49 protein-coding genes are annotated in these 56,181 nt (G+C 72.0%); 17 read left to right on the top strand and 32 right to left on the bottom strand.

Annotation, left to right across the window (positions count from 1 at the left end):
• Positions 1 to 4: 4 nt before the first annotated feature.
• From ACF08N_RS34515 to ACF08N_RS34490, 6 genes are all read right to left on the bottom strand, one after another.
• Positions 5 to 970: a cation diffusion facilitator family transporter gene (locus tag ACF08N_RS34515; protein WP_392328684.1), complete on the bottom strand. Its 966-nt coding sequence runs from the start codon at positions 968 to 970 to the stop codon at positions 5 to 7.
• A gap of 98 nt (positions 971 to 1,068) precedes the next feature.
• Positions 1,069 to 2,259, bottom strand: a complete 1,191-nt coding sequence (gene manA / locus ACF08N_RS34510; protein ID WP_392328683.1) for a mannose-6-phosphate isomerase, class I — start codon at positions 2,257 to 2,259, stop codon at positions 1,069 to 1,071.
• Positions 2,260 to 2,403: 144 nt separating this feature from the next.
• Positions 2,404 to 3,555: an SIS domain-containing protein gene (locus ACF08N_RS34505; RefSeq protein WP_392328682.1), complete on the bottom strand. Its 1,152-nt coding sequence runs from the start codon at positions 3,553 to 3,555 to the stop codon at positions 2,404 to 2,406.
• Positions 3,556 to 3,640: 85 nt separating this feature from the next.
• Entirely contained in the window at positions 3,641 to 3,823 is a 183-nt protein-coding gene (locus tag ACF08N_RS34500) for a Trm112 family protein (protein WP_307715181.1), read from the bottom strand.
• A 256-nt stretch (positions 3,824 to 4,079) separates the two neighbouring features.
• The gene (locus ACF08N_RS34495; protein ID WP_392328681.1) at positions 4,080 to 5,441 is read right to left on the bottom strand and encodes a phosphomannomutase/phosphoglucomutase; all 1,362 of its coding nucleotides are present in this window, start codon (positions 5,439 to 5,441) and stop codon (positions 4,080 to 4,082) included.
• A 207-nt stretch (positions 5,442 to 5,648) separates the two neighbouring features.
• Positions 5,649 to 6,077, bottom strand: a complete 429-nt coding sequence (locus ACF08N_RS34490; protein WP_392328680.1) for a DUF3499 domain-containing protein — start codon at positions 6,075 to 6,077, stop codon at positions 5,649 to 5,651.
• Positions 6,078 to 6,350: 273 nt separating this feature from the next.
• On the opposite strand from ACF08N_RS34490, the gene ACF08N_RS34485 reads away from it, so the two are divergent.
• On the top strand, positions 6,351 to 6,779 hold the full coding sequence (locus ACF08N_RS34485) for a metallopeptidase family protein (protein WP_392328679.1): 429 nt from the start codon (positions 6,351 to 6,353) through the stop codon (positions 6,777 to 6,779).
• A 31-nt stretch (positions 6,780 to 6,810) separates the two neighbouring features.
• On the opposite strand, the gene ACF08N_RS34480 is transcribed toward ACF08N_RS34485, so the two are convergent.
• From ACF08N_RS34480 to ACF08N_RS34470, 3 genes are all read right to left on the bottom strand, one after another.
• Positions 6,811 to 8,373, bottom strand: coding sequence for a DUF5719 family protein (locus ACF08N_RS34480; RefSeq protein WP_392328678.1), 1,563 nt, complete (start codon positions 8,371 to 8,373; stop codon positions 6,811 to 6,813).
• Positions 8,370 to 12,113: a glycosyltransferase gene (locus tag ACF08N_RS34475; RefSeq protein WP_392328677.1), complete on the bottom strand. Its 3,744-nt coding sequence runs from the start codon at positions 12,111 to 12,113 to the stop codon at positions 8,370 to 8,372. The genes ACF08N_RS34480 and ACF08N_RS34475 overlap by 4 nt, the downstream gene beginning before the upstream one ends.
• Before the next feature lie 178 nt (positions 12,114 to 12,291).
• A complete protein-coding gene (locus tag ACF08N_RS34470; protein WP_018846780.1) occupies positions 12,292 to 12,555 on the bottom strand; it encodes a WhiB family transcriptional regulator in 264 nt (87 codons plus the stop codon).
• 640 nt (positions 12,556 to 13,195) lie between these two features.
• Between ACF08N_RS34470 and ACF08N_RS34465 the strand changes: the two genes are divergently transcribed.
• Genes ACF08N_RS34465 through ACF08N_RS34455 form a run of 3 tightly spaced genes read left to right on the top strand, consistent with a single transcriptional unit; the run spans position 13,196 to position 15,974 of the window.
• On the top strand, positions 13,196 to 13,690 hold the full coding sequence (locus tag ACF08N_RS34465) for a cysteine dioxygenase (RefSeq protein WP_392328676.1): 495 nt from the start codon (positions 13,196 to 13,198) through the stop codon (positions 13,688 to 13,690).
• 32 nt (positions 13,691 to 13,722) lie between these two features.
• A complete protein-coding gene (gene cofD / locus ACF08N_RS34460) occupies positions 13,723 to 14,679 on the top strand; it encodes a 2-phospho-L-lactate transferase (protein WP_392328675.1) in 957 nt (318 codons plus the stop codon).
• A complete protein-coding gene (locus tag ACF08N_RS34455) occupies positions 14,676 to 15,974 on the top strand; it encodes a coenzyme F420-0:L-glutamate ligase (protein WP_392328674.1) in 1,299 nt (432 codons plus the stop codon). Before cofD ends, ACF08N_RS34455 begins: the two co-directional genes overlap by 4 nt.
• Before the next feature lie 338 nt (positions 15,975 to 16,312).
• Here the strand turns inward: ACF08N_RS34455 and ACF08N_RS34450 are convergent, their stop codons facing one another.
• From ACF08N_RS34450 to ACF08N_RS34440, 3 genes are all read right to left on the bottom strand, one after another.
• Entirely contained in the window at positions 16,313 to 17,308 is a 996-nt protein-coding gene (locus tag ACF08N_RS34450; RefSeq protein WP_392328673.1) for a DNA-3-methyladenine glycosylase family protein, read from the bottom strand.
• Between the two features lie 9 nt (positions 17,309 to 17,317).
• Positions 17,318 to 18,409, bottom strand: coding sequence for a sugar phosphate nucleotidyltransferase (locus ACF08N_RS34445; RefSeq protein ID WP_392328672.1), 1,092 nt, complete (start codon positions 18,407 to 18,409; stop codon positions 17,318 to 17,320).
• A gap of 104 nt (positions 18,410 to 18,513) precedes the next feature.
• Positions 18,514 to 19,803, bottom strand: coding sequence for a peptidoglycan recognition protein (locus ACF08N_RS34440; protein ID WP_392328671.1), 1,290 nt, complete (start codon positions 19,801 to 19,803; stop codon positions 18,514 to 18,516).
• Positions 19,804 to 19,931: 128 nt separating this feature from the next.
• Between ACF08N_RS34440 and ACF08N_RS34435 the strand changes: the two genes are divergently transcribed.
• The 4 genes from ACF08N_RS34435 to ACF08N_RS34420 all read left to right on the top strand — a co-directional run bounded on the left by ACF08N_RS34435 (position 19,932) and on the right by ACF08N_RS34420 (position 25,924).
• Positions 19,932 to 20,684, top strand: coding sequence for a TIGR03089 family protein (locus ACF08N_RS34435; protein ID WP_392328670.1), 753 nt, complete (start codon positions 19,932 to 19,934; stop codon positions 20,682 to 20,684).
• Between the two features lie 221 nt (positions 20,685 to 20,905).
• Positions 20,906 to 22,192 (top strand): LCP family protein, encoded by a 1,287-nt coding sequence (locus ACF08N_RS34430; protein WP_392328669.1) that lies wholly within the window; start codon positions 20,906 to 20,908, stop codon positions 22,190 to 22,192.
• Between the two features lie 221 nt (positions 22,193 to 22,413).
• A complete protein-coding gene (locus ACF08N_RS34425; protein WP_392328668.1) occupies positions 22,414 to 24,177 on the top strand; it encodes an LCP family protein in 1,764 nt (587 codons plus the stop codon).
• A gap of 49 nt (positions 24,178 to 24,226) precedes the next feature.
• Complete coding sequence (locus tag ACF08N_RS34420; protein ID WP_392328667.1) at positions 24,227 to 25,924, top strand: LCP family protein; 1,698 nt, start codon at positions 24,227 to 24,229, stop codon at positions 25,922 to 25,924.
• 79 nt (positions 25,925 to 26,003) lie between these two features.
• Here ACF08N_RS34420 and ACF08N_RS34415 read toward each other — a convergent pair whose 3' ends face one another.
• On the bottom strand, positions 26,004 to 27,020 hold the full coding sequence (locus tag ACF08N_RS34415; protein ID WP_392328666.1) for a glycosyltransferase family 2 protein: 1,017 nt from the start codon (positions 27,018 to 27,020) through the stop codon (positions 26,004 to 26,006).
• A gap of 214 nt (positions 27,021 to 27,234) precedes the next feature.
• On the opposite strand from ACF08N_RS34415, the gene ACF08N_RS34410 reads away from it, so the two are divergent.
• Complete coding sequence (locus tag ACF08N_RS34410) at positions 27,235 to 28,599, top strand: LCP family protein (protein ID WP_392328665.1); 1,365 nt, start codon at positions 27,235 to 27,237, stop codon at positions 28,597 to 28,599.
• Between the two features lie 16 nt (positions 28,600 to 28,615).
• Here the strand turns inward: ACF08N_RS34410 and ACF08N_RS34405 are convergent, their stop codons facing one another.
• Entirely contained in the window at positions 28,616 to 29,164 is a 549-nt protein-coding gene (locus ACF08N_RS34405) for an acyl-CoA thioesterase (protein WP_392328664.1), read from the bottom strand.
• A gap of 108 nt (positions 29,165 to 29,272) precedes the next feature.
• Between ACF08N_RS34405 and ACF08N_RS34400 the strand changes: the two genes are divergently transcribed.
• Complete coding sequence (locus tag ACF08N_RS34400; protein ID WP_392328663.1) at positions 29,273 to 30,538, top strand: LCP family protein; 1,266 nt, start codon at positions 29,273 to 29,275, stop codon at positions 30,536 to 30,538.
• Between the two features lie 170 nt (positions 30,539 to 30,708).
• Positions 30,709 to 31,326 carry a dihydrofolate reductase family protein gene (locus tag ACF08N_RS34395; RefSeq protein WP_392328662.1) on the top strand — a complete coding sequence of 206 codons (618 nt, stop codon included), beginning with the start codon at positions 30,709 to 30,711 and terminating at the stop codon, positions 31,324 to 31,326.
• A gap of 63 nt (positions 31,327 to 31,389) precedes the next feature.
• On the opposite strand, the gene ACF08N_RS34390 is transcribed toward ACF08N_RS34395, so the two are convergent.
• On the bottom strand, positions 31,390 to 32,547 hold the full coding sequence (locus tag ACF08N_RS34390; protein WP_392328661.1) for an acyl-CoA dehydrogenase: 1,158 nt from the start codon (positions 32,545 to 32,547) through the stop codon (positions 31,390 to 31,392).
• A gap of 167 nt (positions 32,548 to 32,714) precedes the next feature.
• Between ACF08N_RS34390 and ACF08N_RS34385 the strand changes: the two genes are divergently transcribed.
• Complete coding sequence (locus ACF08N_RS34385) at positions 32,715 to 34,052, top strand: UDP-glucose dehydrogenase family protein (RefSeq protein ID WP_392328660.1); 1,338 nt, start codon at positions 32,715 to 32,717, stop codon at positions 34,050 to 34,052.
• A 120-nt stretch (positions 34,053 to 34,172) separates the two neighbouring features.
• Here ACF08N_RS34385 and ACF08N_RS34380 read toward each other — a convergent pair whose 3' ends face one another.
• The gene (locus tag ACF08N_RS34380; protein ID WP_392328659.1) at positions 34,173 to 34,676 is read right to left on the bottom strand and encodes a CGNR zinc finger domain-containing protein; all 504 of its coding nucleotides are present in this window, start codon (positions 34,674 to 34,676) and stop codon (positions 34,173 to 34,175) included.
• Between the two features lie 83 nt (positions 34,677 to 34,759).
• Between ACF08N_RS34380 and ACF08N_RS34375 the strand changes: the two genes are divergently transcribed.
• Complete coding sequence (locus tag ACF08N_RS34375; protein ID WP_392328658.1) at positions 34,760 to 35,122, top strand: VOC family protein; 363 nt, start codon at positions 34,760 to 34,762, stop codon at positions 35,120 to 35,122.
• Between the two features lie 19 nt (positions 35,123 to 35,141).
• Here ACF08N_RS34375 and ACF08N_RS34370 read toward each other — a convergent pair whose 3' ends face one another.
• From ACF08N_RS34370 to ACF08N_RS34355, 4 genes are all read right to left on the bottom strand, one after another.
• On the bottom strand, positions 35,142 to 36,245 hold the full coding sequence (locus ACF08N_RS34370; RefSeq protein ID WP_392328657.1) for a membrane dipeptidase: 1,104 nt from the start codon (positions 36,243 to 36,245) through the stop codon (positions 35,142 to 35,144).
• Positions 36,246 to 36,364: 119 nt separating this feature from the next.
• A complete protein-coding gene (locus ACF08N_RS34365; RefSeq protein ID WP_392328656.1) occupies positions 36,365 to 37,564 on the bottom strand; it encodes a dipeptidase in 1,200 nt (399 codons plus the stop codon).
• A 7-nt stretch (positions 37,565 to 37,571) separates the two neighbouring features.
• Complete coding sequence (gene purE, locus ACF08N_RS34360; protein WP_392328687.1) at positions 37,572 to 38,093, bottom strand: 5-(carboxyamino)imidazole ribonucleotide mutase; 522 nt, start codon at positions 38,091 to 38,093, stop codon at positions 37,572 to 37,574.
• Positions 38,094 to 38,098: 5 nt separating this feature from the next.
• Positions 38,099 to 39,292, bottom strand: a complete 1,194-nt coding sequence (locus tag ACF08N_RS34355; protein ID WP_392328655.1) for a 5-(carboxyamino)imidazole ribonucleotide synthase — start codon at positions 39,290 to 39,292, stop codon at positions 38,099 to 38,101.
• Positions 39,293 to 39,414: 122 nt separating this feature from the next.
• Between ACF08N_RS34355 and ACF08N_RS34350 the strand changes: the two genes are divergently transcribed.
• Positions 39,415 to 39,936, top strand: coding sequence for a GtrA family protein (locus ACF08N_RS34350; protein ID WP_392328654.1), 522 nt, complete (start codon positions 39,415 to 39,417; stop codon positions 39,934 to 39,936).
• Positions 39,937 to 39,981: 45 nt separating this feature from the next.
• Here ACF08N_RS34350 and ACF08N_RS34345 read toward each other — a convergent pair whose 3' ends face one another.
• Both ACF08N_RS34345 and ACF08N_RS34340 read right to left on the bottom strand, forming a co-directional pair.
• The gene (locus ACF08N_RS34345) at positions 39,982 to 41,250 is read right to left on the bottom strand and encodes an ATP-binding protein (protein ID WP_392328653.1); all 1,269 of its coding nucleotides are present in this window, start codon (positions 41,248 to 41,250) and stop codon (positions 39,982 to 39,984) included.
• Between the two features lie 36 nt (positions 41,251 to 41,286).
• Positions 41,287 to 41,964: a response regulator transcription factor gene (locus ACF08N_RS34340; protein WP_392328652.1), complete on the bottom strand. Its 678-nt coding sequence runs from the start codon at positions 41,962 to 41,964 to the stop codon at positions 41,287 to 41,289.
• Between the two features lie 336 nt (positions 41,965 to 42,300).
• On the opposite strand from ACF08N_RS34340, the gene ACF08N_RS34335 reads away from it, so the two are divergent.
• Positions 42,301 to 43,797: a peptide MFS transporter gene (locus tag ACF08N_RS34335; RefSeq protein WP_392328651.1), complete on the top strand. Its 1,497-nt coding sequence runs from the start codon at positions 42,301 to 42,303 to the stop codon at positions 43,795 to 43,797.
• A gap of 93 nt (positions 43,798 to 43,890) precedes the next feature.
• Here ACF08N_RS34335 and ACF08N_RS34330 read toward each other — a convergent pair whose 3' ends face one another.
• The 6 genes from ACF08N_RS34330 to ACF08N_RS34305 form a co-directional block, all read right to left on the bottom strand.
• Entirely contained in the window at positions 43,891 to 45,285 is a 1,395-nt protein-coding gene (locus ACF08N_RS34330; protein ID WP_392328650.1) for a hypothetical protein, read from the bottom strand.
• Positions 45,286 to 45,299: 14 nt separating this feature from the next.
• The gene (locus tag ACF08N_RS34325; protein WP_392328649.1) at positions 45,300 to 46,304 is read right to left on the bottom strand and encodes a hypothetical protein; all 1,005 of its coding nucleotides are present in this window, start codon (positions 46,302 to 46,304) and stop codon (positions 45,300 to 45,302) included.
• Positions 46,305 to 46,306: 2 nt separating this feature from the next.
• Positions 46,307 to 47,173: a hypothetical protein gene (locus tag ACF08N_RS34320; protein ID WP_392328648.1), complete on the bottom strand. Its 867-nt coding sequence runs from the start codon at positions 47,171 to 47,173 to the stop codon at positions 46,307 to 46,309.
• The gene (locus ACF08N_RS34315; protein ID WP_392328647.1) at positions 47,134 to 47,793 is read right to left on the bottom strand and encodes a peptidase; all 660 of its coding nucleotides are present in this window, start codon (positions 47,791 to 47,793) and stop codon (positions 47,134 to 47,136) included. The genes ACF08N_RS34320 and ACF08N_RS34315 overlap by 40 nt, the downstream gene beginning before the upstream one ends.
• Before the next feature lie 154 nt (positions 47,794 to 47,947).
• On the bottom strand, positions 47,948 to 48,454 hold the full coding sequence (locus ACF08N_RS34310) for an ATP-binding protein (RefSeq protein ID WP_392328646.1): 507 nt from the start codon (positions 48,452 to 48,454) through the stop codon (positions 47,948 to 47,950).
• Positions 48,455 to 48,632: 178 nt separating this feature from the next.
• Positions 48,633 to 49,001, bottom strand: a complete 369-nt coding sequence (locus tag ACF08N_RS34305; protein ID WP_392328645.1) for an STAS domain-containing protein — start codon at positions 48,999 to 49,001, stop codon at positions 48,633 to 48,635.
• 282 nt (positions 49,002 to 49,283) lie between these two features.
• On the opposite strand from ACF08N_RS34305, the gene ACF08N_RS34300 reads away from it, so the two are divergent.
• Positions 49,284 to 50,252, top strand: a complete 969-nt coding sequence (locus ACF08N_RS34300; protein ID WP_392328644.1) for an RNA polymerase sigma factor SigF — start codon at positions 49,284 to 49,286, stop codon at positions 50,250 to 50,252.
• Positions 50,253 to 50,273: 21 nt separating this feature from the next.
• Here the strand turns inward: ACF08N_RS34300 and ACF08N_RS34295 are convergent, their stop codons facing one another.
• Entirely contained in the window at positions 50,274 to 50,975 is a 702-nt protein-coding gene (locus ACF08N_RS34295) for an aspartate/glutamate racemase family protein (RefSeq protein WP_392328643.1), read from the bottom strand.
• An 88-nt stretch (positions 50,976 to 51,063) separates the two neighbouring features.
• Here ACF08N_RS34295 and ACF08N_RS34290 point away from each other — a divergent pair, with 88 nt between their 5' ends.
• Positions 51,064 to 51,936, top strand: a complete 873-nt coding sequence (locus ACF08N_RS34290) for an NAD(P)H-binding protein (RefSeq protein WP_392328642.1) — start codon at positions 51,064 to 51,066, stop codon at positions 51,934 to 51,936.
• Positions 51,937 to 52,210: 274 nt separating this feature from the next.
• Here the strand turns inward: ACF08N_RS34290 and hutI are convergent, their stop codons facing one another.
• The 3 genes from hutI to ACF08N_RS34275 all read right to left on the bottom strand — a co-directional run bounded on the left by hutI (position 52,211) and on the right by ACF08N_RS34275 (position 56,050).
• Positions 52,211 to 53,380, bottom strand: coding sequence for an imidazolonepropionase (gene hutI / locus ACF08N_RS34285; RefSeq protein WP_392328641.1), 1,170 nt, complete (start codon positions 53,378 to 53,380; stop codon positions 52,211 to 52,213).
• 151 nt (positions 53,381 to 53,531) lie between these two features.
• Positions 53,532 to 54,869 carry a formimidoylglutamate deiminase gene (locus ACF08N_RS34280; protein WP_392328640.1) on the bottom strand — a complete coding sequence of 446 codons (1,338 nt, stop codon included), beginning with the start codon at positions 54,867 to 54,869 and terminating at the stop codon, positions 53,532 to 53,534.
• Positions 54,860 to 56,050, bottom strand: coding sequence for an allantoate amidohydrolase (locus tag ACF08N_RS34275; protein WP_392328686.1), 1,191 nt, complete (start codon positions 56,048 to 56,050; stop codon positions 54,860 to 54,862). The genes ACF08N_RS34280 and ACF08N_RS34275 overlap by 10 nt, the downstream gene beginning before the upstream one ends.
• Positions 56,051 to 56,181 lie beyond the last annotated feature (131 nt).

Below are 56,181 nucleotides of genomic sequence, written 5' to 3'. Positions count from 1 at the left end.
AGGCTCAGTGGCCAGTGTCGCCCGGCGCCTTGTCGAGGCCCGCGCCCGCGGCCGTCGCGGACTCGATGTAGATGTCCGGCTCCAGGTAGATCACGCGCGCGATCGGGACGGCCTGGCGGATACGGTCCTCGGCGGCGTTGATCGCCTCGGCCACCTCGGCGGCCGTGTCCTCGTGCTGGACGGCGATCTTCGCGGCGACGAGCAGCTCCTCCGGGCCGAGGTGCAGCGTGCGCATGTGGATGATGCGGGTGACCACCTCGCCGTCGACGAGGGCGTCCTTGATCTTCTCGACCTCGTCCGTGCCGGCGGCCTCGCCGAGCAGCAGGGACTTCGTCTCGGCCGCGAGAACGACGGCGATGATGATCAGCAGGACACCGATGCACAGGGTGCCGATGCCGTCCCAGACGCCGTCGCCGGTGACGAGAGCCAGGCTCACGCCGACCAGCGCCAGGATCAGACCGACCAGCGCGCCCAGGTCCTCCAGCAGGACGACCGGCAGCTCGGGGGCCTTGGCGCGGCGCACGAACTGCGTCCAGCTGAGCTTGCCGCGCAGCAGGTTCGACTCCTTGATGGCCGTCCGGAAGGAGAACGTCTCCGCGATGATCGCGAAGACGAGGACGCCGACCGGCCAGTACCAGGCCTCGATCTCGTGCGGGTGCTTGATCTTCTCGTAGCCCTCGTAGATGGCGAACATGCCACCGACGGAGAAGAGCACGATGGAGACGAGGAAGGCGTAGATGTAGCGCTCGCGCCCGTAGCCGAAGGGGTGTTGCGGGGTTGCCTCACGCTGGGCCTTCTTGCCGCCGAGCAGCAGGAGTCCCTGGTTGCCGGAGTCGGCGAGCGAGTGGACGCTCTCCGCGAGCATCGAGGACGACCCGCTGAAGAGGAACGCCACGAACTTCGCTGCCGCGATCGCGAGGTTGGCGGCGAGTGCCGCCACGATCGCCTTGGTTCCGCCTGACGCGCTCATGTGTGCCGGGTGTCCCTTCGTACTGACGTCGATCGCTTCCGGGCTTTGCCCGGCCTTTGCGGTGCGCCATTGTTGCAGCACCCCGAAGGGGCGCTCTCTCAGGCCACCACAGTGGCGCGGAACAGCGTGCCCGGACCGCCGTCGGTGCCCGTGATCCGCACGGCCTCCCCTGCCGGTACGAAGGCGGACTCGCCGGGGCCGAGCGCCAGCTCACCCGCCGTCCCGCTCACGGTCACCCCGCCCGCGGTGCACAGCAGGATCTGCGGGGTCGTGGCCGTCAGGTCGCAGGGCCGGGAGTCGGCGGCCAGCACGAAGCGGGAGAGCCGGAATTCGTCGATCGGGGTGTCGTACACCTCCTCGCCCGCGGGCGAGGGCTCGGGGCGCAGCACACCGGGGTCGGTCGCCTCGAAGCGGACGATGCGCAGCAGTTCGGGTACGTCGACGTGCTTGGGCGTCAGGCCGCAGCGCAGCACGTTGTCGGAGTTGGCCATGATCTCGACGCCGAGGCCGGACAGGTAGGCGTGCGGGATTCCGGCGCCGAGGAACAGGGCCTCGCCGGGCTGGAGTCGGACGTGGTTGAGCAGCATCGCGGCGATGACGCCCGGGTCGCCGGGGTAGTGGCGCGCGAGGGAGGCGTACGGGGCGTAGGGGCCGCCGAGGCGGTCGGCGGCTGCCGCGGCCTCGTGGACCGTGGCCGCCATCTCCTGGCGGTCGGCGGTCAGTACGGCGGTGAGGACCTCGCGGAGCGCAGCCTCCTCGGGGTGGGCGTGCAGCAGGTCCACGTACGGCTTGAGGGAGTCGACGTCGAGACCGGCGAGCAGATCGGCGGCGTCGGCGGGTGCGCGGAAGCCGCACAGGCCGTCGAAGGGCGTGAGGGCGCAGATCAGTTCCGGCTTGTGGTTGGGGTCCTTGTAGTTGCGCCCCGGGGCGTCGAGCGGGACGCCCGCCTCCTGCTCGGCGGTGTAACCGGCCTTCGCCTGGGCGAGGTCGGGGTGGACCTGGAGCGAGAGCGGGGCGCCGGCCGCGAGCAGCTTCAGCAGGAACGGGAGCCGGGGGCCGAACTTGGCGACGGCCGCCGCGCCGAGTTCCCGCTCGGGTGCCTCGGCGACGACCTCGGAGAGCGGCCGGGTGCTCTCGCCGCCGCGGCTGACGTGGGACGGCGCGCCGGGGTGGGCGCCCATCCACATCTCGGCCTGCGGCTCACCGGTGGGGGCGACGCCGAGCAGCTCCGGGATGGCGGTCGTGGACCCCCAGGCGTAGGGGCGCACGGTGTTGGCGAGGCGATCCATGGTGTTCCTTGGTCCTTCTTCGGTACGGCTGTCTGCGGGACATCGGCTCCGGTACGTCGGCCCTTGATACGGCGGGCGCGCGTCCGCGGAGCGTCGGTTCGGCGGACGCCCGGTGTCCGAGGGATGTCCGCTGGACGTGATCGCCTACGACCGGTCGCCCGCGCCGCCGCCGCTCGAGTCGGCGAGCGACAGGTACACGGCGGCGAAGTCGGTCACGGTGAGCAGCTCGGCGATCGATTCGAGCTCCGAGCCGTCCTCCGGTTCGAGCTCGCTGATGGGGGTGTCGTAGCCGAGGGCGAGCTCGCGTGCCGCCGGCGCGGCCGTGAGCCCGCCCGCCGGCCGGTCGCGCAGCAGGACGACGCGGGCCCGCAGCGCCTGCCGCTCCTCGACGCGGTCGCGGAAGAAGTCCTCGGGGTCGGCCCCGGCCGCGAAGTCCCCGACCAGCAGCACGCCGTGGGCGGGCAGTGCCTCCGGCAGCTCGGCCGCGAGGGCCGGCAGGCCGGCGAGCTCGGCGAGGACGGCGGCGAAGCGGCGGCCGGCGGGGGCGGCGCCCGTGCCCTCCGTCCAGATGAGGGGAAGGCTGTCGGCGAGCTCGGCGGCGAGGGTCTTGGCCGGGTTGCTGTACGTGGCGATCGCGGGCCCGCACCTCTCGGCGGTGCGGTCGAGCCGGTCGGCGACCTTGGCGAGCGTCTCGGGGGGCGCTTCGAGGAGCCCCACGCGGTCGAGGAGACACAGCAGCGGTGTCAGCAGGGCCCACAGGGCGCCGGGGCCGGCCGCCTGCCCCTCCTCGTAGAGCTCGTAGGGGGCGGTGGCCATGGGGACGACGAGGCCGTGGGCGCCGTCGACCGCCTCGGACAGCGGCGAGCGGCGGGGCGCGACGGCGACGACCGTGCAGCCGCGCCGGTATGCCTGCTCGGTCAGCAGGGCGAGGCCCGGTTCGCTGCCGTCGGTGGTCGCGACGAGCAGGAGGTCCAGCGAGCCCGCCCAGCCGGGCAGGGCCCAGCGCAGGGCGCCGGCGGCGTGGGCGACGCCCGTGGGCCGCAGCGCGATGACGGGGGCGGACGCGCCGGCGAGCGCGCCGATGAGGTCGGCGACGCCGGCGGCGGCGGTGCCGGGTCCGGCGACGAGCACGACCCGTGGGCGTCCCTCGGGGGTGAGCTCGGCGATTCCGGCCTCGGCCGCGTGCCGGGCTGCGGTGCGTACCCGCGCCCCGGCTTCGGCGGCGCCGCGCAGGAGGCCTCGGTGGTCGATGCGGGCGAGAGCGTCCGGGGCGTCGAGGAGCGACTCGTCGAGCATGGGGTGGGGCCTCCGATCGCCGTACGCGTGCGGGGGATGTGTGCGGTTGTGGGGCCGGCGCCCCGCTCCGGGCGGGGCTGCCGCGCTAGGCGGGGCGGCGGGCCTCGTCGACCAGGAGGACCGGGATGCCGTCCCGTACGGGGTAGGCCAGACCGCAGTCCGCGCCGGTGCAGATCAGCTCGGGCGTCTCGGCCGCCGTGCGGTCGTCGAACGGTGCGTGGCACGCCGGGCAGGCGAGGATCTCCAGGAGGCCGGCTTCGAGCGGCATGTCAGCGGTGTCCCTTCGGGCGTCTCACAGGTCCGGGGTGCGGTGGGGCCGCGTTCGGATCTGCGGTCACGGTCTTGCGGATCAGGCGTCGATCTGCGGTCACGGTCTTGCGGATCAGGCGTCGTCAGCCTACCGCCGGGGAGCGGGCTGCGGCTCGTTCTGACGACGCGCTGGGCGCTCGAGCGTGCCGGGGCGTACGGCTGGACGCCCGGAGGCCGGGCAGGACCCTGGGGCGGCAAACCGGGACGGGCCCGGCTCAGGCGCGGACCAGTGCGAGGACCTCGTCGCGGATCTTCGCCATCAGCGCCTCGTCACGGGCCTCGACGTTGAGCCGCAGGAGCGGCTCCGTGTTGGAGGCCCGCAGGTTGAACCACCAGTCGTCGGCGGCCACGGTCAGCCCGTCCAGCTCGTCCGTCCCCACGCCGTCGCGGGTCGCGAAGGCCGCCCGTACCGCCGCCACCCGGCTGGCCTGGTCGGCGACCTGAGAGTTGATCTCGCCGGACGCGGCGTAGCGGTCGTACCGGGCGACCAGCCGCGACAGCGGGCCGGCCTGGGAGCCGAGGGCCGCGAGCACGTGGAGCGCGGCGAGCATGCCGGTGTCGGCGTTCCAGAAGTCGCGGAAGTAGTAGTGCGCGGAGTGCTCGCCGCCGAAGACGGCGCCGGTGCGGGCCATCTCCTCCTTGATGAAGGAGTGCCCCACGCGGGTGCGCACCGGCGTGCCGCCCTGTTCGCGTACGACCTCGGGGACCGACCAGGAGGTGATCAGGTTGTGGATCACGGTGCCGCCGGGGTGCTTGGCCAGCTCCCGGGAGGCCACCAGGGCGGTGATCGCGGACGGGGAGACGCCCTCGCCGCGCTCGTCGACGACGAAGCAGCGGTCGGCGTCGCCGTCGAAGGCGAGGCCCAGGTCGGCGCCCTCGGCGAGGACGCGGGCCTGGAGGTCGACGAGGTTCGCGGGGTCGAGGGGGTTGGCCTCGTGGTTGGGGAAGGTGCCGTCGAGCTCGAAGTACATCGGGACGAGCGTGACGGGGAGGGCGCCGAAGACGGTGGGGACGGTGTGACCGCCCATGCCGTTGCCCGCGTCCACGACGACCTTGAGCGGGCGCATCGCCGAGAGGTCGACGAGCGACAGCAGGTGGGCCGCGTAGTCGGCGAGCGTGTCGCGCTCGGTGACCGTGCCGGGCCGCGCGGCCGGCGCGGGGGCGCCGTCGGCGGACCAGGCGGCGACGAGGTCGCGGATGTCGGCGAGGCCGGTGTCCTGGCCGACGGGCGCGGCGCCCGCGCGGCACATCTTGATCCCGTTGTACTGCGCCGGGTTGTGCGAGGCGGTGAACATCGCGCCCGGCAGGCCCAGGCGCCCGGAGGCGAAGTACAGCTGGTCGGTCGAGCACAGGCCGATGAGGGTGACGTCCGCGCCGCGGGCCGTGGCGCCGCGCGCGAAGGCGCCGGACAGGCCGGGCGACGACGGCCGCATGTCGTGGCCGACGACGACCGCGTCGGCGCCGGTCACCTGGACGAACGCGGCGCCGAAGAGTTCGGCGAGCCGCTCGTCCCACTGATCCGGCACCACTCCGCGGACGTCGTACGCCTTCACGATCTGCGACAGATCAGCAGCCACGGCCCAATCCTCCTGAAGTCTTGGCGGTCGCATCAAACTACCCGCCAAAGGTGTGGGCATCGTGCCCGGACCGGCTTCCCGGGACGTGATGCTCTGCGGCGCGCCCGCCCGGGCAGGGTGCCGTACGCGCCGGGCACGGTGGCCGGGGGCGACGGTGAGAGGTCGAGCAGGGGGTGGTACGGGCCGGTTGGCCGGGAGCGGCAGGGCTCAGTTGTCCGGGGAGCGCAGCACCCGCAGGTGGCCGCGGCGTGCGACCTCCATCGGGTCCGCCGAGCGACGGCCGCCCTGTCCGCCCGCCTCCGCGGTACGTCCCTGGGGCCGGGCCGCCTCCCGCACCGCGTTCGCGAGCGCTTCGAGGTCGTCGCCGCTGGGGCGTGCCGGGGCGGAGCCGTCCGTGAGCCGCACGACCTCCCAGCCGCGCGGGGCGGTCAGCCGCTCGCTGTGCTCGGCGCACAGGTCGTAGCAGTGGGGCTCGGCGTAGGTGGCGAGCGGGCCGAGGACCGCAGTCGAATCGGCATAGACGTACGTCAGTGTCGCGACGGCAGGGCGGCCGCACGCGGTGCGCGAACAGCGACGTACAGGGCTCACGACGTTGGACGGTACCGCACTCTTGAGCGGGCTGCGACGACTCTCCACCAGGTCACTCCCCCGTGTCGTGGTGTGACATCCGACAAAACGCCTGTTCCTGCAACTGCCCTGACCTGCACGGAAAGAGAACCACACGGGCGACGTCCGCGCAGGAGCCGGTCACGACTTGGGGTGAATAATGTCAATCGGACCGAGATCACCGATCTCCCGGGAAGCGCAATCGAGCCGAACGTTGGCCGGAACGGTCAATTGGCGACAAGCGGTGTGCCCGGGTCGGCACGCCGATCGCCGCTCACGCGGGAGCGTTACGCTGCGTCAGTGATGGACAGTCCTGTACCGCCCCGCCCGAGCGAGCCCAGACCGCGCCGCCGCGACCGTCACGGCCGGGGCATGCGCGGGCCCGTCGCCCCGCCCCAGGTGCCCCTCGCCGCCAGCCGCGCGGAGACCTTCCGTGACCTGGTGCAGGACTCCGTGGAGCGCCTGGAGCGGCACTGGCCGCAGCTGGCCGATGTCGACTTCCTGGTCCTGGACGTGCCGGGCTCACCGGACGACTCGGTGCCGCTCGGCAGTGCGGTACCGGCGGCCAAGGACCGGCCGGCGCGGATCATGATCTATCGCAGGCCCGTCGAGATCCGGACGAAGAACCGCGACGAGCGGGCGCTGCTGGTGCACGAGGTGGTCGTCGAGCAGGTGGCGGAGCTGCTCGGCCTCTCCCCCGAGTCGGTCGACCCGCGCTACGGCCAGGACTGACCCGGCCGCCCGCACGGGCGACCACGTGGTGTCAGTCGTCGAGCACGGAGAGGTCCTGTTCCGCCTCCGGGACGACCACCGTGCCGCGGTCGTCCGGCAGGGTCTGGACCGTGAACATCGGGATCCCGTCGTCCGCGATCTCCAGCGTGCGCGACGCGTGCACCGGTCCGCCCGAGAGGGTCTCGACCGTCACTGCGTAGGAGCCCTTCAGCCCGGCCGGCACCGGCGGGGTGATCGCCAGGGTCGTCCCGGCCTTCACCGTGTACGTCTTGACGGCCTGCGCGCCCCCCTCCGTGCCCACCGAGGCCGTGACCCTGACCTCGGCTGCCTTGCCGGGAGCGTTGAGCGAGAGGATCGAGCCCTTCGCGCGGTTGTCGGCGGCCGTGGCGCGTTCGCCGACCGGCGCGGTGGCGGGGATGAAGCCGATCTCCTGCTTGTCGCCCTTGCCGCGTACCACCCTCAGCGCCGCCACGACGGGCGTGGCGTGCCCCTTCTCCGCGGGGCTGAGGATCAGCGAGCCGGCCTCGCCCTTGGTGATGTCGGCGAGGTCGACGCTCGCCGTCATCCCGGACTTCACGTGCAGCAACTCGTGTCCGGCGGGGGTGATCGTGCCGGTGGGGCCCGCGAGTTGGACCTTCAGGTCGGCGTCGTCGTCGCCCGGGGCGAAGGCGACCAGCTGCACCGACGTGGCGTCCGCCGGGATGCCGGGGAGTACGGCGGTGCCGGCCGGGTCGGCGGAGGCGGCGAGCCAGTCGCTGCCGTCGGTCTCGTCGGCGGCCCGTACGACCGCGCCCACGCGGCCGGTGCGGGTGGTGACGTGGACGGTCACCTCGTCCGCCTTCTCGGCGGTGAGGGTGGAGAGGAGCACGGGGACGCTGGAACCGGCCGGGACGGGGATGCCCTCCGTCAGCGTGGTCTTGAGCGTTCCGTCCTTCCCGTGGAGCTCGATGTCGGCGACGGCCCCGGTGTCGTCGGGGTTGGTCAGGTGCACGTAGTCCTGCCGCCCCTCGGCGAGGGAGGCGCCGGGGAACCAGAAGTCGGTGTCGGGCCCGGTGCAGCTGACGCCGAGCAGGCCCCGGCCGCTGCCCGCGGCGACCGATGTCGTCTGCTGGGTGGTCCAGCCGGGTGCGAGGGAGCCGGTGGCGGTGCCGACGAGGGCGGGGGCCTCGCCGCCGTCCGTCTCGGCGGAGACCGGCTTGCCGGGCTCCTTCACGGCCACGACGGGCTTGTCGGGGGCGGGCTTCTTCGCGCCGGCCTCGTCCGCGTCCTTCTTCTTGCCGTCCTCGGCCGGTGCGTCGTCGGTGTCGGCCAACACGGCGGTGGAGGCCCTGAGTTCGGCGGAGTCCGGCGGGGCGTCCGCGCCCTTCTGTCCCCCGCCCTGCTTCCGGGCGGGCGTGAAGGAGGTGTAGTGGGTCTCGGCGAGCTCGGAACTGCTCGGCGCCGGGCAGAGCAGGCTGGTGCGTTCCACCGGCAGGGGCAGCGCCAGGTCGCCCCGCGTCGGCTCGGTGCCGTCCGGGACGGTCAGCGAGGCGAACCCGGTGACCGCCGCGAGGGCGGTGGCGACCGCGATCAGGGAGATGGTCGTGCGCTTCACTCTGACTCGCCTCGCGTCGTGCCGGGGGCCTGGGCGGGCGGCTCGGGGTACGGGCCGCCGTCGGGGTACTGCTCGCCGTATCCGTACGGGTCGTGCTCGCGCGCGTTCTGCGGGTACTGCTCGTCGCCGTAGGGCGCGGTCCCGTACGGGCCGCCCTGGTAGGGCTGCTGGTACGCGCCGTCGCCGTAGGGCTGCTCGGAGCCGTAGCCCTGCTCCGCGCCGTAGGTCTGCTCGGAGCCGTAGGCCTGCTCCGGGCCGTGGCTCTGCTCGCCGGTGTACCGGCCGTCCGGGTACTGCTGCTCGTTGCCGTACGCGTAGCCCGTGTCGCCGTAGGGCTGCTGGGCCTGCCAGTCGCCGTACTGCTGCTGCTCGGGCACCGTCGCGTAGGGCGCGGGCGGGTCGTCCTGCCCGGCGGCGAAGGAGCCGTGGGCGTCCGGCTGCCCGGCGTACGGATCCGGGTCGGGCGCGCTGTCCTCGGCCGCTGCCGCCTCGGCCTCGGCCTGGGCGCGCAGCCGGCGTGCCCTGCGGCCCTCGCCGGCCTCCGGCTGGAGGGGAACGGCGAGCTCCTCCTCCGGCAGGTCGTCGTCGATCTCCCGGCGGCGGCCGGGCAGTGCGAGCACCACCAGGACGAGCGCCAGGAACGCCTGGACCCAGATCCACGCGGTGTGAGCCGCCGGGTCCTCGTACGTCAGGTCGAGCCGGCCGCCCTCGGCGGGCAGTTCGAAGCCCTGCGCCCAGCCGTCGACGGTCCTCTTCTCCAGCGCGCGGCCGTCCAGCGTGGCCTGCCAGCCCTCGGCGGCGCTGTCGGCGATGCGCAGGACGCGGCCGGGGCCGCCGGCGGGGATCTCGGTGTGCGCCTCGACGGCGTCGGAGGCGACGGGCAGTGGATCGCGCCTGCCGTCGACGATCGTGGCCCGGGCGACCTGGCGGTCCACCCGCCACAGCGCACTGCCGTCGAGCTGGCTGAGCCGGCTCAGTCCGGGCGTGGCGTCGAGGACGCGGCTGGTCTGGCGCGGCACTCCGTCGCGTACGAGCACGTAGCGGATCGCGTAGCCGCTGAGCTGGTCGGTCTGGTCGGCCCCGGAGCCGGCGACCAGGTGCGCCACGATCTTGTCGAGGCGGGTGTCGCCGTCGCCCGCCGCGGCGAGCTCGGCGTCACCGAGGCGGCCGCCGGAGCCGCGCACCAGGGTGTACGAGACCTTGGCGGACGAGGTGCCGCCGAGGACGAGGGTGCGGGGCTGGTCGCGGGTGTCGCTCTCCTCCGCGACGAACGCGGGCACCTGGACGGGGTCGCGGCGGGTGAGAGGGCCTGCGGCGCCGTCGATCATCCAGCCGACGGCCGCGGCGACCGGGGCGAATGCCGCGGCCAGCGCGACCAGGGCCGCGACGGGCTGTCGCCAGCCGAAGTTCTGGGCGGCGACGCGGGTGCGGCCGCCCTCGGCGCCGAGCACGGCCGCGGACAGCAGCGCGATGCCGTAGACGAGGGTGGCGGGTCCGGCCCAGCCGGAGCCGTTCGTCAGCGCCGCGAGGACCAGTGCGGCCAGGGCGACGGCCCAGGAGGCGCGGATGGCGAACTGCCGTTCTTCACGCAGCAGCGCGGCGAGCGCGGCCAGCACGATGCCGAGCATCAGGATGCCGCCGGCGCCACCGGGGCCGCCGGGGCTGATGCCGAGCAGGTCCAGCGCGTCGGCCGAGCCGGCGCCGAACTCCAGACCCGCCTCGCGGAAGAACCCGGAGGGGCTGGTCAGCAGGGAGAGCGACCAGGGCGCGAGGACGAGCACCGGGGTGCCGACGGCGGCGAGGAAGCGCAGTGCGTAGGCGGTGATGTCCGACCGGCGCAGGACGAGGACGGCGACGCCGGTGACCACGGCCAGCGGCCACACGACGGGCGTGAAGGCCATCGCAAAGGTGAGCAGCAGGGCGTACGCCCAGGTGGCCCGCCAGCTGCCGCGTCCGCTGCCGGTGATCCGCAGTCCGTGTGCGGCGACGGCGGCGCGGGCGATGAGCGGCAGCACGATCGCGAGGACGGCGGTGCCGAGCCGGCCGGTGGCCAGCGCTCCGGTCGCGGCGGGCAGGAAGGCGTACGCGATGCTCGCCCAGGCGCGCAGCAGGCGGGACTCGACGATGGGCCGGGAGGCGAAGTAGGCGGTGAGGCCGGCGAGCGGAACCGAGCAGACGAGCAGCACGGTCAGGGCGAGCCCGGTGGAGCCGAGGAACAGCGCGGACAGGACTGCGAGGACCGCGAGGTAGGGGGGTGCCGTCTGGGTGCCGCCGGTGCCGACCGGGTGCCAGCCGTCCGCGTAACGGCTCCACAGGTCGGAGACGTCGGCGGGCGCGGGCAGCAGGGCGCCGCCGGCGAGTGCGCCGCCGCCGAAGAGTCCGCGGCAGGCGACGAGGGAGACGACGAGGAGCACGGCGAAGAGCAGCGGTCCCGGCTTACGGGCGATCTTCTTCAGCCGCGCGAACTGCTCGATCTCCAGGAACTCGGCGTCGTCCTCGCCGGGCCCCGACTCGACGGCGCCGTGCCGGGAGCCGCCGGAGTCGGCGTCCGAGCCGCCGAAGTCCGAGACGACCTGTTCGACGGTGGCGCGGACGGTCGCGCCGGGCGGCGGGAACAGCGGCCGCAGCTCGCTCGCCTCGACCACCCGATGTGAGCGTCTGCGGCGGCCCGCGAGGAGCCGCTCGGGCCGCAGCAGGACCCCGAAGAGTCCCATGACCTCGTCGACGGCCTGCCCCGGCACCTTGCCGACGAGATAGGCGAGCGTGCGCAGCAGGGTGCCCACGACCAGGCGCAGGAACACCCAGGGCAGGGCGATGCCGCGTGTGTTGGTCAGCAGGGTGTAGACGGCGCCGGCCTTGTCGACGCGGTGCGGGCTGGCGACGGACCGGCCCGCGCAGTCGACGGTGCGCCGCTCGCGGGCGGCCGCCTCGGCGTGGCGCAGTACGGCGCCGGGGGCGACGAGGACGCGGTGGCCGGCGGCGTGGGCGCGCCAGCACAGGTCGACGTCGTCGCGCATCAGCGGCAGCCGGCGGTCGAAGCCGCCGAGCTCCTCGTAGACGTCCCGGCGGATGAGCATGCCCGCGGAGGACACGGAGAGGACCGAGCGGATCTGGTCGTGCTGGCCCTGGTCCTGCTCGCGCCGGTCGAGTCCGGTCCAGCGGCGGCCGCTGTGGGCGATGGAGACGCCCGCTTCCAGGAGCTGCTTGCGGTCGTACCAGCCGCGCAGCTTCGGGCCGACGATCGCGGCGTAGGCGTCGGAGTCGGCGACGCGCAGGAGCTCGGCGAGGGCCGTGGGCTCGGGCGCGCAGTCGTCGTGGAGGAACCACAGCCACTGCACGGGTTCGCCGTGCGGCAGCTCGGGCATGTCGTACGCCTCGTCGCGCCAGGTCCGGGTGACCGGGTCCCAGCCGCTGGGCCGCTTCAGGTAGGGCAGGTCGTCGGCGGTGAGCACCGCCGCGGTGCGGGCGGCCTCGTCGACGGCGGTGCCGAAGCCGGTGCGGCGGGCGAGGTGCAGGACGCGGTCGGGGCCGAGGGCATCGGTGAGCATCTGCGCCGAGTCGTCGGCGCTGCCGGTGTCGGCGGCCACGACGTTCTGTACGGGGCGTTCCTGGCCGAGCAGTCCGGCGAGGGCGTCGGGCAGCCAGCGTGCGCCGTCGTGGGAGACGAGCACGGCGGTGACGACGTGCCGCGGGAACTCGGGCGCGTGTGCCGGGACAAACGCGGCTGTGGTGGCGGACATTGAGGTACGGGCCCTCCGGCCAAGGTCGCCCCGAAGGGGCGTTGGTGCGTCACGGACGGGGCCCCACACTAACGGCTGACATGTCAGCGGTCCGCCGCCCGTGCACAGGGCACGGGCGGCGGACCGTTTGCTTTGTAGTCAGTTGTCCTTTTTGGCTGGGCGGTGACCGCCCGTCGATTCAGACGGCGGCCTTCTTGAGCCGGCGACGCTCGCGCTCCGAGAGGCCGCCCCAGATTCCGAATCGCTCGTCGTTGTTGAGGGCGTACTCAAGACATTCGGAGCGGACCTCGCAGGCGAGACAGACCTTCTTGGCCTCCCTGGTGGAACCGCCCTTCTCGGGGAAGAAGGACTCGGGATCGGTCTGGGCGCACAACGCGCGCTCCTGCCAGCCGAGTTCCTCGTCCGCGTCCTCGACCAGCAGTTGTTGGAACAGCTCGGTCATGTGCGCCCCTCGTCTGTCTTTGCGTCCCCGTGATGTTGCCGCGATCGTTTTCGGCCGAACGACACGAGTGAAATTACAAGTGTGTGGCTCCAGGCCAGTCAAGCCACGATCTGCTATTGGGCCCGGTATTCACTCTGCGGAACCAAGGCTATGCGGAAAGTGTTCAAATCACCAAAAACCTGACACATGCCAGCGGCCTGCTCCGCACCTCCTCCCTCGCAAGGGGAAGACGTCACAAACATTGATCTTGTTGCGATCAAGCCATCGAAGCGATCCGGATCACAGTACGGTCACGGCGCCCCAACGGCGTTTGTGAGCACGGTTGCTGGCGCATGTCTCCCGGTCCACGACTGCACAAACCTTTCTCCGTTCGCAGTAACCGGATGTGATGAAACATTGCGGCCAAATCGGTCATTGGGTTGACATCGGGTAAGGGGAGCAGTCACCTTTGATCTCATGCCAGCGACCTCAGCGCCCCATGCGACCCGCCTCCGCGGGTTCCGCAGCGCTGTCCAGGCGCGCTGTTGCTGTTGCTGTTCCAGCTGTTGATGCCCACGAGCTCCAGCTTCTTCTTCTCGCATCGCCCGCATTGCCTGCTCTGCGACACCCCAGCACTTCCTGCCGAGGAACCCCCGCACCCATGAACAGCGACAGCGACCTCCAGATCGCCGGCGACATCCTCGCCGTCCAGCACCTGCTCCAGCCTGCCCGCGAGCACCCGGCCACCGTGGCCGAGTTCGCCGGCCTCGCCCGCTCCATCGCCGCCGACCGCGCGCGCTGGGAGCACCTCGTCGAGTACGACGCCACCTCCCGCTGGTACCACCGGCTGCAGACCGGACCCGGCTACGAGATCTGGCTGCTCAGCTGGGTCCCCGGCCAGGGCAGCGGCCTGCACGGCCACGGCCCCTCCTCCGGCGTGCTCACCGTGCTCGACGGCGAGCTGACCGAGCGCACCGAGGGCGGCGAGCGCTCCCTGGCCGCGGGCGCGCAGCGCGTGTTCGCCCCCGGCTATGTGCACGAGGTCGTCAACGACTCCCTGGAGCCGGCCGTGAGCCTGCACGTGTACTACCCGGGCCTGACCGAGATGCCGATGCACACCACGGCCCGCTGCACCGCGGAGTCCGTTCCGGCCTGAGCGGCTGTCGGCGGGCCTGCCAAGATGGGCCCATGCGCATTGTGGTTCTGGCCGGCGGTATCGGCGGCGCCCGTTTCCTCCGTGGCCTCAAGCAGGCCGCTCCCGAGGCGGACGTCACGGTGATCGGCAACACCGGTGACGACATCCATCTGTTCGGGCTGAAGGTCTGCCCCGACCTCGACACCGTGATGTACACCCTCGGCGGTGGCATCAACGAGGAGCAGGGCTGGGGACGCAGCGACGAGACGTTCCAGGTCAAGAGCGAGCTGGCCGCCTACGGCGTCGGGCCCGAGTGGTTCGGGCTCGGCGACCGCGACTTCGCCACACACATCGTCCGCACCCAGATGATCGGCGCCGGCTACCCGCTCAGCGCCGTCACGGAAGCGCTGTGCGACCGGTGGCAGCCGGGCGTACGGCTGCTGCCCATGTCCGACGACCGGGTCGAGACGCACGTCGCCGTCACCCTCGACGGAGAGCGCCGGGTGATCCACTTCCAGGAGTACTGGGTCAGGCTCCGGGCGTCCGTCGCCGCCGAGGCCGTCGTGCCGGTCGGCGCCGAGCAGGCCAAGCCCGCGCCCGGCGTGCTTGAGGCGATCGCCGAGGCGGACGTCGTCCTCTTCCCGCCGTCCAACCCCGTCGTCAGCATCGGCACCATCCTGGCCGTCCCCGGCATCCGCGAGGCGATCGCCGACGCGGGCGTGCCCGTTGTGGGCCTGTCCCCCATCGTCGGCGACGCGCCCGTGCGCGGCATGGCCGACAAGGTGCTCGCCGCCGTGGGCGTGGAGGCGACGGCGGCGGCCGTCGCCCGGCACTACGGCTCCGGGCTGCTCGACGGCTGGCTCGTCGACACCGTCGACGCGGCCGCCGTGCCGGACGTCGAGGCGGCGGGCATCCGCTGCCTCGCCGTGCCGCTCATGATGACCGGCACGGAGGAGACCGCGGAGATGGCCCGCGCGGCCCTGGCGCTGGCCGAGGAGGTACGGGCGTGAGCTCGCCGTCCTACCGGGTCTGGGCGCTGCCCGGCATCGGCGAGGTCCGGCCGGGCGACAACCTCGCCAAGCTGATCGCCGCGACCGGGCCCGGGCTCGTCGACGGCGACGTCCTGCTCGTCACGTCGAAGATCGTCAGCAAGGCGGAGGGGCGGATCGTCGAGGCGGCGGACCGCGAGGCGGCGATCGACGCGGAGACGGTCCGGGTGGTCGCCCGCCGCGGCACCCTGCGCATCGTCGAGAACCGCCAGGGCCTGGTCATGGCCGCGGCGGGGGTCGACGCCTCCAACACCCCCGCGGGCACCATGCTGCTGCTTCCCGTGGACCCGGACGCCTCGGCCCGCGCGATCCGCGAGGGGCTGCGGGACGAACTGGGCGTCGACATCGGTGTGATCGTCACGGACACCTCCGGGCGGCCCTGGCGCAGCGGGCTGACCGACGTCGCGATCGGCGCGGCCGGCGTGCGTGTGCTGGACGACCTGCGCGGCGGCACGGACGCGTACGGCAATCCGCTGACCGCGACCGTGGTCGCCACCGCCGACGAACTGGCCGCCGCGGGTGACCTGGTGAAGGGCAAGGCCGGGGGGCTGCCGGTCGCCGTCGTCCGGGGGCTGGCGCACGTGGTAGACGACGCCGGGCCCGGCGCGCGGGCTCTCGTACGGGGCGCGGCCGACGACATGTTCCGGCTCGGGACGTCGGAGGCAGTGCGCGAGGCCGTCGCACAGCGGCGTACGGTGCGCGACTTCACGGACCAGCCGGTGGACGGCGGGGCGGTGCGCCGTGCGGTCGCGGCGGCGGTGACGGCGCCCGCGCCGCACCACACCACACCGTGGCGCTTCGTCCTCCTCGAGTCCCCGTCCTCCCGTGTCCGTCTGCTCGACGCGATGCGCGAGGCGTGGATCGCGGATCTGCGGCGCGACGGCATGTCGCAGGAGTCCGTCGACAGGCGCGTGCGGCGCGGGGACGTCCTGCGGCGCGCGCCCTACCTGGCGGTCCCCTGCCTGGTCGCCGACGGCGCGCACACGTACGGCGACGAGCGCCGGGACACCGCCGAGCGCGAGATGTTCGTGACCGCGGCCGGCGCGGGCATCCAGAACTTCCTCGTCGCGCTCGCGGGCGAGCGGCTGGGATCGGCGTGGGTGTCGTCGACGATGTTCTGCCGCGAGGTGGTGCGGGAGGTGCTGGAGCTGCCGGCCACGTGGGACCCGATGGGCGCGGTGGCGATCGGTCACCCGGCGACCGCGCCGAAGGCCCGGCCGGCGCGGGACGCGGAGTCGTTCATCGAGGTGCGCTAGGGGGCGTCCGCCGGATCAGGGCCGGACGGGACGCGGCGTCCGGTGCATGGGGTATCCCCAGGCCCGCAGGGGCAGAGCGGGTGGGGTATCCCCAGGCCCGCAAGGGCCGAGGGGGTGCGGTCTCCCCAGGCCCCCAGGGGCCGAGGGGACGCATCGCAAGGCGCCGGAGTGCCCTGATAGCGCAGCTATCCGGGCATTTCGGCAACGCTGGGGGCACCTCCCGTGCCCGAAGGGCTACGGGGGAGAGGTGCCGTCGCCTGGGGGAGCGTCGTGGCCCAGGCCAAGATCCGCCGGACACCCCCTGGCCCTCGCCGAGCCGCCCCCCGACAGGGCGCGGGTCACCACGCCGCGATGTCCACCCGGCGCATCTTGGGCTCGCGGCGCGGTGGGACGCGGCCCGAGAGGAGGATCAGGCGGGCGGCGCGGTGGCGCTGGCCCTCGTAGGGGGCCAGCAGCTCCAGCATCGCCGCGTCGTCCGTATTGCGCTCGCCCGCCAGCGCGTAGCCCACGATCCGCGGCAGGTGCAGGTCGCCCACGGTCACCGAGTCGGCCGCTCCGTTGCTGCGCTGCACCGTCTCCGCCGACGTCCACGGGCCGATGCCGGGAATCAACTCCAGCCGGGCCCTGGCCTGTTCGGGAGCCATCGCCGCCGCCTCCTCCAGGCGGCGCGCCACCTTCACGGCCCGCAGGATCGTCGAGGCGCGTTTGTTGTCGACGCCCGCGCGGTGCCACTCCCAGGAGGGGATCATCGCCCAGCCGCGCGGGTCCGGCATGACGTGCAGCCGCTCGTCCGGGCCGGGTGCCGGCTCGCCGTACCGGCGTACCAGCAGCCGCCAGGCCCGGTACGCCTCGTCCGTCGTGATCTTCTGTTCGAGGATCGAGGGGATCAGGGACTCCATCACCAGACCCGTGCGCAGCAGCCGCAGTCCGGGCCGGCGGTGCTGCGAGGCGGCGACCAGGCGGTGGCGCGGCGTGAAGTCCTCGGGCGTGTCGGCCGCGCCCAGCAGCTCGGGCAGCCGGTCGAGCAGCCACTCGCCGCCCGGGCCCCACGCCTCGGCCTCCACCGTGCCGCCCCGGAGGGCGACCCTCAGGGTGCCGGGGCCCTCGGGGGTGCGGCAGGCCCGCCAGACGGAGCCGTCGGGCGTCGTACGGAACGTGGGGTCGGCGGGACCGCGGCGCAACGGCCCGAGCACGAGGCCCAGGTCGAGGGGCCACGGCGGCGTCCACCGTCGTGTGCGGGCGGCCGAGACCTGACGCGGTACGGCGGCGGGTACGCCTGTCGAGCCGCCGCGCACACGCGCGCGCCCGGCGCCCGGTTCGAAGCGTCCTGCCATGCGCTCAGGCTACTGGTCGGAGGAGAAGCGGACGGCGCCCGCCGGGACGACCGCGTCGCACCACACCCGCGCGCCGTCCCTGAGCTCGTTGTCCTCCCCGATGACCGCGCCGTCGCCGACGACCACACCGGACAGCACCGTCCGCGCGCCCACCCGCGCGCCTTCTCCGACGAGTGAGTCGCAGACCACCGCGCCCGCCTCCACGACGGCGCCCGCGAGGAGCGCGCTGCCGTCGATGCGCGCGCCCTCGCCCACCACGGCGCCCTCGCCGACGACCGTGCCGCCGGTCAGCTTCGCCCCGGCGGCCACCCGCGCGGACGGCAGGACCAGCCGGTCGCCGCGCCGGCCGGGGACCGCCGGTGAGGGCGCCCGGCCGAGCACCAGGTCGGCGGAGCCGCGCACGAAGGCGTGCGGGGTGCCGAGGTCCAGCCAGTACGTGGAGTCGACCATGCCCTGCAGATGGGCGCCGGAGCGCAGCAGCTCCGGGAACGTCTCGCGCTCCACGGAGACGGGCCGGCCGTCGGGGATCGTGTCGATGACGGAGCGGCGGAAGACGTAGGCGCCGGCGTTGATCTGGTCGGTGACGATCTCCTCCGGGGTCTGCGGCTTCTCCAGGAAGGCCGTGACGCGCCCGGTGGCGTCCGTCGGCACGAGCCCGAAGGCGCGGGGGTCGTCGACACGCGTGAGGTGGAGGGAGACGTCCGCACCGGTCGCGCGGTGGGTGTCGACCAGGGTGCCGATGTCGAGCCCGGTGAGGATGTCGCCGTTGAAGACGAGGACCGGGTCGTCGGGCTTCGAGCGCAGCCGGGAGGCGACGTTGCGTATCGCGCCGCCGGTGCCGAGCGGCTCCTCCTCGGTGACGTACTCCAGGTGCAGTCCGAGCGCCGAGCCGTCACCGAAGTACGGCTCGAACACCTCGGCCAGGTACGAGGTGGCGAGCACGATGTGCTCGACGCCCGCGGACCGCGCCCGCGCCAACTGGTGGGTGAGGAAGGGGACACCGGCCGCGGGGACCATCGGCTTCGGTGTGCGGACGGTGAGCGGACGCAGCCGGGTTCCCTTGCCTCCGACCAGGAGAATCGCTTCTGGGGCCTGGTTCAATGCGGTCTCTGCTTCCTGCTGGGGCCGGGCGCGGTCGCTGGTTGGACGGGCCAGTTTATGCAGTGGGTGCGGCCGTCACGACGCGCACGGCCCCGGGCGGCGGGTCAGCGGCCCTGGTACGTGGCCGATGCCGTACGGGCGGCGCCGAGCTTGCCGTAGAGCCGGCCGCCGGGGCAGTCCGTGAGGAATCCGTCGCGGTGTCCGGCGATGGCGTTGAGTGTGACCTTCTTGCCCTTCGCGTACTTCCCGCTGCCTCCCGAGGTGAGGGTGACCTTGCCCTTCGGGTTGATGCCGTGCAGTCCGAGCTTCCACGCCGTCAGCTTCGCGACCGCTGTCACGGCGGCCGCCGGCGGATTGCTGGAACTGTACGTGCCGAGGACCGCGATTCCGGTGCTGTTCGTGTTGAAACCGAGGGTGTGGGCGCCCTGTACCGGCTTGGCCACGCCTCCTGCCCTGCCTTCGTAGATGTTTCCGCACTTGTCGACGGCGAAGTTGTAGCCGATGTCGCGCCAACCGCTGCTCTTGACGTGGTAGCGGTAGATACTGCGGATAACGGAGGGGGCCTGCTTGCAGGTGTAGTTGTTGCCGGTGGCGCTGTGGTGCACGAAGGCGGCCTTCACGGTGTTCGTGTAGACGAAGCTCCTCTCGCGCAGGCTCTCGTCGGCGCCCCACCCCTTGCGGGTGACGATGCGCGGGCGGGGCCCGATGTACGGCTTGGCCGTCACGGCGTCGAACACGAGGTCGCCCGCCGCCGCGGCTTCCACCTCGGTGTCCAGCTGGTTGAGCGCCGGGATCTCCAGGCCGCCGGCCGGGGCGCGCCCTTCCGAGCCCTCGTTGGCGGGGCCGGAGGTGACGGTCCCGGTGTCCTCCGGGTCGTCGCCGGGGTCGACGAGTTCGAGGCGCATGCCCTCCGGCAGGCGGCCCGCCCGGGCGCCGGACTGCTGCACGCGCACCTCCACGCCGTCGGACGCACCGACCCACAGGGGCACGGTGGCCCCGCGCACCCGGCCCGACGCGCTCTCGGCGGTGCCGGGGTCGGCGGCATGGTCCTCGTTGTGGGTCTCGACCTGCTGCCAGGCGGACCAGGTGCGCGAGACGATGTCGCGGGTGCGGACCTCGACGGTGCCGTCCAGTTGGGCGGACGCGTCGTCCCAGACGATGCCGACGAGGGAGAACGGCTCCACCTCCTGGCGGGGCAGGCCCTGAACGGGGGCGCCCAGCGCGCGGTCGGCGGGAGCCCGGCCGAGCGGCTCCAGCGGCAGTGACCGCGTGCTGCCGGGGACGTCCACTGCCTCACCCGGGGGCGCGGCGACGGCGCCCGAGGTGAGCGAGAGCGGGAGGACGAGCGCGGCCGCGCACGCCACGGTGAGGGAAGATGCCAGGTATCCACGCATGGCAGAAATCCTGGGCCGGGCCCGGGGAGTGCGCCTGCCGGGAAATCGATGGTCTGTCAGGCCGACCGGAGGACCCCGTTCACCGGTACGGCGGCCTGCCCGGGCGCCCGCGGCGTACGCTTGCGCGGGTGAACGCCAGCGACCGTACCCCTGCCGACCTGCTGCGATCCGCGCTCGCCGCGGACCCGGCCCGCCCCTTGGTCACCTTCTACGACGACGCCACCGGTGAGCGCGTGGAATTGTCCGTCGCGACCTTCGCCAATTGGGTGGCCAAGACCGCCAATCTCCTTCAGGGAGAGCTGTCCGCCGAGCCGGGCGAACGCCTGGCGCTTTTGCTGCCGGCGCACTGGCAGACGGCCGTGTGGCTGCTGGCCTGTTCGTCGGTGGGAGTCGTCGCGGACGTCGGCGGCGATCCGGCCCGCGCGGACCACGTGGTCGCGGGGCCGGGGCAGTTCGACGCCGGGCTCGCGTGCACGGGCGAGCGGATCGCGCTGTCGCTTGCACCGCTGGGCCGCCGTTTCCCCACGCCGCCGGCCGGTTACGCCGACTACGCGGTGGAGGTGCCGAGTCAGGGCGACCGGTTCGCCCCGTACGCGCCGGTGGACCCGGACGACGCGGCCCTCACGGTGGGCACGCTCGAGCTGACGGGTGCCGAACTCGTCGCACGGGCACGCGCGGACGCGGAGCGGCTCGGGCTCGGCCCGGGGTCCCGGTTGCTCTCAGGGCTGGCGTACGACACCTGGGAGGGCCTGTCCGCCGGGCTGTTCGCTCCCCTGGCGGCCGGCGGCTCGGTCGTACTCTGCCGCAATCTGGGCGAGTTGTCCGAGGACGGGCTGACGAAGCGGATCGAGAGCGAGCGGGTCACGGGCACCGCGGTATGACAAGCCGCTGACGTCCACTCATGTGGCGCACACCCGGGCCGAGCCCTCCCGGCCCGGGCGCCGGGCGCGTTGGATGATCGGCGCCAAGCGCGTTTCCCGCGCACAACCAAGCGCCGGGTTCAGCCGTCTAGGAGGTGTCCGGCCCTGATCCGCCGGACACCTCCTGGACCTTCGACCGGCGGCCCAGCGCGCCGCCGATGCCGTGAAGGATGGACGCACACGTGACGGACAAGGCTGGTACGCCCGCCGAACCGGACGGCCCGACGGGGGACGGGGCCGAGCCGTCGCGTGCGGACGCGGATGCCACGGGTGCGGGCTCCGGCCCCGACCCGGCTCCCGGGGGTGCCGAGGAGTCCGGCGCGGAGGAAGGGTCCGACGCCGGCACGGACGGCCCGGCCAACGCGTCCCCCCACCGGCGGCACTGGCTGCGCTGGGCGGCGCTCGGCACGTCGGTCGTCGTGCTCGCCGCCGCGGGTACCGGCTGGTGGCTCTACCGCAAGCTCGACGGCAACATCACCACCGACACCTCGGCGGCGGAGGAGCTGAGGGCGTACGAGAAGGAGCGCCCCACCGCGCTGGTCACCGACGCGCAGAACATCCTGCTGCTCGGCTCGGACACCCGGGAGGGCGAGGGCAACGACCGGTACGGCAAGGACGAGGACGGCAGCCAGCGCTCCGACACCACGATCCTGCTGCACATCGCAGGCGACCGGCGGAGCGCGACGGCCATGTCGATCCCGCGGGACCTGATGGTCACGATCCCGAGCTGCGGCAGGCCCGACGGGAAGCGGACCAGGGCGCAGACCGCCCAGTTCAACTGGGCGTACCAGTTCGGCGGCGCGGCCTGCACCATCCGTACGGTCGAGAAGTTCACCGGGATCCGCGTCGACCACCACATGGTGATCGACTTCCGCGGCTTCAAGGACATGGTCGACGCGGTGGACGGCGTCGAGGTGTGTCTGGCCGAGCCGATCGACGACAAGGCGGCCCGTCTCAAGCTCCGCGCGGGCCGTCAGACGCTGCACGGCGAGGAGGCCCTCGGGTTCGTGCGGGCTCGCAAGACGCTGGGGAACGGCAGCGACACCGAACGCATGGAGCGACAGCAGCAGTTCCTCGGCGCGCTGGTCAAGAAGGTGCAGAGCAACGGTGTCCTGCTCAATCCGACCCGGCTCTATCCGGTGCTGGACGCGGCGACCAAGTCCATCACCACGGACGCCGGTCTCGACTCGCTGAAGGACCTGTACGACCTGACTCGGGCACTTCGGAACGTACCGACGGAAAAGGTGCAATTCCTTACTGTTCCCCGTCAGCCGTACCATCTCGATCCGAACAGGGACGAGTTGGTCCAGCCTGAGGCGAGCGAGCTCTTCGAGCGGCTCCGGGCCGACACGGAGGTCGCGGTCGTGCCGGAGAAGGAGGAGACGGACCGGGGCGCAGCCGACGGCGCGAGCCCCGGCCCGACGCCGACCTTCTCGGGCACCAATGCGGCCGAAGGCATGTGTGAGTAAAGCAATGGCCAAACGGAGACCGACAGGTCAGGCAGATTGGGTGGAATGCCCGCTTGTAAGGGGCGTGGAATTTGTCACGGGCGTCGCTCGACGCTGAACTGGGCGGATAGTGTGACGCGATCCGGTGCTTCCGACCCTGTGTCGCGCACTGCTGGATCGAAGAACCGAGCGCCTGCCGGGGGAGGCGCCTCGCGTGGCACCGACGGAGGACTCAAGCAACCGTGGATGCGCAAAGCCGTGGACGGGCGGACGAGATCGACCCCGCCGACCAGTGGGTCATGAACCCGCAAACCGGCAACTACGAACTGCGACTGGACCAATCCGCACCGCAGTCGACAGCCTCCCCCACCGGAGCCGTGGGTGCAAGAAGGTCCCGCCGGTCCGCCGAAACCCCTGAGGCGGCGAACGGGGCGTCCGGCACCGCCACGCGCCGCCGGACGGCGGACCCGGCACCCGAGGTCCCCCCGCAGCGCAGCCGCCGCGCGGGCAACGCATCGGGCCGTGTGCCGCAGCAGCAGGCGGGCCGGCGCAAACGCCAGCAGGCCGCCTCGCGCAAGAAGAAGGCGCTGCTGTGGACCGGCGGCTCCCTCGCACTGCTGATGGTCGCGACCGCAGGCGCCGGGTACCTCTATTACGAGCACCTGAACGGGAACATCACGGCCATCCCCGACGACAACGCCGGCACGGGCGGATTCAGCCCCGACCGGGCGATCAACATCCTGCTGATCGGCACGGACAAGCGCACGGGCGAGGGCAACGGGAGCTACGGCGACAGGAACAGCCCCGGCCACGCGGACACCACGCTGCTGCTGCACGTCTCCAAGGACCGCACCAACGCGACGGCGCTGAGCATTCCCCGTGACCTGATCACCGACATCCCGGACTGTCCGACGACGCAGGAGGACGGCTCCACCAAGGTCATCCCGGGCACGCAGGGCACCCGGTTCAACGAGAGCCTCGGCCAGTCGGGCCGTACGCCGAGCTGCACGATGCGTACGGTCACCGAGCTCACGGGCATCACGATGGACCACTTCATGGTGGCCGACTTCAACGCCGTCAAGACGCTCTCGACGGCGGTCGGCGGTGTGCCGATCTGCATCGACAAGGACCTCTACGACGACGACTCCAAGCTCGACCTGAAGGCGGGTGACCACAACCTCCAGGGCGAGGAGGCGCTCGCGTTCGTCCGCACGCGGCACGCGGTGGGCTTCGGCAGCGACCTCGACCGCATCAAGATCCAGCAGCAGTTCCTCAGTTCGCTGATGCGCAAGCTGAAGTCGAACGACACGCTCACGAGCCCGACGAAGCTGTTCAAGCTGGCGGAGGCGGGCACCAAGGCGCTGACGGTCGACTCGAAGATCAGCGACATAGGGAAACTCCGCGATCTCGGCCTGGAACTGGGCAAGTTCGACATGAAGAACCTCACCTTCGCCACCGTGCCCGTCGCGGACAACCCGACGGAGAAGGTCAAGGCCACGGTCGTCCTGAAGGAGGCCCAGGCGGAGTCGCTGTTCTCCATGGTCAGGAACGACGTGTCGCTGACCGAGGTCGAGCGGAAGGAGAAGGCGGCCAAGGACAAGCAGGCCGAACTGCTCCAGGGCACCAGGGCCGAGGCGTCGGACGTCCGCGTCGACGTGTTCAACGGCGGCGGCCCGCAGGGCTCCGCACAGAAGACGCTGGACTGGCTCCAGAACACCGAGGGCGTGCTGAAGTCCACCAACAAGGGCAACGCGCCGGCGGACGTCCCGCGGACGACGCTGGAGTACGCGCCGAACCAGGCCGACCAGGCCCGCAAGCTCGCGGACCTGATGGGCCTGCCCGCCGCGGCCCTCAAGCCCGGGACCGAGGACGCCGTGGGGCTGGAAGCGATGACGCTGACGCTCGGCCCCGATTTCAAGGGCGCGGGAGTGCCCATCACGGGTCCGGCGAAGGTGCCGGAGGACGTGCAGAAGGTCGAGGCGGACAAACAGGTGTGCGCCAAATGACGCCGGACAGCGGCTCATGGGGAGAGCCTGAAAACAGGGGGTTCTAGGGGTGGGACACAGCAGCGTGCGTGGGGAGGGGACGCGGCGACGCGGACCGCACGCCCGCGATCTGGGCTGGGACGACAGCCTGTACGGAGAAGAGACCGGGCGTGTCCCGGGCGCCCGTACGGCCCCCGACGACGAGGAGAACGCCGGGGGCATACGGGACGCGGCGGCGGAGGGCTCCGGCTCGCACCGCCGCGGGACACCCCGCCGGCGCGGGAAGCGCGGCAAGCGCCGCATACTGCGCGGGATCGCGCTCACCGTGTCCGTGGTGATCCTGGGTACCGCGGGGGCGGGGTACCTGTACTACGAGCACCTCAACAACAACATCCGCAAGGGCGAACGCACCTCCGCCGACTCCGACGTGAAGAAGTCGGCTCCGAACGCGGCGGGCCAGACGCCGCTGAACGTCCTGCTGATCGGCTCCGACAGCAGGAACTCCAGCGAGAATCTCGAACTCGGCGGTTCGAAGAAGAGTGTCGGAGCGCCGCCGCTCGCGGACGTGCAGATGCTGCTCCACGTCTCGGCCGACCGGAAGAACGCCTCGGTCGTCTCCGTCCCCCGTGACACGAAGGTCGACATACCCGAGTGCACGGACCCCAAGACCGGGGACAAGCACGCCGCCACCAGGGATCTCATCAACGCGACCCTGGGGCGCGGCGGCCCCGGCTGCACGCTCGCCACCTGGCAGGAGCTCACCGGCGTCTACATCGACCACTGGATGATGGTCGACTTCGCGGGCGTGGTGGACATGGCGGACGCGATCGGCGGCGCCGAGGTCTGCGTCAACCACAACGTGTACGACGGCCCCAAGCCGAACGTGCCCGGCGGCTCGGGCCTCAGGCTGACGAAGGGCACGCACGAGATCCAGGGCGTCAAGGCCCTCCAGTGGCTGCGCACCCGGCACGCCTTCGAGAGCGACTTCGGACGCTCCAAGGCCCAGCACATGTACATGAACTCGGTGATCCGCAAGCTCAAGGAACAGAACGCCTTCACCGACGGCGGCCGGCTCATGGACCTGGCCGAGACGGCCACCAGCTCCCTCCAGGTCTCCGAGGAGATCGGCACGGTCAAGAAGCTTTTCGACCTCGGCATGACGCTCAAGGACGTGCCGACCGACCGGATCGCGATGCTCACCATGCCGCGCATCCCGGACCCGGCCAACCCGAAGAACCATGTGCTGCCCGCGCCGGGCGAGGCCGACCGGCTCTGGGAGATGCTGCGCGACGACGTCCCGGTGGACGGCAAGGCCCCGACGTCGAAGCCGAAGACGCCGGCCGCGCCGAAGGACCCGGCCGCCGCCCCCGCCGACATCGGCATCATGGTCCGCAACGGCACGGGGGCCGACGGGCCGCCCACGCCCCAGCGGGCCACCACCGTCGCGGGCCTGCTGGTGCAGCAGGGCTTCACGGGGGCGCAGGCGGACTCGACTCCCGACCCGCAGAAGCGCACGCAGGTGCTGTTCCCGAGCGCCGACCTCCAGGGCGACGCGCAAGCGGTCGCCAAGGCGCTCGGGGTCCCCACGAGCGCGGTGAAGAGGTCGACGGACGTCTCCGGCGTGACGCTGGTGGTCGGCGCCGACTGGCGGACCGGGGACACCTTCCCCAAGTCCGAGCCGGCCGCGGGCCCGCCGAAGAACACCGAGACGGTCATGGGCGACGACGAGGACGCCTGCATGGACATCTACGCGCCGTACCGCTTCTGACGGTCCCTCCCCGAAACGCCGGACGGACGCCGGCCCGCCCCGGGAGGAGCGGGCCGGCGTCCGGCGTTTCGGGGGCTGGTCAGGCCGCGGCGGTCTTCACCGAGGGGCGGCGGCTCGCGATGACCTTCCGCGCCAGCGAGCGCGGGCTCGTCAGGAAGCCGTACCCCCACGACATGTGCATGGTCGCCAGCGCGAGGGGGATCTGCACGCGGGCCTTCAGCGGCAGGCCCTTGCCCGCCGGGACGGAGCCGGCCGTGATCGCGGCGAGGTAGCCGCAGGGGACGACGAGGGCCCACGGGGTCACGGTCGCGCCCAGGACCAGGCCCGCGGCGATCGCGCACACGGCGGTCGGGGCGGCGAGGTAGCGCAGATTGATGGAGCCCTGGTGGTAGCGGGCGACGACATGGCGCCAGCGGCCGTACTCCCTGTACTGCTTGGCGAGCGCCCGCACCGAGGGCCGGGGGCGGTACTGCACCCTCAGCTCCGGCGAGAACCAGATCAGCCCCCCCGCCTCGCGGATGCGGAAGTTCAGCTCCCAGTCCTGGGCGCGGATGAACTCCTCGTTGTACCCGCCCTGCTGCTCCAGGGCCTCCCGGCGGAAGACACCCAGGTAGACCGTCTCGGCCTCGCCCGCCGTGCCGCCGGTGTGGAAGGCGGCGTTGCCCACGCCGATCCTCGACGTCATGGCGGCGGCGACCGCGTCCTCCCAGGCGTTCTCGCCCTCGGCGTGCATGATGCCGCCGACGTTCTGCGCGCCGGTCTCCTCCAAGAGGCGGACGGCGGTCGCGATGTAGTTCGGCGAGAGCATGCCGTGGCCGTCGACGCGCACCACGATCGGGTGGCACGAGGCCCTGATGGCGGCGTTCAGCGCGGCGGGGGTGCGACCCGTCGGGTTCGGCACGGTGTGGACCCTCGGGTCCTCGCGCACGAGCTCGGCGGCGATCTCGTCGGTGCGGTCCGTGGACGGTCCGAGCGCGATCACCACCTCCATCTCGCCGTCGTAGTCCTGCTCGAGGATGTGACGGACCGAGTTGCGCAGGTGCCGCTCCTCGTTGAGGACCGGCATGATCACGGAGACAGCGGGCGTGGCGTTCATCGCCCGCCACGTTACCGCGAACGGGGGACACGAAGGCGCGGCGGCCGGTGCCGCAGATCGTATGGGCCTACGGTGCTCAGGATTCCCCTGTCGTCGCGGAGGTGTCCCCTTGCCCCCACCGCCTCGCCCCCGCCGCCCTGCCCAGGTCCCCCCACGGCCGGCGGGACGGCGCCCGGCCCCGCGGCCGGTCCCGCGCGAGCGGCCGCGCTGGGGCGTGCGGGTCGTGACATCGCTCTCGGTCCTGGTCCTCGGCGTCGGCGGGATCGGGCACGCGGTGGTGACGAGCCTCGACACGGGGATCGAACGGGTCGACCCGTTCCGCGACATGAAGAACCGCCCAGGAGACACCAACGGCATGAACATCCTGGTCGTCGGCACCGACGGCAGGGACAAGATCACGCCCGCGGAGAAGAAGAAGTACCGGCTCGGCGGCACGGCCTGCAACTGCACCGACACGATCATGCTGGTGCACCTCTCGGAGGACCGGGAACGCGCCAGCGTGGTGAGCCTGCCGCGGGACAGCTACGCCGAGATCCCCGAGCACATCGATGCCACCACCGGCAAGCACCACAAGGCGCACCCGGTGAAGCTGAACGCCGCGTACGCGGAGGGCGGCCCGGCCCTGACCGTCCGCACGGTGGAGCACATGACCAAGGTGAAGATCGACCACTATCTGGAGATCGACTTCACCAGCTTCATGAAGACCGTGGACGCGGTCGGGGGTGTGGAGATCTGCACGGCCCGCCCGATGAAGGACTCGTACACCGGTCTCGACCTGCCCGTCGGCACGCACAAGCTGGACGGCGGCCAGGCCCTGCAGTACGTGCGCTCCCGCCACATCGACGGAGCCGCGGACCTCGGGCGCATGCAGCGCCAGCAGCGGTTCCTGGCGGCCCTCGTCCACCGGGCGACCAGCAGCGGGGTCCTGCTGAACCCGGTGAAGTTCCGCAGGGTCACCTCGACGATGCTCGCCTCGGTGCGGGCCGACAAGGGCTTCGGCACGGAGCAGATGCTGGCGCTCCGCAGGGCGATGCGGACCTTCACACCGGCCTCGTCGGAGTTCACCTCGGTGCCCGTCGGTGACGTGAGCCACCCGGTGAAGGGCATCGGCTCCACGGTGAAGTGGCACCCGGCGAAGTCGAAGAAGCTGTTCCAGCTGTTGCGGGACGACAGGCCGCTGGCCCCGCACCGCCCCCGGCGTCACAGCTCGACGCTGGTCGACGTCTCGCCGCAGCAGATCCTGGTGCAGGTCTACAACGGGACGCTGATCAACGGCCTCGGCGACCGGGTCGACACGGCCCTGCGCGGCACCGGTTTCCGCACCACGCAGGCTCCGCGCAACACCGGGGGCGGCGAGGTGCGGCGCACCTATGTGACGTACGACCCTCGCTGGGACCGCTCGGCGAAGTCGCTGCGGGCCGCTCTGCCGGGCTGCGAGCTGCGGGCCGTGAAGAACCAGGGGCCGACGCTGCGGGTGGTGGCGGGCACCGACTTCAAGGGCGTCACGCCGGTGCGGGCGGAGGACCCGTACCGGGGCGAGTTCGGCGCCGTCACGGGCGACCAGGTGGTCTGCCCGTGACGGTGTCCCCGCCGTCTCAGTCCCCCATGCCCTCCGCGGCCCGCTTCTCGCGCAGCTCCTTGATCGCGCGGCGCCTGGCCAGCCGGTGGGTGCGCCGGATCTGCGCCTCCTGGTAGCGCCGCTGGTCCCGCTCGGTCTCGGGCAGCACCGGCGGTACCGGCCGCGGCTTGCCGTCCGCGTCGACGGCGGCGAACACGAGGTAGGCGCTGCCGACCTGGGTCGCGGGCGTCGACTCGTTCCAGCGCTCCGCGAGGACCCGTACGCCGACCTCCATCGAGGACCGGCCCGTCCAGTTGACCTGGGCCTTCACATGCACCAGGTCGCCCACCCTGACCGGCTCCAGGAACACCATCTCGTCCATGGAGGCGGTGACCGCCGGGCCGCCGGAGTGCCGGCCCGCGACGGCGCCCGCGGCGTCGTCCACCAGTTTCATGATCACGCCGCCGTGCACGGTGCCGAGGAGATTCGTGTCACTGCCGGTCATGATGTGGCTGAGGGTGGTACGTGACGCCGAAGTGGGCTTACCCGGAATTTCGTCCTCCGGGCGCTGGGCCTGATCTGTCATGCCCTCCACCATATGCCGGGGCCGCATTGCATCAGGTTCGCTACAGCCCTGGTGTGATTCCCCACCCGCCCTGTCGGCGCGCCGGGCCGCACCGGCACACTGTTCCGCATGAACGACTGGCCCGAAGGATGGACCGACGACGGCGGCACACGACGCGGATACGGGCGCGGCAGCGCCGGTGCGCAGCCCGAGGGTGCCCGCGTGATGCGCCATGTCCAGCGCCCGGCCGCACCTCCGCGCGGCTCGGTGCCCCCGCAGCAGCGCGGCTACGACCAGGGCTACGCCGAGCCCGGATACGACAGCGGCTACAACACGGGTCAGGTCTACGGCGCCCCCGGCGGGGGCGGCCGGGGCATCCCGCCGCAGGGCGGCCCGTACCGGCAGCCGGGCCCGGCCCCGGACTGGCGGCGCCGGTTCAAGGTCGGCTCGGTCGTGGTGCTGGTGGCGGTGCTCGGCACGGCGATCGGCACGTACTTCTGGGCCGACTCCAAGGTGCGGCGCGAGGTCGACCTCGCGAAGGTGATCGAGCGGCCGCAGGAGGGCGACTGCACGACGTATCTGATCGTCGGCTCGGACAGCCGTGAGGGCATGACGGCCGAGGAGAAGAAGAAGCTGCACACCGGCTCCGCCGAGGGCAAGCGCACCGACTCGATGATGATCCTCGCGGCCTGCGGCAGCGGGAACACCATGGTGTCGCTGCCGCGTGACTCGGACGTCGAGATACCGAGCTTCGTGGGCTCCGAGTCGGGCAAGACGTTCCCCGGGCAGGGCCGCCGGGTCAAGCTCAACGCCGCGTACGCGGAGGACGGGCCCGAGCTGCTGGTCCGCACGGTCGAGCACAACACCGGCCTGCGCATCGACCACTACGCCGAGATCGGCTTCGCCGGTTTCGCGGGCATCGTCGACGCGCTCGGCGGTGTCGAGATGAACATCGAGAAGGGCTTCAAGGACAAGAAGTCCGGCGCCGACTTCCAGGCGGGCAAGCAGACCCTCGACGGCGAGCAGGCCCTGGCCTTCGTCCGTACGCGGTACGCCTTCGCCGAGTCCGACCTGGCGCGCACCAAGAACCAGCAGAAGTTCCTCTCGGCGATGGCGAGCCAGGCGGCGACGCCGGGCACGGTCCTCAACCCGTTCAAGCTGTACCCGGTGATGGGCGCGGGCCTGGACACCCTGATCGTCGACAAGGACATGTCCCTGTTCGACCTGGGCGAGATGTTCTTCGCCATGAAGGGCGTCACGGACGGCGAGGGCACGTCGATGAACATGCCGACGTCGGGCAGCCGCGGCGGCAACCTCGTCTGGGACAAGGCGAAGGTGCAGCAGCTGGTGAAGCAGATCCAGAACGACGAGAAGGTCACCGTCTCGGACAAGTGACGTCCCACGGTGAAGGGCCCGCCGCACGCGTGTGCGGCGGGCCCTTCCGTGTTGTGCGTCCGCCTGCCCCGCCGGGTGGGGGCACGCCGGTGACGCGGCGTCGATGAGTTCTTGCCGCGGACGGCGTCTACTGGGACGAGAAGGCACCGACGACTGGCGTGGAGGCCGGCATGAGGAAGATCGTGGCGCAGCTGTTCATCTCGCTCGACGGTGTCGTGGAGGCGCCTGACCAGTGGCACTTCCCCTATTTCAACGACGAGATGGGCCTCGCCGTCGACTCCGTCCTCGGCAGGGCCGACACCTTGATCCTGGGGCGCAGGACCTACGACAGCTTCGCCGGCGCCTGGCCCGAGCGGGAGGCGGCCGGCGGGGAGGACGCTCCGTTCGCCAAGATCCTCGGGGATGCGCGGAAGATCGTCGTCTCGCGACAGCAGCTGGAGTTCACCTGGCGGAACTCCGAGTTGATCAAGGGCGGTCTCGTCGAGGCGGTCACCGCGCTGAAGAAGGAGCCGGGCGACAGCGCCATCGCGATGAGCGGTTCCGTCTCCGTCGTCCGCCAGCTGCTGGCCGCGGGGCTGCTGGACCAGCTGCAGCTGCTGGTGCACCCGATCGCCGTCCGCAAGGGCATGCGCCTGTTCGACGAGGGCGACACTCCGATCCCGCTGAAGCTGCTCTCCTCGGAGACCTTCGAGACGGGTGTGCTGCACCTCTTCTACGCCCCCGCCGAGCAGGCGGGCGAGGGGACGTACGAGGACGCCAAGTCCCACCTGCCGCAGAACGAGCGCTGACGGGACCGGACGCGCCGACGGCCCCCGGCATGATGCCGGGGGCCGTCGAGGTGTTCGGGAGTGCTACGGCAGGTTGCGCGCCATGACGATCCGCTGGACCTGATTCGTGCCTTCATAAATCTGCGTGATCTTCGCGTCGCGCATCATCCGCTCGACCGGGTAGTCACGGGTGTAGCCGTAGCCGCCGAGCAGCTGGACCGCGTCCGTGGTGACCTCCATCGCCACGTCCGAGGCGAAGCACTTGGCCGCCGCGCCCTGGAAGGTCAGGTCGGCATCGCCGCGCTCCGACTTCGCGGCGGCCGCGTAGGTCAGCTGGCGGGCGGCCTCGATCTTCATCGCCATGTCCGCGAGCATGAACTGGATGCCCTGGAAGTCGGCGATCGGCTTGCCGAACTGCTTGCGCTCCTTGACGTAGCCCTTGGCGTAGTCCAGCGCGCCCTGCGCGATGCCGAGCGCCTGGGCGGCGATCGTGATGCGGGTGTGGTCCAGGGTCTGCATCGCCGTCGCGAAGCCCGTGCCCTCCGCGCCGATCATGCGGTCCGCGGGGATGCGGACGTTGTCGAGGTAGACCTCGCGCGTCGGCGAGCCCTTGATGCCGAGCTTCTTCTCCGGCGCGCCGAAGGAGACGCCCGGGTCGGACTTCTCGACGACGAAGGCGCTGATGCCCTTCGAGCGCTTCTCGGGGTCCGTGACGGCCATGACCGTGTAGTACTCGGAGACGCCGGCGTTGGTGATCCAGCGCTTCACGCCGTTCAGGACGTAGAAGTCGCCGTCCCGCACGGCCTTGGTCTTCATGCCGGCCGCGTCCGAGCCCGCGTCGGGCTCGGAGAGGCAGTACGAGAACATCGCGTCGCCCTTGGCGAGCGGGCCCAGGTACTTCTTCTTCAGCTCCTCGGAGCCGGAGAGGATCACGGGGAGCGAGCCCAGCTTGTTCACCGCCGGGATCAGGGACGAGGAGGCGCAGGCGCGGGCCACCTCCTCGATCACGATGACGGTGGCCAGCGCGTCGGCACCCGCGCCGCCGTACGTCTCCGGGACGTGCACGGCGTGCAGGTCGGAGGCGACGAGCGCGTCGAGCGCCTCCTGCGGGAAGCGGGCCTCCTCGTCCACGGCGGCGGCGAACGGCGTGATCTTCGCCTCGGCGAGGGAGCGGACCGTTTCGCGGAGCATGTCGTGCTCTTCGGACGGGCGGTACAGATCGAAATCGGCCGAACCTGCCAAGGTCTCTCACTCCCCAGATGCTAACTACCGTTAAGTAACCCAATTTTAGACGGCGAGGCCGACCGAGGCATACGTGAGTTTGCCGACAGCGCAGGAATTCAGCGCCCGCGGCACCGCGGATATGCTCGGGCGCGCACCCCGAGCCCGCACAGCACTGGAGCATCCGCATGGCCCTCAAGATCACGGTGATCGGCACCGGTTACCTCGGCGCGACGCATGCCGCGGCGATGGCGGAGCTGGGTTTCGAGGTGCTGGGGCTGGATGTGGTCCCGGAGAAGATCGAGTTGCTCGCGTCGGGGCGGGTGCCGATGTACGAGCCGGGTCTGGAGGAGTTGCTGCGCCGGCATGTGGCGGGGATCGAGGGCTCGTCGGGGCGGCTCGCGTTCACCACGTCGTGGGAGGAGGCCGGCGCGTTCGGCGATGTCCACTTCGTGTGTGTGAACACGCCGCAGAAGCACGGCGAGTACGCCTGTGACATGTCGTTCGTGGATGCCGCGTTCGCGTCCCTGGCCCCGCATCTGCACGGCCCGGCGCTGGTGGTGGGCAAGTCCACCGTCCCGGTCGGCAGCGCGGAGCGGCTGGCGGCGCTGCTGGAGGAGCGGGCCCCGGGCGAGGTGGAGCTGGCGTGGAACCCGGAGTTCCTGCGCGAGGGCTTCGCCGTCGCCGACACCCTGCACCCCGACCGCATCGTCGTCGGCGTGCGCAGCGAGGCCGCCGAGAAACTGCTCCGCGAGGTCTACGCGACCCCGATCGCCGAGGGCTCCCCGTTCGTGGTGACCGACTTCCCCACCGCCGAACTGGTCAAGACGGCCGCGAACTCCTTCCTCGCCACCAAGATCTCCTTCATCAACGCGATGGCCGAGGTCTGCGAGGCCGCCGGCGGCGACGTGGCCAAACTCGCCGAGGCGATCGGCCACGACGAACGCATCGGCGCCAAGTTCCTGCGCGCCGGAGTCGGCTTCGGCGGCGGCTGCCTGCCCAAGGACATCCGCGCCTTCATGGCCCGCGCCGGCGAACTCGGCGCCGACCAGGCCCTGACCTTCCTGCGCGAGGTCGACTCGATCAACATGCGCCGCCGCGGCCACATGGTCGAACTGGCCCGCGACGCCGTCGGCGGCACCTCCTTCCTCGGCAAGCGAGTCGCCGTGCTCGGCGCCACCTTCAAACCCGACAGCGACGACGTCCGCGACTCCCCCGCCCTCAACGTCGCCGGACAGATCCACCTCCAGGGCGGCCAGGTCACCGTCTACGACCCCAAGGGCATGGACAACGCCCGCCGCCTCTTCCCCACCCTCGGCTACGCCGACTCCGCACTCGAGGCGGTACGCGGCGCGGACGTCGTCCTCCACCTCACCGAATGGCACGAATTCCGCACCCTCGACCCCAACGAACTCGCCCGGGCCGTCACCCACCCGATCATCCTCGACGGCCGCAACGCCCTCGACCCCGACCAATGGCGCGACGCCGGCTGGACCTACCGCGCCATGGGCCGCCCACGGGCCTGACCGCTCCGGACGGACGCAGGGGACCGTGAGCCCCTCATGAGCTGACGCCCCGCCAGAGTTCAGACGGCCCCTCCCCCTACGCACCGGGGGGAGGGGCCGTCTTCCGTCGGTGCGGGACCGTCAGGGGGACGCCGTGCGGCGTCTTCGGTAGGTGCGCATCTTGGTGCGGGCGCCGCACACCGCCATGGAGCACCAGCGGCCGCGGGCCGCCGGGCTGCGGTCGTAGTACGCCCAGCGGCAGTCCTCGGCCGCGCACGCCTTGAGGCGCAGCCATGTGCCGTCCGCCGCCGCCGTCGCGACGGCCTCGGCGACGCGTGCGAGCAGGGTCGGCGGGCCCGAAGGGCGCAGCGCGGCCTCGCCGGACGGGGAGACCGTGACGCGCAGGGGCGCTTCGGCGAGGAGGGCGTCGAGGGCCGTCGACGTTCCGTGGCCCGCGTGGGCCAGGCATGCCTCGCGCAGGGCTTCGCGCAGGACACGGGCCCCGGGGACGTCCTGCGCAGTGAGGGTGAATCGCTCGCGGCTCTCGGGCGTGTCCAGGCTGTCCGCACCGCTTCCGATGTCCAGCGTGTTGACCAGGGCCTCGATCAGCGCGAGACCACCGGGTGCGGGCGCCCTGTCGTTCATGGTTGCGACGTTACCTCCTATGCGGGAGCATGCAGTAACCGTTACTGGTTAAACGCGAATACCGGTAACACCGAGGAGGAAGTATGAGCATCGCAAAACTCGGAGCCGTCGTGCTGGACTGTCCCGACCCCGTCGCGCTCGGGCGCTTCTACGCCGAGCTGCTCGGCGGGGAGATCGAGGACGACGGCGAGGGCTGGGTCGACCTCAAGGGTGTGCCCGGCGCGCCCCTCGCCTTCCAGCTCTCCCCCGGCCACGTACCGCCGAAGTGGCCGTCCCCCAAGGAGTCGCAGCAGTTCCACCTCGACGTGACCGTCGAGGACATGGACGCCGCGGAGGAGCAGGTCCTGGCGATCGGCGCGACCGTGCTGGACGCCGCGGACCGCAAGCGGAGCTGGCGGGTGTACGCCGACCCGGCCGGGCACCCGTTCTGTCTCTGCGCCTGCTGAGGCCCCGCGCCGTGTGAGGTCAGAGGTCCAGCGCGCCGATCGCCACCTGCGAGGGGCCGCGGCGCGACTGGGCCGCGCGCGAAGCGAACTCCGTGTCGCGCAGGACGCGCATCACGTTCGACCAGGTCAGAGCCGTGACGTCCGGCTCCGGCCAGCCGCGGTCCAGTAGCTCCGCGATCAGGTGCGGCAGGAAGGAGACGTCCCCGAGACCGGCCGCGTGCGGCGCCCCGGTGTCGTACGCGCCGCTGAGGGCGACGGACTCCGGGCCCGCGACCTCGCGCACGTGGTCCACGAGGTCGGCGGTCGCCGCGAGCGTGCCGGCCGTGCACAGGACCATGTACACGCCCTTGCCGCCGCGCAGCGCGCGCAGGACGTCGTCGGGCAGCGGGGACGGGTGGTGCGAGAAGATCACCGGGGCCTTGGTGATGGTGAGGGTGCGGCGCATGGTGTCGGGCGAGCAGCCGGAGAGGTCGACGAGGATGCCGAGCCGGTTCATCTCGCGGACCATCTCGTGGCCGAAGGGGGTGAGACCGCCCTCGGTCCAGCGGGTGCCCGCGAGGGTGATGCTGCGGACACCGAGGGCGTACAGGCCGCGCAGTACGGCCAGGGAGTTCCCGAGCGCGGTTCCCGGCGCCGGGCCGAGCAGTGCGGCGATGCGGCCGCGGTTGTGGGCGTCGACGAGTTCGTCGGCGCCCAGGGCGAGGCGCATGCCCTCGGGGTAGTCGGCCACCGTGGCGCGGACCAGGTCGACGAGTTCCAGCGTGGTGGCCAGCGCGCCGGCCGCGGTGGGAGCGGAGGGCGGGAACAGGGTCCAGAACTGGGCGCCGACGCCGCCGCGCCGCAGCCGCGGCAGGTCGGTCTCCAGCAGACTCTCGCCGGCTTCGAGGTCGTACCAGTGCATGGTGCGCAGGACCGGGCCGAGACCGCTGTAGCAGTCGGTCACGGGATGGTTGCGCAGCAGCTCGCGGGCGCGCACGAGGGGGTCGGTGCGGTCGGCGCACTCGGTCTCCGAGGGGGTGGGCGGCGGGGCCGCGGTCCCCTCGAAGCCGTCGAGGCCGTCCACCTCGTCGAGGTCGTCGAGGTCGACGGTGGTGAGGGATGAGGCGTCTTGCAGATCAGCCATGAGGTGCTCCGGTTCGCCGGCCTGTGCCGTACGCCAACCGTGGCACGGGAGGGCGGGCCGGTCGCGGCGGATGGAGCGTTCGGGGGTACGCCGCCGACGCGCGGCGCACCCCCGGTCCGTCAGACGCCGTCGAGCTGGTCGATCGTCGCGATGGACGGGCCGTGCCGCTCCTGGAGGCCGCGGGCCACGGCCTCGGCGTCGCGCAGCACCCGGACCGCGTTCCGCCAGGTCAGTTTGGCCAGGTCGGCGTCCGACCAGCCGCGGCCGAGCAGCTCCGCGATCAGGTTGGGGTAGCCCGCCACGTCGTCGAGGCCCGCCGGGGTGAACGCGGTCCCGTCGAAGTCGCCGCCGATGCCGATGTGGTCGATGCCGGCGACCTCGCGCATGTGGTCGAGGTGGTCGGCGACGGTCGCCGCGGTCGCGACCGGCCGCGGGTTCGCGGCCTCGAACGCCTCGTGGATCTTCATCGCCTGGGGCGTGGTGTCCAGGTGGTGCAGTCCGTGCGCGCGCATGTTCTCGTCCGCGGCGCGGGTCCACTCGACCGCCGCGGGCAGGATGAACTTCGGTACGAAGGTGGCCATCGCGACGCCCCCGTTGGCGGGCAGCAGGGCCAGCACGTCGTCGGGGATGTTGCGCGGGTGGTCGCAGATCGCGCGGGACGAGGAGTGGGAGAAGATCACCGGGGCGACCGAGGTGGTGAGCGCGTCGCGCATCGTCGTCGCGGCGACGTGCGAGAGGTCGACGAGCATGCCGATGCGGTTCATCTCGCGGACGACCTCGTGGCCGAACGGGGACAGGCCGCCCACGCCCGGCTCGTCCGTCGCCGAGTCCGCCCACGCGATGTTGTCGTTGTGGGTGAGCGTCATGTAGCGCACGCCCAGCGCGTACAGGGCGCGCAGGGTGGCGAGCGAATTGTTGATGGAGTGGCCGCCCTCGGCGCCCATCAGGGAGGCGATACGGCCCTCGGTGCGGGCGATGTCCATGTCCTCGGCGCTCAGCGCCCGCACCAGGTCCGCCGGGTAGCGGGTGATCAGCTGGTCGACGATGTCGATCTGCTCCAGCGTGGCGCTGACCGCCTCGTCGCCCGCCATGTCGCTGCGGACGTACACGGACCAGAACTGCGCGCCGACGCCGCCGGCGCGCAGCCGCGGGATGTCGGTGTGCAGGCGGCCCGTCTGGTCGCCGGCGATGTCCATCCGGTCCAGGTCGTACCGGACGTTCTCGCGCAGCGCCCAGGGCAGGTCGTTGTGGCCGTCGACGACGGGGTGGGCGGCGAGCAGCTCCCGCGCCCGGCGGAGGGGATCCGTGGGGGTGTCCATGGGACTGTTACTTCCCGAAGCCGAAGGACTCCGCACCTGCGACCCGGGTACGCAGCCGCTTGCCCTTCTCGGTGGCCTGGTCGTTCAGCTCCTGCTGGAAATCGCGCATCCGGCCGAGGAGCTCCTCGTCCTGCGTGGCCAGGATGCGGGCGGCCAGCAGTCCGGCGTTGCGCGCGCCGCCGACCGAGACGGTGGCGACCGGGACGCCCGCAGGCATCTGCACGATGGACAGCAGGGAGTCCATGCCGTCCAGGTACTTCAGCGGAACGGGGACGCCGATGACGGGCAGCGGGGTCACGGAGGCGAGCATGCCCGGCAGGTGGGCCGCTCCCCCGGCGCCCGCGATGATCGCCTTGAGCCCCCGTCCGGCGGCCTCCTCGCCGTACGCGATCATCTCGCGCGGCATGCGGTGCGCGGAGACGACATCGACCTCGTAGTCGATCTCGAACTCGTCCAGGGCCTGCGCGGCCAGCTCCATGACGGGCCAGTCGGAGTCGGATCCCATGACAATGCCGACGACAGGGCTCATGCTGCTCACTCGGTGATCGTTCCTCGCAGATAGCCGGCGGCGTGGCGGGCGCGCTCGAGCACGTCGTCCAGGTCGTCGCCGTAGGTGTTGACGTGCCCCACCTTGCGGCCGGGCTTCACGTCCTTGCCATACATATGGATCTTCAGCTGCGGGTCCCGCGCCATGCAATGCAGGTAAGCCGCATACATGTCGGGGTAGTCGCCGCCCAGAACATTGCACATCACGGTCCACTCGGCACGCGGACGCGGATCGCCGAGCGGCAGGTCGAGCACGGCACGGACGTGGTTGGCGAACTGGGAGGTGACCGCGCCGTCCTGGGTCCAGTGGCCGGAGTTGTGGGGACGCATCGCGAGCTCGTTGACGAGGATCCGCCCGTCCGCCGTCTCGAACAGCTCGACCGCGAGATGGCCGACGACGCCGAGCTCCTTGGCGATGCGCAGCGCGAGCTGCTGGGCCTCGCCGGCCAGCTCGTCCGACAGGCCGGGCGCGGGCGCGATCACCGTGTCGCACACACCGTCGACCTGCTGCGACTCGACGACCGGGTAGGCGACGGCCTGGCCGTGCGGGGAACGGACGATGTTCGCCGCGAGCTCGCGGACGAAGTCGACCTTCTCCTCGGCGAGGACGGGCACACCGGCCTTGAAGGGGGCCTCGGCGTCGGCCTGCGTACGGACGAACCACACGCCCTTGCCGTCGTAGCCGCCCTGCACGGTCTTGAGGATGATCGGGAAGCCCCCTGCCTCCTCGGCGAACGCCGCCGCGTCGGCGGGGTCCGACACGATGCGGTGGCGCGGGCACGGTGCGCCGATCTCCATGAGCTTCGCGCGCATCACGCCCTTGTTCTGGGCGTGCACCAGTGCGTCGGCCCCGGGCCGGACGGCGATGCCGTCCGCTTCCAGGGCCCGCAGGTGCTCGAACGGCACGTGCTCGTGGTCGAAGGTGATCACGTCACAGCCGCGCGCGAACTCACGCAGGGTGTCCAGGTCGCGGTAGTCGCCGATGACGACATCGCTGACGACCTGCGCCGCAGAGTCCTGGGGGGTGTCACTGAGGAGCTTGAATTTCAGGCCGAGGGGGATACCCGCCTCGTGGGTCATGCGGGCGAGCTGACCGCCGCCGACCATGCCGACTACCGGGAACGTCACCCCTTCAGGGTATCCGCCGAGCCGACCGGCCCTGTCCCCCGTATGTTCCGACAAGCCCTGTAGCGGCCGTCACAGCATCCTCAGGACCCACAGGCGGCCCGCAGGACCGCTGGTTAGCATGGCGGTGTCGATGCTGCCGCTCGACGCTGCCGATCCGACGAGGCTGGACTCTCACCATGAGTGATCAAGGCGGAGGACTGCGCGGGCGGGTGCGACAGCTCGCGCGCGAGGTCGCCAAGTTCGGCGCGGTGGGCGGCGCGGGCGTCCTGGTCAACCTCGGCGTCTTCAATCTGGTGCGGAACACGACCGAGATCCCGGTCGTCCGGGCGTCGATCGTCGCCACGGTCGTCGCGATCGCCTTCAACTACGTCGGCTTCCGCTACTTCACCTACCGTGACCGCGACAAGAGCGGCCGGACCCGCGAGATGACGCTCTTCCTGCTGTTCAGCGCGGCGGGCCTGGTGATCGAGAACGGCATTCTGTACGCGGCGACGTACGGCTTCGACTGGAACACCCCGCTGCAGAACAACGTGTTCAAGTTCCTCGGAATCGGGATAGCGACGCTGTTCCGGTTCTGGTCGTACCGCACGTGGGTCTTCCGGGCACTGCCCGTCCAGCAGGCCGAGTCCCTGCTGGGGCGGCGCCGGCAGCGGACCGGGTCCGTCTCGGAGCCGATGCGGGACCGCGTCGGCCGCTGACCCCGCGGGCCGCGTGCGGGTTCGCGCGCTGAACGCCCGGTCGCCTCACCTCACCGTCGGCTTGTCGTCCTGCTTGCGCCCCTTCGCGACGCGGCTCAGGAACAGGGCGAAGACCGGCGGGTGCTGCTGGAGCAGTTCGAGCCTGCCGCCGTCCGCCTCCGCGAGGTCCCGGGCCACCGCGAGCCCGATGCCGGTGGAGTTGCGGCCGCTGATGGTCCGCTCGAAAATGCGGGCCCCGAGGTCCGCCGGGACGCCGGGCCCCTCGTCCGTCACCTCGACGACCGCCTGGTTGCCGGTCACCCGGGTCCGTACCGCGACCGTGCCGCCGCCGTGCATGAGCGAGTTCTCGATGAGCGCGGCGAGCACCTGGGCGACCGCGCCGGGGGTTCCGACCGCTCGCATGCCCTGCTTGCCGGAGTGGACGATCGCGCGGCCCGCACTGCGGTAGGCCGGGCGCCACTCCTCCAGCTGCTGCTTGACGACCTCGTCGAGATCGAAGGCGACGGCCGAACCGATCCGGGGGTCGCGCGAGTTCGTCAGGAGCCGCTGCACCACGTCGGTGAGCCGCTCGACCTGGTTCAGCGCGATGCTCGCCTCCTCCTTCACGGTCTCCGGATCGTCGGTGACCGTGATCTCCTCCAGCCGCATCGACAGCGCGGTAAGCGGCGTGCGCAGCTGGTGGGAGGCGTCCGCGGCGAGCCTGCGCTCCGCGGTGAGCATGCGCGCGATCCGCTCGGCGCTGGCGTCCAGCACATCGGCGACCCGATCCAGTTCGGGGACCCCGTAGCGCCGGTGGCGGGGGCGGGGGTCGCCGGAGCCGAGCCGTTCGGCGGTCTCGGCGAGGTCGGTGAGGGGAGCGGCGAGCCGGTTTCCCTGCCGTACCGCGAGCAGGACGGCCGCGACGACGGCGACCAGGGCGACGAGGGCGATGATCAGCAGCGACCGGCCGACCTCGCGCGTCACCACCGAGCGGGACTCCTCGACGGTGACCGTGATGTTCCGCTCGCCCTCGGCGCTGCCGCGGATGACGCTGCCGCTGGGCCGCTTGCCGATCTCGATGGGGTCGCGGCCGGCGATACGGATCAGGGCGTAGCGCGTGACGTCGCCCTGCTGGGCGATGATGTCGGGATTGACCGGCTCCCCGCCGACCAGCCTGCTGTCGACGATGCTGGCCAGGCGCAGCGCCTCGGAGTCGACGCTCTCCTGCGCGCTGCTGCTGATGGTGCGGGTCTCGACGAGCACGAGCGAGACGCCGAAGACGGCGATGACGACGAGCACCACGGCGAGCGTGGAGTTGATCAGACGGCGGCGCATGGGGTCTGTGTGTCGGGACTCATGGAGTCTTGCGTATCAGGACTTCTCGAAGCGGAAGCCGACGCCGCGCACGGTCGCGATGTACCGGGGGTTGGCGGCGTCGTCGCCGAGCTTCTTGCGCAGCCAGGAGATGTGCATGTCCAGGGTCTTGGTCGACGACCACCAGGTGGTGTCCCAGACCTCGCGCATCAGCTGGTCGCGGGTGACGACCCGGCCGGCGTCGCGCACGAGGACGCGCAGCAGGTCGAATTCCTTGGCGGTGAGCTGGAGCTCCTCCTCGCCCATCCAGGCCCGGTGGGACTCGACGTCGATCCGCACGCCGTGCGTGGAGGGGGCGGGCGCGGGCTCGCTGGCGCCGCGCCGGAGCAGGGCCCGGACCCGGGCGAGCAGTTCGGCGAGGCGGAACGGCTTGGTGACGTAGTCGTCGGCGCCCGCGTCCAGACCCACCACGGTGTCCACCTCGTCCGCGCGCGCGGTCAGCACCAGGATCGGCACGGTGTGGCCGTCGGCGCGCAGCCGCCGGGCGACCTCCAGGCCGTCCATGCCGGGCAGCCCCAGGTCGAGCACGACGAGATCGACTCCGCCCGCGAGTCCGGCGTCGAGCGCGCTCGGACCGTCCTCGCGCACCTCTACCTCGTACCCCTCCCGGCGCAGGGCTCGGGCCAGTGGCTCGGAGATGGATGCGTCGTCCTCGGCGAGCAGTACACGGGTCATGAAGGTGATGGTAGTCCGCATGGAGCAGCCGTCGGGGCATGATCGACAAGGGCTGTCACTTAGGGATGCGATCCTGGTTACGACCTTCGATTCAGGGCAGATGGTTCCGTGTTCACCTGTGATCCATCTCTCAAGTCCTTCCATATGCCGCACTGTCGTGCCGTATGGTGGCGAGACGCCTGAAGTAGTGACTGGGGACCTTTGGCACGCCGTGTGCGCCAAAGGTCTCAATTCTGCAAAGGGTTGTTCTGCCGGCCTTGACGGCAGCGAGAAGTGACCCCACCGGGCGCGTGACCGCTCACGAAGCGCCGCGTCCCGAGCAAGCAAGGATCGACCATGGCGTCCAGCCTGACGAGGGACTCGGCCAGCACCACTGGCGAGAAGACGTTCCTCGGCCACCCACGCGGTCTGGCCAATCTCTTCATGACCGAGATGTGGGAGCGCTACAGCTTCTACGGCATGCGGGCTCTGCTCGTTCTCTACCTGTCGGCCTCGGTGGCCAAGGGCGGTCTCGGCTTCGACACGGCCACGGCCGTTGCCATCTACTCCGTCTACAACGCCATGGTCTACCTGCTCGCCCTGCCGGGCGGCTGGTTCGGTGACCGGGTGTGGGGCGCGCGGAAGACCGTGGCGGTCTCCGGCACGATCATCATGATCGGCCACTTCATGCTGGCCCTGCCGATGGAGATCTCGTTCTTCATCGGTCTGGCGCTGATCGCCGCCGGTTCCGGTCTGCTCAAGGCCAACATCTCCACGATGGTCGGCCACCTCTACCGGGACAAGAACGACCCGCGCCGTGACGGCGGCTTCACGATCTTCTACATGGGCATCAACCTCGGTGCCTTCGTCGCCCCGCTGACCATCGGTTACGTGGGCCAGAAGATCAACTGGCACTACGGCTTCGCCATGGCCGGTGTCGGCATGGCCCTCGGCCTCGCCTTCTTCTTCCTGGGCTTCCGCAACCTGGCCCCGGAGTCGAACCAGGTGCCCGCCCCGCTGTCCGACGCCGAGCGCGCCGGCATCGTCAAGAAGGCCATGATCTGGCTCGCCGTCGCGGCCGCCGCCTACGGCGTCGTCGGCCTCTCCGGCACCTTCACCATCGACTGGGTCCTGTGGCCGCTGACCATCCTGGGTCTCGTCCTCCCGGCCTGGTACCTCATCCGCATCAAGCGCGACTCCGACCTGGAGCCGGTGGAGCGCTCGCGGATGTCGGCGTACGTCTGGTTCTTCGTCGCCGCCGCCGTCTTCTGGGGCATCTACGACCAGACCGGTTCCACGCTGAGCCTGTTCGCCGAGAACAACACCTCGGGCACCCTGTTCGGCTTCGACTTCCCGGCCAGCTGGTTCCAGTCGCTGAACCCGCTGTACGTGATGGCGCTCGCCCCGGTGTTCGCCTGGCTGTGGCTTGCTCTGGCCCGCCGCTCCAAGGAGCCGAGCACCCTGGTCAAGTTCACGCAGGGCCTGGTGCTCATCGGTGCCTCGTTCTTCGTGATGATGCTGGCGCAGGCCGCGTCCGCGGGCGGCGTCATGGTCACCCCGCTCTGGCTGTGCTCGGTCTACCTGATCCAGACCGTGGGTGAGCTGACCCTCTCCCCGGTCGGCCTGTCGCTGACGACGAAGCTGGCGCCCGCCAAGTACGCGTCCCAGATGATGGGTGTCTGGTTCCTGGCCGTCACCGCCGGTGACTCGGTCATCGCCCTGCTCCAGCTGATGGGCGCGCCGACGGACACCGAGTGGTGGTTCGCCAGCCAGGGCGCGCTCGCGGTGATCGCCGGTGTCGCGATCTTCATGTACCGCAGGAAGGTGCAGCCGCTCATGGGCGGCGTGCACTGATACGCCCCGTACACGCGCGGAGGGCCGCCGCACCGGATGTCTTCCGGTGCGGCGGCCCTCCGCCGTTCGGGCCGGTCAGGTTGTTCGCATCGGTCAGCGCGTGCCACGCAGGCGCTGCCACGGCGTGAACGTGAACACCGCGCCGCCGAGCAGGATCACCGTGCCCGCCACCAGGGCCAGTGCGCGCAGGGCCGCGGTGTCCTCGGCGCCGGTCTGGGCCAGGCCGCCGCTCGTCGCCGTGCCGCCGGAGCCGCCGCTCGTGCCGCCGCCGGTGGATCCTCCGCCGGCCGCTCCGCCCGGCTGGGCGGAGGTGTCGAGTTCCAGCGAGAACGGCACGTCGGCCGGCGGGGTGCAGGTCGTGGTCGTGCCGAGCGCCTTGACCGTGAGGACGCCGGGGCTCAGCGTCGTCCTCCCCGTGGCGCCCGGCTTGTAGGTGCCGGTCAGGTCGGGGATCTCGATCGGGTCGCCCGCCTTGATGGGCTCCTTGTTCGTCGGGCCCTCGACGTGGACGAAGCCCTTGTCGGCGCCGCCGAGTTTCACCTCCATGGACGGCTTGACCGAGTCCTTGGGGATGTCGGCCGGGCTGTCCATGACGGACTTGGAGAACTTCACGGTGATGCCGTAGTCGCCGCCGTTCTTCTTGGCGTTGATACGGACCGGGGAGACGGCGTTCTTGTCGCCGATGGGGGTCTTGCACTCGTAGGCGACCTCGATCTCCTTGCCCTCGAAGTCCGTCTGGCCGCCACCCCCGCCGGACGTGCCGCCGGACCCGCCGCTGCTCGACGTACCGCCCGAGCTGCTGCTGCCCCCGGAGCTCGTACCGCCGGAGCTCGTCCCTCCGTCCGTCGTACCGCCGGAGCTCGTCCCTCCGTCCGTCGTACCGCCCGATGTCGTACCCCCGTCCGTCGTACCGCCCGATGTCGTACCCCCGTCCGTCGTACCGCCGGACGTCGTGCCGCCGCCGGCCGACACCTTGATCGTCGCCCCGACCCCGACCGTCTCCTTCGGCGCGCACTTCGTGTCCGTCGGGATCGGCTGCGAGACGTTGATGGCGTACGCCCCCGGTGTCAGCGTGATCTCGCCCGCCTTCTCCAGCTTCAGCGTGCCCTTCATGTCGGGCAGCACCATGGGGCTGTTCTTCGGGATCGGCGGGTTCTGCCGCGGGCCCTCCATCGCCAGCTCGCCCGTCGCGGCTCCGCCGAGGGTGATCGTGCCGGTCGGTTTGACCGTGTCCTTCGCCAGGTCCAGGATGTCCGGGTTCTTGGAGGCGGCCTGGACCGTCTTCCAGATCACCTCGACCTCGTCGCCGACCTCGGCCTCTGCGGGCGCGGTGATCTGCACCGTGGTCGTGCCCTGGACGGGTGGCAGGCCGGAGATCGGGGGCGGAATGCACTCCGTCGCATACGAGACCTCGGCTGCCTGTGCGGGGCTCGCGGCCAGCAGGATCCCCGCGCCGCCGAGCATCAGCGCGACCCCGGCCGCGCTCATCCTCCGTTGCGTACTCACGAATGTCCCTTCGTCGTGGGCCGGTCGGTCCGGTTCTCTGACGGTGCGGAGTCAGGGATGAACCACGGCAGTGCCGCCGTGGTGGTCGAGGGGGAGGCGGGCGGGCGGGCCCGGCCGGGGCGGCGCGGGGGCCGGGAGCCCGGCGGGCGGACCCGGTCGACGATCGCCATGCCGATGCGGAACAGCGCCGTGGGGACGACCACGGCCAGCAGGATCCAGAAGACCGTCACGCCCCAGGGCCGTCCGACGCCCCACGGCTGCTCGGCGACGACCTTGCCGCCGTACTTCACCGAGACCACGTAGTCGCCGTGGGCGCCCGCCGCGAGCCGGACCGGCAGTTCGATGCGCGCCGTGCGCCCGGGCGCGATAGTGCCGCGCCACTGCTGCTCCTCCCACTGGGGCGCGAACACCCCGTGGGCGGTGCCGACCTGGAAGACGGGGTCCTTCACGGGCGTCGTCCCGAGGTTGCCGACCGTGAACTCGAGCGTGCGGGAGGGCGGGGCGCCGAAGAGGACCAGCAGGCCCGATTCGCCCCGCAGCCGGGTCGTGGTGACGACGGCGAGGCGGCCGGCGCCGGTCTGCTCGGGGAGCGGCGCGGTGGGGTGTCCCGCGACGACGAACTCCGTGTCCACCACCTGCTGTTCACCGGTCGCCGTGGTGACGTGCACGACGCAGGGGCACGGCTCGGGCGGCTCGGCAACCGGCATGCTCTTCTCGAACGCGCCCCGGGAATCGGTGGTGACCGCGCGGCCGTCGGCGTTGGCGCAGGAGTTGGTGCCGCCGATGACGCCTGTGCCGGGGGCGGACTTTCCGCAGATCAGCAGGACCAGCAGGGTCTTCGCCCGCCATCCGGCACCGCTGACGGTGATGTCGCCGCCCTTGCCCGCCTGGGGCGCGGACAGCTCGACGGTCGGCGTGGGCGCGGGCGCGCCGAGGGCGGGTGCCACGGGCAGGAGGAGCAGCAGGGCGGTCAACAGGGCGGCGGGCACGGCACGTTGCATGGTCAGGCTCCTGCTCCCGCCGGTCGGCGTTCGGGGACGGTCCGGACACGCCGGCGGTGGACGCGGCGGAGGACCAGGGCCGCGGCCGTCACCGCGCTCGTCAGCAGCGCCGCTGCCGCGAGGCGGGCCCCGAACGTCTTCGAGGACGTAGCCTCGGCCCGGGCGGCTCCCGGCGCCGTCGCCGTCACGCGGATGTCCACGGCATCCATGTGCGGCGGATCGGACCAGCGTTCGGTGAGGGTGATCCGGCGGCCCGGCGGCAGTTCGGCCCGTGCGCGGGCCGGACGGCTGAGGACCTCGCCGAACAGACCGTCCGCCCGGAACGCCACGCGCGGAGTCAGCGGCGTACTGCCGCGGTTGACGAGGGCGTAGCGGATCGAGCCGTCCGCGTACGACACGTCCTCGACCGTGAGGGCTGCCAGCACCGGCCCGCGCACCCGCAGATGAAGCCGTACCGGTTCCTCGCGGCCCGCGCCGGACGCGGTGATCGTCGCCGTCTGTCCGCCCGGCGGTGTGCCCACGGGGAGGGTGACGGTGAACGGGACCTCCGCGCGGGTGCGGGCGGGGACGGTGACCGTACGGGCGGCGAGCGCGATCCACGGCCCGTGCGCTTCGGCCCGCAGCCGCAGGGTGAGCGGCGCGCGGGCCCGGTTGGTCACCGCGAGCCGGTCCTCCAGGACGGCGCCGGGCGCGCCCTCCAGGTACAGGTACGCGCGGTCCGCCGACCAGGTCCCGGGCGCCGCCATCCCGGACGCCACCGCCCCGGGCGCCGCCGGGACCAGCGGCACCGCCGTGAGCGCGAGGACGAGCGCGAGCGCGGCCTGCACGGTCAGCCCGCGGCCCGGCCGCCGCCGCGCCGGGTCAGCCACAGGACTCCCGCGGCCCCGGTGAGCAGCACGGTCCCGCCGAGCGTGCCGAGGGCGAGGGCCGAGTCCAGTGGGCCGGTCCTCGGGAGCCGCGACGCCGAGGCGCCGGCCACGGCCGTGACGTCCAGTTCCAGCGACGGCCCCGGGCTGTTGCGCGGCGTGCACGTGGTCGTCGTCCCCAGCGCCTTGATCGTCAGCACGCCCGCGGTGAAGGTGACCTTGCCGCTCTTGCGCGGCGTGTACGTGCCCGACAGGTCATTGATCTTGATCGGGGTGTTGGCGGGAATCGCCGCGGTGTTGGCCGGGCCCGAGACCCGTACCTCCCCCGGGTCCGCGCCGCCCACCTCGATGACCGCGCTCGGGTTCATGGCGCCCTTGCCCAGCTCGACCGGGCTGGACGAGACACCCTTGCGGAACGACATGGTGAGCCGGTAGGCGCCGCCGCTCTTCTCGGCCGTGATGTCGATCGGCGATACGGCCCCCTTGGGTCCGATCGGGGTCCGGCACTGGTAGTCGACGTCGACGACGGCGGCCTGCGCGGCGGGGGCGGCGATCAGCACCGCCGAGCCCGCCACGGCCGCTGCCGCCGCGAGAGCTGTCCGCTTGCGGTTCCGGTACGACACCTCGGTTCCCCTCGTGCGCACTTGGACTGACGGCTTTACTGACGGCACATCAGATCGGGGGCTCAAGGTACGCCGGGGGCCCGGGGGAGGGAAGACAAAGAGCACGCCGTATCGGCGTGCTCCACAAGAGATTCGGCAATGGCCTGCGAAACGCTCACGCGGGCGCGGCGAGTTCCGCCCACACCGTCTTGCCCGGCGAACCGGGCGTCCGTACAACACCCCAGTCCAGGCAGAGGCGTTGGACGATGAACATGCCGTGGCCGCCGGGCCGTCCCGCGCGGTGCGGGGTGCGCGGCGCCGGCTGGCCCGTCCCGCGGTCGGTGACCTCCAGGCGCAGGACCTTCCCGTCGCAGCCGATGCGCAGCTCCTCGGGGCCCTCGGCGTGCAGGCAGGCGTTGGTGACCAACTCGGAGACGACCAGCAGCACATCCTCCGCCGCCGCCCTGCGGTCCGCCGTCCCGGCAGGCAGCCAGCCCCAGTCGTGGAGCGCCTGTCTGGTGAAGTCGCGGGCGAGCGGAACGATCCCGCTGGCGCTGCCGAGCGCGAGGCTGCGCACCGTCCCGCCGACCGGTGCGGCGGACGCAGGCACGGTCGGCGCCGCGGCGGCGGCTCCCGGCTCGGGGCCGAGATCGCCCGGCTGTTGCTGCCGGGTGGTGCTCATCAGCGCTTCACCTCACCGATTCACCGGTTCACCAGTTCGCCATGGATTCAGTACGCAGAGTGCTGGGCGTTCAACGTTCTGCGGGGGTTCTCCTGCCCGGCCGAATCGTGACAACACCCACTAGGTCGGCACCGCGGACGTGACGCGGGCTACAGGGGGCGGCACGGCCGGACCGGACTCAGTCGGACAGGGCCGCTTCGAGGGAGTCGTGCACGGTGAAGACCGCCTCGGCTCCGGTGATCTCGAAGACTCGCGCCACCACGGGCCGCATCCCGGCCAAATGGACCCCTCCCCCACCGGCCTCGGCCTTCAGCCGGGCGCCGAGCAGAACATTGAGCCCGGTGGAGTCGCAGAAATCGAGGCGTGAGCAGTCGATCACGAGGCGCACACGGCCTCTCTCGATCGCCTCGTCCAAGGGCGCGCGCAGCAGTTCGGCGGTGTGGTGATCCAGCTCACCCGCCGGTTTCAGAATCTCGCTGCGGCCCTCGGTCCGAACCTCGACCTGAAGCCGGCCCCGACTCACGCTGCCGACCGTCTCGCGGTCCATGCCCGTCCCTCTTCGCCGTGTCGTTCGCTGCGTCGTCCACCGTTCGTGCCACACGTCACACGCCACCGCTCGGGCGGCGCCGGACGCCCGTCGAACCCTACGCCTTCCCCGCGTCGACCGGTACCCGAACTACTGCGCATAACAGACATACATGACATATGCCACTTGCGATCGGCACCGCCGAGCCGGTAGGGCTAGTAGGACACACCCGACACGGCCGGCTTTGGAGGCGCCGCTCACCGCAGCAGCATGCATGGCATCGGCAGCCATATGCCGAGAACGATGGAGGAGACCATGTCACCCCGGCTCGACGCACCGCGTACCCCCACCGCGCCGTCGGCAACCCCCGCCGCGACCGCTCCCGACCCCGCCGACACCGAGACGGCGGCCGAGACCGCCCCCGGTACCGCGGCCGCCGGACAGCAGCAGTCCGCGGGCCTCGAAGACCTCACAGATCTGCCGGCGATTCCGCCCTTCGACGAGGTGGACTCGCTGGACGCGCGGGCGCTCTCGAAGACGCTCTTCGAGCGGCTCACGGTCCTCGAAGAGGGCACGCACGAGTACGCCTACGTCCGCAACACCCTGGTCGAACTCAACCTGGCCCTCGTCAAGTTCGCCGCGTCACGGTTCCGTACCCGCAGCGAACCCATGGAGGACATCGTCCAGGTCGGCACGATCGGGCTGATCAAGGCGATCGACCGGTTCGAGCTCAGCCGGGGCGTCGAGTTCCCCACGTTCGCGATGCCGACCATCATCGGTGAGATCAAGCGCTTCTTCCGGGACACGTCCTGGTCGGTGCGGGTGCCGCGGCGGCTCCAGGAACTGCGGCTCGACCTCGCGAAGGCGGGTGACGAGCTCTCCCAGCAGCTGGACCGCACGCCCACCGTCGGCGAACTCGCCGAACGCCTCGACATCAGCCGCGAAGAGGTCGTCGAGGGCATGGCGGCGAGCAACGCGTACACCGCGAGCTCGCTGGACGCCCAGCCCCAGGAGGACGACAGCGAGAGCGCGCTCGCCGACCGCATCGGGTACGAGGACCACGGGCTCGAAGGCATCGAGTACATCGAGTCGCTCAAGCCCATGATCGCGGGGCTCCCGCCGCGGGACCGCACGATCCTCAGCCTGCGGTTCGTCGCGAACATGACCCAGTCGGAGATCGGCGAGGAGCTCGGCATCTCGCAGATGCACGTGTCCAGGCTGCTGACGAAGACGCTGGTCAAGATGCGCAAGGCGCTCACCCTGGAGGAGTGAGCCGGCGCCTCCTGCCGGGCGCTACGGGGTCTGCCGCGCCAGCGCGGCCGTCACCGCAGCCTCGGCGTGCAGCCGGGTCGTCGGGAACACCGGCACCGGACTGTCGTCCGCACCGATCAGCAGCTCGATCTCCGTGCAGCCGAGGACGACGCCCTGCGCCCCGGCCGCGACGAGATCGCCGATGACCTGCCCGTACGCGGCCCGGGACTCCTCGCGGACGATCCCGAGGCACAGCTCCTCGTAGATCACCCTGTGGACCAGGGCGCGCCCGGCGGCGTCCGGGGTGAGGACGGTCAGGCCGTGCGAGGCCAGCCGGTCGCGGTAGAAGTCCTGCTCCATGGTGAAGGCCGTGCCCAGCAGGCCGACCGTGGCCAGGCCCTCGGCGCGTACGGCGGCCGCGGTGGCGTCCGCGAGATGCAGCAGCGGCACACCGACCGCCGCCTCCACCTGGCCGGCGACCTTGTGCATCGTGTTCGTGCAGATCAGCAGCAGGTCGGCGCCCGCCGCCTCCAGGCCCTTGGCCGCCTCGGCGAGGATGTCGCCGGCCCGCTCCCACTCACCGGCGACCTGGAGTTCCTCGATCTCGGCGAAGTCCACGGAGTGCAGGACGCACTTCGCGGAATGGAGTCCGCCGAGCCGCTCCCGTACGAGCTCGTTGAGGAGCCGGTAGTACTCCGCGCTGGATTCCCAGCTCATGCCGCCGATCAGTCCGATGGTTCGCATCGGGCCACTGTCGCATGTCGCCGCGCGCCCGGGCACCGCCGCCGTGACACTGGTCCGCACAGCCCCGGCCGTACGAGAGGACCCCGTCATGTCGCCTGTCATCGCCGTCACCGGAGCGAGCGGACGCGTCGGCGGCCGGGTGGCGGCCAGGCTCTCCGCGGCGGGCGTCGCGACCCGGCTGGTGGGCCGCGATCCGGCCCGGCTGCCCGAGCTGCCGGGCGCGGTCGTCGCGCCCCCCGCCTCCTACGGCGACGGCGAGGCGATGCGGCGGGCCCTGGACGGCGCGGACACCCTGTTCCTCGTCTCGGCGCACGAAGCGCCCGGCCGGGTGCAGGAACACCACACGGCCGTGGACGCGGCGCTCGCCGCGGGCATCGGACGGATCGTGTACGTGTCGTTCGTGGGGGCCGCGCCGGACGCGACGTTCACCTTCGCCCGCGACCACTTCCACACCGAGGAGTACATCCGCGCCCGCGGGGTGCACCACACCTTCCTGCGGAACAACTTCTACCTGTCCGCTTTCCCGGCGATGACCGGCGCGGACGGGGTGCTGCGCGGCCCCGCCGGGCAGGGCCGGGTGGCCGCCGTCGCCCACGACGACATCGCGGACGCGGCGGCCGCCGTACTCCTCGACGGACCCGGTCCGCACCACCGCGCGGTGTACGACCTGACCGGCCCCACCGCGTTCTCCCTCGCCGAGGCCGCGGCCGAGCTCACCCGTGCCACCGGCCGCACCGTGCGCTACGTCCCCGAGTCCGAGGACGAGGCGTACGCCTCCCGCGCCGGCTACGGCGCCGAGGAGTGGGAGGTGACGGGCTGGGTCACCTCGTACGAGGCGATGGCCGCCGGCGAGATGGCCGCGGTCTCGGACGCGGTGCCGCGGCTTGCGGGGCACCCGGCGCAGTCGCTGCGCGAGTACCTGGCCGAGCACCCGCGCAGCTACGCGCACCTGCTGCCGTAGCCCCGCCGGACACCCCCTAGGGCCTCTCGTTTGGATCATGCCGGGCTCGCGGGCCCTGGCACGCTCCCCCGCAGCCTCCGGCGCGGGAGGTACCCCCACGCCGCGTTGTCGTCGGTCGCCATGGCTCCGCCATTGTCTCCTCCCCCTACGCCTTCGGCGTGGGAGGTACCCCCACCTCCGCCTTGCGATCGCACGCACCAGACCCTCCCCCTACGCCCTGCGGGCGTAGGGGGGACCCCCACTCACTGATCCGGCCTGATCCAAACGAAAGACCCTAGACCCGCTTCCCGGCCCGCCAGACTTCGCGCACCAGCGGCACACCCGGCCGGTAGGCGAGGTGGACATGGCTCGGGGCGTCCAGCAGGGCGAGGTCGGCGCGGGCGCCGGGACCGAGGCGGCCCACATCCGTACGGCGCAGGGCCGCCGCGCCGCCCGCCGTGGCCGACCACAGCGCCTCGTCGGGCGTCATCCCCATGTCGCGCACGGCGAGCGCGATGCAGAACGGCACCGAGGACGTGAACGACGAGCCCGGATTGCAGTCCGTCGACAGCGCGACCGTGGCGCCCGCGTCGATCAGCCGGCGCGCGTCGGGCCACTCGGCGCGGGTGGAGAACTCCGCGCCCGGCAGCAGCGTCGCGACGGTCGCGCTGTTGGCGAGGGCGTCGACGTCCGCGTCCGTGAGGTGGGTGCAGTGGTCGGCGGAGGCGGCGTCCAGCTCGACGGCGAGCTGCACGCCCGGGCCGTAGCTGAGCTGGTTGGCGTGCACGCGGGGCAACAGGCCCTTCGCCTTGCCCGCGGTCAGGACGGCACGCGCCTGGTCCCCGTCGAACGCGCCCTTCTCGCAGAACACGTCGATCCAGCGGGCGTACGGCGCACAGGCGTCCAGCATCTCGCCGGTGACGAGGGCGACGTAGGCCGCCGGGTCTTCGGCGTAGTCCGGGGACACCACGTGCGCGCCGAGGTACGTCACCTCGTCGGTGTGCCGGGCGGCGATCCGCAGCGCCCTGGCCTCGTCCTCGACGGTCAGCCCGTACCCGGACTTGGTCTCGAACGTCGTCGTGCCCTGGCGCAGGGCCTCGTCGAGATAGCGGGTGAGGTTGGCCTCCAGCTCCTCGTCGCTCGCGGCGCGGGTGGCGGCGACGGTGGTGCGGATGCCGCCGGCGGAGTAGGCGCGGCCGGACATGCGGGCGTTGAACTCCTGGGTGCGGTCGCCCGCGAAGACCAGGTGCGAGTGGGAGTCCACGAACCCGGGGATGCAGGCGCGCCCCTGCGCGTCGTGCCGCGTGTCCGCGTCGGGCGCGTCCTTCGCGGGCCCGGCCCATGCGACGCGGTCGCCGTCGATGACGAGCGCGGCGTCCTCGACGAGGCCGAGGGGGCTGCCGTCGCCGAGGGCGGGGTCGTTGGTGACGAGGGTGGCGATGTTGGTGACGAGGGTGGTGGTCATGGGGTCCTTTCCGGGAGTTCTTCCTTCCCCACCCCGCCCCTTCCCGTAACCGGGGCTTCGCCCCAGACCCCGTACCGCGCTCCGCGCGGTGTCCTCAATCGCCGGACGGGCTGGATTTTTCGGGAAGGGGCGGGGTGGGGAACATGCAGCGTCACGGGCGGCGCAGCGCAGCCACCGCATCCGCCAGCGCCGACCCCGCGGCCGGGACCCGCACGTGGGACCCGTCGCGCACGACGCGGCGGCCTCCCACCACCACGTCCCGCACATCCGCCGCGCCCGCCGCGAAGACCGCCGTCTCCGCGCCGAGCCCCGGCACCGGGCCGGCCGTCCGCACCGAGTCCAGCGTGATCGTGGTGAAGTCCGCGAGGGCGCCCTGCTCCAGCCGGCCCGCGTCGGGCCAGCCCAGTGCGGCGTGGCCGTCCGCCGTCGCCGCGCGCAGCAGCGCCGCCGCCGTCCAGTGGCCGCGCGTACGCGAGCGGAGTCGTTCGTTCAGCTCCATCGCCCGCGCCTCCTCGAACAGGTCGATCACCGCGTGGCTGTCGCTGCCGAGGGACAGTGGCGAGCCGGCGGCCTGGAGCGCGGGGGCGGGTCCGATGCCGTCGGCGAGGTCGCGTTCCGTCGTGGGGCACATGCAGGTGCCCGTCGCCGTGCCGCCGAGCAGCGCGATGTCCTCGTCCGTCAGGTGCGTGTTGTGCACGCCGATGGTGCGCGGGCCGAGCACGCCGTGGTCGGCGAGCAGCCGGGTCGGGGTCACTCCGTGCGCCGCGAGGCAGGCTTCGTTCTCCGCCGTCTGCTCGGAGAGATGGACGTGAAGGGGCGCGTTCCGCGCGTTCGCCCAGGCGGCGACCGTCGACAGCTGCCGCGCCGGGACGGCCCGTACGGAGTGGATCGCCGCTCCGATGCGTACCTGCTCGCCGTCCTTCAGTGCGTCCGCCCGCTCGGCCCAGGCGTCCGCCGTGCCGTCGGAGAACCGCAGCTGGTGCCGGTTCGGCGGTTCGCCGAAGCCCGAGGAGAGGTACGCCGTGTCGAGCAGCGTGATGCGGATGCCCGCCTCGGCCGCCGCCGCGATCAGAGCCTCGCCCATGGCGTTCGGGTCGGCGTAGGGCGTGCCGCCGGGCGCGTGGTGGACGTAGTGGAATTCGCCCACCGCCGTGATCCCGGCGAGCGCCATCTCGGCGTACACCGCGCGGGCCAGCGTGAAGTACGTCTCGGGGGTCAGCCCGGAGGCGACCTGGTACATGACCTCGCGCCAGGTCCAGAACGTGCCGCTGCCCACCTGGACCGTGCCGCGCAGGGCACGGTGGAAGGCGTGCGAGTGGGCGTTCGCCAGGCCCGGGACGGTGAGCCCGCGCAGCACCTCGGCTCCCGGCGGCGGGGCGCCTGTTCCCGTGCGGACGGCCGCGATACGGCCGTCGCGCACGTCCAGGGCCACGCCCGGCTCGACATGGGTGCCGAGCCAGGCGTGTTCCAGCCAGTACGTCACCTGCACGCCAGGCCCTCCAGTACGTCGGCGAGTGCGAGCACCCCGGCCACGCAGTCGTCCTCGGGCGCGAATTCGGCCGGCGAGTGCGAGATGCCCGTGGGGTTGCGTACGAACAGCATGGCGGTCGGGACGGACGCGGACAGGATTCCCGCGTCGTGTCCGGCTCCCGTGCCGAGGACCGGCACGGCACCGCCGAGGATCTTGTTCAGCTCGTCGCGCAGGGCGTGCTCGAATTCGATCACCGGGGTGAACGACTCCCGTACGACGGTCAGGTCCACCCCGTCGCGGTCCGCGCGCTCCTTGGCCGCGTGCTCGATCGCCGTGACGACCGTGTCGAGCGCCGCCTGGTCGGGTGCGCGCGAGTCGAGCCAGCCGCGGACGAGGGACGGGATGGCGTTGACGCCGTTCGGCTCGACGGAGATCTTGCCGAAGGTGGCGACTGCGCCCGCGAGTTCGGCCTCGCGGCGGGCGGCGAGCACGGTCTCCGCGTACGTCAGCATCGGGTCGCGCCGGTCGACGAGGCGGGTGGTGCCGGCGTGGTTGGCCTCGCCGCGGAAGTCGAAGCGCCAGCGGCCGTGCGGCCAGATCGCGGAGGCGATGCCGACCGCGTGGCCCGAGAGGTCGAGGGCGCGGCCCTGTTCGACGTGCAGCTCGACGAACGCGCCGACGCGGGCGAGCCGTTCGGGATCGGGCCCGATGGCGGCCGGGTCGTACCCGGCGGCCTCCATGGCCTGGGCCAGGCTGATCCCGTCGCCGTCGCGCAGCTCGTACGCGGCCTCCCGCGTCAGCTGCCCGGCGGCGAGCCGGGAGCCGACGCAGGCGAGCCCGAACCGGGCGCCCTCCTCGTCACCGAAGTTGGTGACGGCGAGCGGCCGGGTGAACTCCGCACCCCTGCGGCGCAGTTCGTCGAGCGCGGCGAAGGAGGACACCACGCCGAGCGGTCCGTCGAAGGCGCCGCCGTCGGGGACGGAGTCGAGGTGCGAGCCGGTGACGACGGCGTCACCGGCGGCGGGGTCGCCGAGCCAGGCCCACTGGTTGCCGTTGCGGTCGGTCTCGTAGGTGAGCCCGCGCGCCTCGGCCTGCTCCCGGAACCAGGCCCGGCATTCGCGGTCGGCCTCGGTCCACGCGAACCGCCGGTACCCCTGGGTGCCGGGGTCGCGCCCGATGGGCGCGAGCTCCCGCCACATTTCATGGAACGAGGTGGTCACGCCTGGTCACCTTCGCGCATGGGGATGCGGACGCCCTTGTCGGCGGCGACGGTGTCGGCGATGTCGTAGCCCGCGTCGACGTGCCGGATGACGCCCATGCCCGGGTCGTT

It is taken from the genome of Streptomyces sp. NPDC015127 (assembly GCF_043080095.1).
Taxonomy (GTDB): domain Bacteria; phylum Actinomycetota; class Actinomycetes; order Streptomycetales; family Streptomycetaceae; genus Streptomyces.
This window is presented reverse-complemented; position numbering and strand designations above follow the sequence as displayed.

What these genes read in the sequence shown, in the direction of transcription:
- ACF08N_RS34515 (WP_392328684.1), bottom strand. Translation starts at nt 970, where the DNA reads ATGAGCGCGTCAGGCGGAACCAAGGCGATCGTGGCGGCACTCGCCGCC.
- manA (WP_392328683.1), bottom strand. Translation starts at nt 2,259, where the DNA reads ATGGATCGCCTCGCCAACACCGTGCGCCCCTACGCCTGGGGGTCCACG.
- ACF08N_RS34505 (WP_392328682.1), bottom strand. Translation starts at nt 3,555, where the DNA reads ATGCTCGACGAGTCGCTCCTCGACGCCCCGGACGCTCTCGCCCGCATC.
- ACF08N_RS34500 (WP_307715181.1), bottom strand. Translation starts at nt 3,823, where the DNA reads ATGCCGCTCGAAGCCGGCCTCCTGGAGATCCTCGCCTGCCCGGCGTGC.
- ACF08N_RS34485 (WP_392328679.1), top strand. Translation starts at nt 6,351, where the DNA reads ATGGACAGTCCTGTACCGCCCCGCCCGAGCGAGCCCAGACCGCGCCGC.
- ACF08N_RS34475 (WP_392328677.1), bottom strand. Translation starts at nt 12,113, where the DNA reads ATGTCCGCCACCACAGCCGCGTTTGTCCCGGCACACGCGCCCGAGTTC.
- ACF08N_RS34470 (WP_018846780.1), bottom strand. Translation starts at nt 12,555, where the DNA reads ATGACCGAGCTGTTCCAACAACTGCTGGTCGAGGACGCGGACGAGGAA.
- ACF08N_RS34465 (WP_392328676.1), top strand. Translation starts at nt 13,196, where the DNA reads ATGAACAGCGACAGCGACCTCCAGATCGCCGGCGACATCCTCGCCGTC.
- cofD (WP_392328675.1), top strand. Translation starts at nt 13,723, where the DNA reads ATGCGCATTGTGGTTCTGGCCGGCGGTATCGGCGGCGCCCGTTTCCTC.
- ACF08N_RS34450 (WP_392328673.1), bottom strand. Translation starts at nt 17,308, where the DNA reads ATGGCAGGACGCTTCGAACCGGGCGCCGGGCGCGCGCGTGTGCGCGGC.
- ACF08N_RS34440 (WP_392328671.1), bottom strand. Translation starts at nt 19,803, where the DNA reads ATGCGTGGATACCTGGCATCTTCCCTCACCGTGGCGTGCGCGGCCGCG.
- ACF08N_RS34415 (WP_392328666.1), bottom strand. Translation starts at nt 27,020, where the DNA reads ATGAACGCCACGCCCGCTGTCTCCGTGATCATGCCGGTCCTCAACGAG.
- ACF08N_RS34405 (WP_392328664.1), bottom strand. Translation starts at nt 29,164, where the DNA reads ATGACAGATCAGGCCCAGCGCCCGGAGGACGAAATTCCGGGTAAGCCC.
- ACF08N_RS34400 (WP_392328663.1), top strand. Translation starts at nt 29,273, where the DNA reads ATGAACGACTGGCCCGAAGGATGGACCGACGACGGCGGCACACGACGC.
- ACF08N_RS34395 (WP_392328662.1), top strand. Translation starts at nt 30,709, where the DNA reads ATGAGGAAGATCGTGGCGCAGCTGTTCATCTCGCTCGACGGTGTCGTG.
- ACF08N_RS34385 (WP_392328660.1), top strand. Translation starts at nt 32,715, where the DNA reads ATGGCCCTCAAGATCACGGTGATCGGCACCGGTTACCTCGGCGCGACG.
- ACF08N_RS34380 (WP_392328659.1), bottom strand. Translation starts at nt 34,676, where the DNA reads ATGAACGACAGGGCGCCCGCACCCGGTGGTCTCGCGCTGATCGAGGCC.
- ACF08N_RS34375 (WP_392328658.1), top strand. Translation starts at nt 34,760, where the DNA reads ATGAGCATCGCAAAACTCGGAGCCGTCGTGCTGGACTGTCCCGACCCC.
- ACF08N_RS34370 (WP_392328657.1), bottom strand. Translation starts at nt 36,245, where the DNA reads ATGGCTGATCTGCAAGACGCCTCATCCCTCACCACCGTCGACCTCGAC.
- ACF08N_RS34365 (WP_392328656.1), bottom strand. Translation starts at nt 37,564, where the DNA reads ATGGACACCCCCACGGATCCCCTCCGCCGGGCGCGGGAGCTGCTCGCC.
- purE (WP_392328687.1), bottom strand. Translation starts at nt 38,093, where the DNA reads ATGAGCCCTGTCGTCGGCATTGTCATGGGATCCGACTCCGACTGGCCC.
- ACF08N_RS34350 (WP_392328654.1), top strand. Translation starts at nt 39,415, where the DNA reads ATGAGTGATCAAGGCGGAGGACTGCGCGGGCGGGTGCGACAGCTCGCG.
- ACF08N_RS34345 (WP_392328653.1), bottom strand. Translation starts at nt 41,250, where the DNA reads ATGCGCCGCCGTCTGATCAACTCCACGCTCGCCGTGGTGCTCGTCGTC.
- ACF08N_RS34340 (WP_392328652.1), bottom strand. Translation starts at nt 41,964, where the DNA reads ATGACCCGTGTACTGCTCGCCGAGGACGACGCATCCATCTCCGAGCCA.
- ACF08N_RS34335 (WP_392328651.1), top strand. Translation starts at nt 42,301, where the DNA reads ATGGCGTCCAGCCTGACGAGGGACTCGGCCAGCACCACTGGCGAGAAG.
- ACF08N_RS34330 (WP_392328650.1), bottom strand. Translation starts at nt 45,285, where the DNA reads ATGAGCGCGGCCGGGGTCGCGCTGATGCTCGGCGGCGCGGGGATCCTG.
- ACF08N_RS34325 (WP_392328649.1), bottom strand. Translation starts at nt 46,304, where the DNA reads ATGCAACGTGCCGTGCCCGCCGCCCTGTTGACCGCCCTGCTGCTCCTC.
- ACF08N_RS34310 (WP_392328646.1), bottom strand. Translation starts at nt 48,454, where the DNA reads ATGAGCACCACCCGGCAGCAACAGCCGGGCGATCTCGGCCCCGAGCCG.
- ACF08N_RS34305 (WP_392328645.1), bottom strand. Translation starts at nt 49,001, where the DNA reads ATGGACCGCGAGACGGTCGGCAGCGTGAGTCGGGGCCGGCTTCAGGTC.
- ACF08N_RS34300 (WP_392328644.1), top strand. Translation starts at nt 49,284, where the DNA reads ATGGAGGAGACCATGTCACCCCGGCTCGACGCACCGCGTACCCCCACC.
- ACF08N_RS34295 (WP_392328643.1), bottom strand. Translation starts at nt 50,975, where the DNA reads ATGCGAACCATCGGACTGATCGGCGGCATGAGCTGGGAATCCAGCGCG.
- ACF08N_RS34290 (WP_392328642.1), top strand. Translation starts at nt 51,064, where the DNA reads ATGTCGCCTGTCATCGCCGTCACCGGAGCGAGCGGACGCGTCGGCGGC.
- hutI (WP_392328641.1), bottom strand. Translation starts at nt 53,380, where the DNA reads ATGACCACCACCCTCGTCACCAACATCGCCACCCTCGTCACCAACGAC.
- ACF08N_RS34275 (WP_392328686.1), bottom strand. Translation starts at nt 56,050, where the DNA reads ATGTGGCGGGAGCTCGCGCCCATCGGGCGCGACCCCGGCACCCAGGGG.